The organism is Streptomyces sp. NPDC016309 (genome assembly GCF_043077235.1).
Lineage (GTDB): Bacteria > Actinomycetota > Actinomycetes > Streptomycetales > Streptomycetaceae > Streptomyces.
Genome location: NZ_JBIBSG010000019.1, coordinates 1 through 57,671 on the forward strand (window position 1 = coordinate 1; position 57,671 = coordinate 57,671).

Here is a 57,671-nt window from a genome sequence, read left to right on the forward strand (position 1 = left end):
TGCGTGCAACGGTCGCAACTGCGATGCCGTAGCCGTGGACGGGGATCAGTGCGTAACGCGGCCCCACCATCGCCCCGCCCCCCGGCGCCGAGGTCACCGAATGGGTGAACACGCCGCAACTCCCCCCAGTAAGTCCTACATTCAACTACAAGCGCGTGGCTCGTGAGATCACGAAGAGTAGCGCGCACCACCGACAACCCCGAGCCGCATTTCCTCCGTTCGCCGGAGAACCGAGGCCCGCAGCGCCCCCTATGGCACCCATCACGCACATCTGCCTGATTTCTGGAGCCGCCGCCATCGAATCCGGAGACCAATCCCGGTAAGGCAAGCCATACCTGACGACAAGTGGGCCAGCCTGTTCACCCTGAACGTTCCGCGATACAGAAAAACATTCCTCCGGACCGGTTTTTTGATTCGGACGGGCGGCGGCCTCGGGGCGACCCAGGCGCCTCCGCCTGCGACAACGGGCACCGGCGAGCACCCCGCACTGCGGTTACGACGGCTTTCTGCACACGGGTGACCCTAGGGGCGAGAACGCGCATTCATATCCGCTCTCCTACTCAACTCACGCCCTCAGCAACGGCAACCCATGCGCTCCGCGGTACTTCGGGTGCCTTCAATGTCCGGGCATGCGCGTAACATCTCGTGATCTGATACGGCACAAAGTCGACGCACAGGTCGGCCGCACAGAAAGAAGCCGTTACGGGGGGACACACGTGAAGGTGCTCATTCGAGCTGCCATCGCCCTGCTGGCCGGGGTGACGGCGCTGCTCCTCGGGCTGCTGGCGCTCGTGCTGGTGGACGCCGACGCCGAGGCCACCGAGATATCCGACGGCGGCGGCGGACTGCAAGGCGTACCCACAGAGTTCCGGGTCTGGATCCTCCGGGCCGACAGCGAGTGCAAAGAGCCCGCCATGACCCCCTCGCTGCTGGCCGCCCAGCTCTACCAGGAGTCCCGGTTCCAGACGCGCGCGACCTCCCCCGTCGGCGCCCAGGGCCCGGCCCAGTTCATGCCCGACACCTGGGCCACCTGGGGGCGGGACGCCGACGCGAACGGCATCACCTCCCCCCTGGACATCGCAGACGCCGTCATGGCACAGGGCCGCATGATGTGCTCCCTGCTCCGACAGGCCAAAGAGTCCGGGTACGGCGGCGACGTCCGGGCACTGGCCCTGGCCGGGTACAACGCGGGCTGGGGGCGGGTCGAGCAGTACCGCGGCGTCCCCCCGCAGAGCTTCGCCGGCGGCGAGACCTACAACTACGTCCGGATCATCCTGTCCACCATGCCCCGCTTCGAGGGCCCCGGCCGCCTGGAAGTCTCCGGCTCCGGCGCCGGCGCCGACGCGCTGCGCAAGGCCGCCGCCCGGATCGGCACCCCCTACGCCTGGGGCGGCGGCGGCCCCAACGGCCCCTCGACCGGCTTCTGCGACGGCACCAACGGCTACCTCAACGGCCGGTGCTCCGCCTCCACCACCGTCGGCTTCGACTGCTCCAGCCTCGTCCAGTACGCCTACTGGGACAACAGACAACTCCCCCGCGTCGCCGCCGCCCAGTACGGTGCCACCAGCGACCACCCCGTCGCCCACGCCGACCTCCGACCGGGCGACCTGCTGTTCTGGTCCCACGGCGGCTCCGGCGCCATCTACCACGTCGCCCTCTACGCCGGCGACGGCAAAGTCCTGCACGCACCACGCACCGGCAAGGACGTCCGCGTCGAACCAATCACCTCCGCCATGCCCCAGCGGGACTACCTCGGCGCCACCCGCCCCTGACGAGATGTAGGTTCCGAATGGAGACTGTCGCCCGGCCCGCCCGGCCGAGTCTCCTCTCGGTACGGTGCCGTGGTTACAGCAGTCCTGGAAGACTCGTACCGACCAGCCTCGGCAACGGAGGAGCGCTCACATGGGTCTGACCATCCGAATGCGCGGTCGTCGCAAGGTGCTCGCCCTGGAAGCCGGCAAGCTCTCGTCACGCTCGCAGTCGCCGGAGAAGGGGGTTTCGCTTGCGCCACACACAGCCGAGCTGGCCGCCCTGCTCACAGGAGGTCTGGGAACTGGCGTCCAGCTTCGTCGCATCCCGGAGATCTGCGCCACGGCCATCACCTTGTTGGGCTTGAACGGTGAGGTGCTACACAACTACGGGATCATGCCGGAGCGCTTGGACGGCCCTCCGTGGTCCCCGATCACCGTCGCCCTGGTCAAGGACGACCCAGACCAGCCCATCGACATCTACCTCTCACCCGTACCAAACACACCCGTCGAATACGAGGGCAATCTCGCATTGGGCACGGCCGACGCTGCCGCCCGCCTCATCCGCCATTACGCGCCAGCCCTGGCATGCCAGGCGAACCGCACCTGATCTGGCCCAGTCAAGTCCGCCCGGCTGAAGAATCCGACAAACGGCGTGTGCCGCAGACAATCCCGGTCTGCGGCACACGTGCGTTCGAGGAGGTGGACTATCGGGTCCGGCCACTCCTGGGAGCAGGCCCGGCCTGCCGGTGCGGGCCCACCGGCGCCTCAGCAGGCGCCGCGCCCGTGGAGGCGGACGCCTTAGTAGGACCCATGCTCGGCGAGTGCGCCCGGGCCGCCGTGGTGTTCACCACCGCCCCCGACTCTGCCGCCGGTCCGCCGATCGGCTTGGTCAGAGCGTCGCACGTCGCCATAAGCAGCCGCCGCCCCAGCTCCCCCCGTCCCTCCGCCCACGACGTGTCCTTCGTCAGCCGGGCCAGATGCTCCGCCACCGGCTTGCCGTCCTGCTCCATGCGCGCCATGCGCGCAGCGATCAGCGGCCACCGCTTCTCGGCAACGAGCAGGTCCGCCTCGCGCTCCCGCCCGGGCAGCGCCTCACGCACCATCCGCACGAACCGTTCGTTCTCCGACCGCCCGATCGCGAGCTGCTGGTGCAGAGCGACTTCCCGGTTGTCCAGATCCAGATTCTTCGGGACGTCCAGACCGGCGGTCAGCGGCCCGTACGACAGCAACGCGTCCCGGCTCGTGGTCGGCGCCTCGGCGGCCGAGACCGCCCGACCCACGCCCATCCCCTCCTGGTACGCGGAGGCCAGGATCGCTCGCACGTCGACCCCTCGCTCGTCCAGCCGCGCCATCGTCGCCGCCATCTCGGGCCAGGCCGCAGAGGACAGGATCGCCTCGCGCACCGGTCCCGCCGGCATCGTCTCGCGCACAGCCTCCGTCCACGTCCCGGTGCGCTCGGCCGCAACGCGCTCGGCGTTCGCCGCGACGGCGTCCCGCACCGTCACCACGATCTCGCCGACGCGCGGGAGCATCTCCTCCAGATCCACCCCCGCCCGGCGCAGCGCCACCAACTGCTGCGCAAGCTGCGGCCAGTCCGCACCCTCCATCAACGCCGCACCGATATCCGGCGGCAACAGCTTCCTCACCTCGCCGGAGGCCTCGGTCACCGCCTCCTCGGCGTCCGGCAGTTCCTCCTCCCCCGCCTTGCGCTGCTGGTGACGCCGCACGGCATCCGCAATGGCCGTCACCAGGCGGTACGCCATCACAGCCGTCTGCACCGCCTCGGCCGCCGCCTCCACGAACGCCCCGGCTGCCTGCTCCTCTGGCGTCGGTGTCGCCATGTTCGCTCCCCTCGTTATCGGGCCCGCCTCGGACCCCTCTGCTGCTCGTCGCCCGGCGGCCGACGCCTCGGCCCGGGCACCCCCGTCGCGCGGGCCGCGCCGCTGCCTCCAGTACCGCCGGACGTCGACGACGGCTTCTTGGCGGTGGCGTCCGCCGCCGCACCGCGCTGGCGCTGCCACCCCTCCAGCCGCCATGTAAGCACCTCTGCGACCGAGTCCGCTGAGGTCAACTCCCGCCGGGCAGCAACCGCGGCCAGGACGTCGACCGGGTCCTCCCCCGCCTTCTCGACCGCAGCCAGCCGCGTGCGCAGCGCAGGCCACGCCGGGTCCGTGAGAATCGCACGCGCGTGCCCGGGCACCGCCTCCTGAAGTACACCCGCCATCGGCCGCTCCCCCGAAACCGCCGGTGCCCGGCGGCCCCCCGAGGAGCGGGACGCCGTGCGCTTCGGGCGCGGACGGAACTCGCGCGCCGCGCTCGCGCCGGCGGTCACCTCGACCGCTTCCCGCAGCAGCCGACCGGCCCGCCCCGAGGCCTCCGCCTGAGCCCGGTGGTCCTGCGCCTGATGCCATCGACGGGAGGCCTCGACCGCGGTCACCAGGGCGAGGAGGAACCCGAGCGCGGCGACCGTGTCACTACGTCCGGCGACCGCCGCCGACTGCGACAGCAACCGATTCGACTCCCGGTACAGTCGGCGCGCCTGACCCTCCAGCGCACGGTCGCCCGGGGCGCGCGACGCCCGCTCGAACTCATACGCCGCGTCCTTCAGCCGGTCACGCACCATGCGCGGCGAGATCATCGCAGCGATGACGATGAGGTCGCCGAGCGCGGCGACGTCCCCGGCCCCCTGGTGCAGTCCGCCCGCACCGAGCTGGTCCGCGGCCGCACGAACCCGCCGCTCCGCCTCCTGCCACATCTCCGCCGGCGCGCTTGTCGGCACGGACACCGATGTCGACCAGCGTTCCCGTACGCGCGGCAGGGACAAGTCGGCGGCGAGCCGGGCACCGGGAAACCAGACCGCGTGCTGCCCGCCGTCGCGGTCGCCGGGCATCGCTACGGAGTACCCGGTGATGTTCCCGTCCGGCGCCACCCGCTTGTTCACCCGGACCCCGGCTGCGGTGAGCCGGGTGAAGAAGTCGTCCTCGTTCGCGGCGGCGGCCGCGGCCTGGCGGACCGTCCGTTGAAGCGTCTCCCGAACCGGCTCAGATAGCCCGCGACGCACCGCCTTCTCCTGCTCTCCCGTCTTCGGCCACTTCCGCGCGGTCTTGTCTCCGTGCTTCAGCCGACGCAGCCCGAACTCGACCTCGAAGTTCCTCGCGGCCGCGTGCATCTGCGGGATGTCCTGCCGCAGCCGCGGTTGCCGACCGTCCTGGCGGGCCTTCGTCGCGACGATGTGAATGTGGTCGTCGGCGTGGCGGATCGCGACCCACCGGCAGGCCTGGTCATCACCGTGCGGGGCGATACCAGAGGCGTGCATCATCTCGCGGGCGACCCGCGCCCATTCCGCGTCCATCAAGAGCCGGTCCTCGGGCGCGTTGCGCACCGCGACGTGGTACACGTGCTTGGCCGGTCGCTTGCCGAGCAGGGCGTACACCGGGGCGTCCAAGATGAGCGCCAAGTCGGCGATCGTCATGTCCGGCGAGCGCGCCGGATCCTCGACATAGGGGTCGTCCCAGGAAGCGACCATGTGCGGGTTGGTGTGCTCGTCCCGCTTGCCCGGCCCGTACAGGTAGTCCAGCAACCCCTTAGTGTCCGTGCCGTCCCGGGCCTTCTTCGGCATCACGACCGCGGCCGCCGCTCGCGCATCACCTGGCGAGTCGCTTCGTCCATGCGCTGGATCGTCTTCAGGATCGCGTCCAGCGTGGCCGCAAGCTGAGCATCAGTCACGCCGCTGTCACCGTTGAGAGCCTTCGCGATCTGGTTCACGTTGTTACCGATACGGGAGGCCTGATTGCGGGACTGAATGAGTTCGGCGAGGACATCGCGGGCGTCGACCGAAACGGGCACGACCTTCTCCTTGGCCACCTTGAGGGCGGCGTCACCGACCCATGCGGCAAGGGCCTGGTTGTCGCGGGCGGCGGCCTCACGGACGATCGTCAGCTCGGTGTCGGTGTAGGAGACCTTGATGCGCTTATCGCGACGCCCATCGGCCTCGCGCTCGCGGTAACGCGCGCTGCGATCGGAGGAGCGGCGCCGGCCGTCCGGTCCCTGTGGCTCGGCCACGCGAAGCCCCCTTCCAACCACCCCGGTCCGTGCTCGGACCAAAGATCACCGGCTGCCCACAGTAGTGGGCCGAGAGCCGGTGATCACGCAAACTGGGCCCAGTTTGCACTAACTCGCTTCCGGTGGCTGAGGCCATTCGGAGATGTGCACTGTACACATGGCGTTGCGTCAAAAACCCCTGCGGCCTGCGGCGTTGGGGACGCTTACGCAGCCGCCGTCCGAGCCTTACCAGTACGATCACAGCATGGCGAGTGCACACGACTTCATGCAGAAGATGAGGGAAGCCCAGGCGGCACGCGAGAGGGCTTTCGAGCCACTGGCGGAGATCCTGGGTAAGCGCGATGAACTCCAGCGCCAGTTGGCGGAACTGGACGCGCCGTACGCGGAAGCCTTCGCTGCTGCGGAGGTTGCGGGCTGGACCACCGAGGAGCTGCTGGCGATCGGGGCAGAGGAACCGGCGAAGCGTCCGAAGGGACGCCCGCGCGGCCGCCGGTCGACGGCGAAGAAGGACACGCTGAAGAAGGCGCCGGAGACCTCCGCGCCGGAACCATCGGTGCCTTCGCCGGCTGCTGCGATCCCCGCACAGGAAGGCGCCGGGGAGACTGCACCGGCGGCCGCTGGAAGCGCCTCCGGCTGACCACGACGGACGCACAGAAAAGGGGCCCCGCTGCGCGGGGCCCTTCGCGTTGTGGCACAGGCAACGGTGGCCCGGAGCGTTCACGAGGAGGCTCCGGGCGCGGCTCAGGCCGATGCCGACTGGCGGAGGCCGCGGAGCATGACCGTGAAATTCGGCGAGTCCGGGAACGGCTGCCGGGTGCCGATCCGCCGGTACCCCCATGTCTCGTACAGCTCCACCACCTTCGGGTGGTCGGGGTCGACCAGGAGCACGGCCAAGGCTTCGGTCCGGTTGTCGATCAGCGCACCATGCAGCCGCTCGGCGACACCGGTCTTCCGCCACCGTGGGCGCACCATGAGCTCGGACACGGAGAAGGTCGAGTCGTCCGCCGGCGGTTCGTTCAGGTGCTCGCGCCACCACTCCCGGCCGGGGGTGGCCGGGGCGCCGTACGCGAAGCCGACCGGCTCGTCGCCCTCGTATCCGATGACGCAGGAGAAGCCGGGGTGGCCGCCCCAGTGGTCCACGAACCAGGGGAAACGCTGGTTGAACTCGTCGTGCATCTCGTCGGCGTATGCGTCCGCGTGCACATCCAGGAGGGTCTGCCTGATGTGCGGCAGGTCCTCGTGGCCGAAGCGACGGAGTCCGACGGTTGCGGTGGTCATGAGCTGCTCCATTCGGTCCGGTACCGGTCAGTCCACTCATTCGCGATGTGCGCAGAGGGGGCTCGTGCGATCAGGTCGCGCTGGAAGTCGCCAAGGAGCATCCGGATCCGCCCGGGCAGCGGTGCGCCGGCCATGATGGTGAAGACCTCGCCGCTGGTGGCGCACGCCTGCTCGATGTCACCCTGATGGAGCTGAGTGAGGGCGAGTCGGGCCGTGGTGTGGGCGCGGTTGCGGCGGTAGGTCTTGGGCAGTGCGGCGAGTGCCCGGTGGGCGGCGGCTTCCGCCTGCGCCGGCTGGCCCACGACGTCTCGCACGATGGCGGTGAGGGCGTGCAGTTCGGCTGGTCCGTAGAACGCAATCCATGCTGCCTTGGGCTGGGTTAAGTCGGCCTTGGACAGGGCGTCCTCGGCTCGGCTGAGGTAGCCGAGGGCTGCGCGGGCGTCGCCGCTGTGGGCGAATCCCACTGCGGTGCGGGCGTGGGCGAGAGAGGTGTGCAGGGGGCTGCGTCGGGCGATGGCTGTTGCTTGGGCGGCTTGTGAGGCGGCGACTGCTTCGGCGTAGTCGCGGCGCTGTCGGGCGAGCATGGCCCGGAGGTTCCAGACCTGCATGGCCATCTCGGAGTCCTGGGCGAGTCCCGCGAGTGTCAGGGCCCGGTCGAGATGGCGGCCGGCGCCGTCGAGCCGTCCAGCGTCGATCAGGGACCACGCTGCCGTGGCGGTGAAGTCGGCGGCGAGCGCGAACAGGCGTTGCCGCACGCGTTGCGTGGTGGAGTTTCTCTGGAGGCGGAGGGCTTCGGTGGCTCCGTCGAGGGCGGCTTGCTCCAGGCCGTGTCCGCCGCGCTGGGCGTCCAGGGCGACGAGTCTGGCGACGTCGTCGCGTAGCCGGATGACGTCGGAGGTGCCTACGCGCGATGGCCGGGCCGAGGGAGGGCTGAGGGGTATGGCGGCGGCCGCGGTGCTGGCGGCCGCGCCGAAGAACTGGCGACGGCGCACGTCGGGGTCCTCCGGGTGTACTGGAAGGGTCGTGGACTTCCCCCGAGGCAGGAACCCAAGATCTTTGGCGGTGAGACCGGTGACGATCTCCAGGGCCAGACGTTGGCGGTGTTGGGGCCATCGGTTCTGTCTGGAGAGCCAGCGGAACACGGTGCGCTCCGATGTCGTGCCGGGTCTGCCGGAGAACTTGCCGATGGCCGCGTTGACCGCCTGGGCAAGCTCGGCGGCTGACATCTGGTGTTCCGACATCCAGACGGCTAAGGACTCGTTCTTGTTCTCCGCCACGGACAGCACGGTAGGGCGTGTGCCTGGCGGACGGAAGGTAACGGAATCGTCAAGTCGTCAGTGGGGTGTGGGAGGGCCCGGCCGACTTCGTCATGAACACCGGGCGGCGGCAGGCGGTTAGGTGTCATGTACGGCCCCGCCGCGCTCTCGTTCCCCCGTGAGGCACGGCGGGGCTCCCATTCCCGATTCACCTGCTGAGGCAACGATGACCAGTGCAGGAATTTCCCACGAAGCGGCCGTCGCGCCGGCCGTGCCGGATCCCTCTGCCGCCGTGCTGTACGTGTGTGCCGACCGCGGCATGGTGATGCCCGGCCTTGCTGTCGAGCGAGCGGAGGAAGAGGGTCGCACCTTTGCTCGCGAGCGCCATCTGGCGATCACCGAGGTGGTCACCGATGAGTACGGCGAGCCGGACCCCTGCCGTCGTGAAGGGTGGCAGCGGGTGCGGATGCTGGCAGCGACCGGCGCGGTCGCCGTGGTGCTCGTCCGCTGGCCCGCCAGCATCGCTCCGGAAGGTGCGCATGAGTACCGGCACCGCGAGACCAGGTGGCTTCAGGAGCACGGGGCGCTCGTGCGCTACACCTGGGCGCCGCTGGCCGCGCGGGGCGGTGAGACGCGGTGAACCGTGGCCTGCTTCATCGCGATCATCCATGGCTCGGTCGGGACGTGACGGACGTTGCCACCGGTCGCCGCGGCAGGCTGCGCGCGATTGCTCCCGACGATAGTGACGGCGCGCGCGTGGTGGCGTGGCTTCTGCCTCCGGGCGGAGGCACGGAGTGGACCACCGATCCCGGCTTTCTCGCCGACCCCGCGCCGGTCACGCCGGACACCCACCCCGCGTCGTGACCGGCCGCCGTCGTACTCGCCGGCGTGCGCGGCCGTGGTGGGCGTGGTGGCAGACCTGGCTGCTCGGCTGCGCGCTCGCGGCCCTGGCCTTCGTGGCCCTGCGGCCCCTGTAGATCCCGGCTGGGTCGGGGGCGGGACGTCATACCCCCCGGCCCAGCCGGTCAGTTCCACCTGACCGAGCACCACCGACGAAGGGAAGCACGATGACCGCAACAACAGCACTTCCCGACCTCGCCGACGTCGCTGAGCGGGCCCGTGCGGTCCACGCGGCCTGGCAGGCTGACGCCGAGATGCAGACCGTCGTCGACGGCTGCGCGAAGTACAGCAGCGACTGGGACGACTTCTACGGCGGGCCGCTCGTCAGCTCCTACAGCGTCGCCCGCGACGCGGAGCACCTTCTGGTCGACGCGCTGCGGGTGATGGCGCTCAAGACGGCCGTGTATGAGCTGAGTGGCGACGAGCTCCTGGCCGAGTTGCCCGTGCCCGTTCCGGTCGACGTCACCTGCCACGCGCTGTGCGCGCAGTTCACCGCGCTGAGCCGGATCCAGCAGCGCACTGGGCACCTGTTCGTGCACTCCACGGTGAACGAGCACGCCATCGCGACGCCGTGGGACACCGGCGACTACACGCACCAGGCGTACAAGGCGGCGTTCGGGCCGGTGAACGAGCGGTACTGGATCCCGGCCGCCGAGGTGGAGCGGCGCCGTCGGTTCCTCGACGCCCGGTACGCCACCATCGGCATCACCGACCGCGGAATGACAAGCGCCATCGACTACGCCGCGTCGGCGTAACCTTCGGCTCGGCCTCCGGCACCGTCCTGGGCGGCGGGGCGGTACGGTCCGGCTCCAGCCCTACCTTGTGCGGGTGCACGCACGCCGGTGTCCGGTCGTCCAGGGTGTAGCGGTAGCCGTCGGCCGGGTCGAAGGGGCACTCCCACGAGGGGCGCGAGTACACGACGAACGCTTCGCGCGGCAGACGCTTCGACGGGCAGATGCCACATGCCGGATGGTCCTCGCCCTGGGCGAACGGCTCGCTCATGACGGCACGGTAGCGGAGCCCCGGCATCTGCCGGGACTGGAACACCCGAACGGAGACGGCGCTCACCCCACAGCGGCACGGGGTGAGCGCCGTCGCATGCGGAAGGCCCCGGCGGGCGGCGTGTCCGCCGGGGCCTTGTGCGTGTGGGTGGGTCAGGCTGCGGGGAATAGCTCGAGTTGCTCGATCGCCCGGTCCTCGGTGCGCGGGGCGGGCAGTGCCGGGTGGTCGGTGTCGGCGGCCTGGTCGTCCAGCCGGTAGAGCGTGGCCTGGTAGGTGGACACCGGTTCGTACCAGTCCTCGCCCTGGACGGCGGAGGAGACGGCGGCGCCCATGAACGGGCTCACCGCGTCGGCGATCATCTGCGCGATGTTCCGCACGCCGCGGGCACCCTTGCGGGCCGGGATGTAGGTCCACGGGTAGTCCCGGCGGAAGCCGACCAGGGCGCCGAGTTCGGGGGCGGTGATGGTGCTGGTGCCTTCGCCCTGGGGGACGTGGGCGGGGCGGAACTTGATGCCGTACCAGGGGGCGGTGACGCACTGGCCGACGTCGTTGAGCGGGAACGATCCGCCCCCCATGGGCTTGCCGGTCCGGGGGTTGATGCCGCGCTTGCCGCGGGTGTCGGCCCACCAGTCGGCCGGGAGGCTGAGGGCGGTGGCGACGGCCACCTTCGGCAGGGCGGGGCGGCCCTGGTAGGGCTCGATCCGGCGGTCGAGTTCCGGCGTCCAGTTGGGCAGTCGGCCGGTGCGCTTGAGGACGTGCGCCCACATCTCGCGGGCCGCCTTGTCGACGTTCACGTGGTCCGCGTAGCGGGGCCACTCGTAGCGGGTGGCGACCATCCACGCGCGCTCGCGGTGGGTGGCCGCACCGAAGTCGGCGGCGTCCGCCACCTGCCACGAGCACCAGACCCAGCCGAATCCCTCGACGCTGGTGATCTCGGACTGAATGGCCTCGGCCAGAGCCGGGCTCTGCTTGAGCAAGTTCGCGCTCTGCTCCATGGTGATGGAGATCAGCGGGGCGCCGATCTGGACCAGGCACATCGGCCAGATCAGCATCTCGGCCATGAGCGCTGTGCGGTCGTCGGAGACGACGCTCGCCGCCCACTCCCGGAATTCTGCGGGGGTCATGCAGGGGGGCAGGTGGCCGCCGCCGCACAGCTCGCCCCTGCCGTCGGCGTCGGGGTGGTCCTCCATGCCGTCCAGGACGTCGCCGAAGTAGCCGTGTGGACCGCCGTAGAGGCTGCACAGGTCATCCACCTCCAGGAAGCCGAAGGCCTCGCTCGCCTGCCACATGACCGACTGGAGCTCGGCGATCTCCTCCTCGTTCCAGCCGGACCGCTTGCCCGCGCCGGAGAGGGTCTGGCACGGCGGGGAGCCGTGGACGCGGCGCACGCCCCGCAGGGCCGGGTGGCGGGGGTCGAGCGTGCGCACGTCCGCCTCGACCACCCAGTGCCCGGCGGCCCGGGCGGTCGCCGCGGCGTCGCGGTTGGACTCGATCAGCACCCAGTCGCCGCCGTCGTCCACCAGGGAGCGCCCGGCGGACATGCCGCCCGGGCCGCCGAACAGCTCGATGCCGCGCTCCGGCTCGCCCTCGGCCCACGGCCGGGCCCAGTGCGGCGGGTAGGGGAAGGCGAAGTCGGTACAGTCCTGGCAGTCGGCGCACTGGGTGCCGGTACCGCAGACGATGCAGTCGGCGCACGTCCAGCCGTCCCACTCCAGCACCGCCGGCCGGAAGCCGTTCGCGTACGGGCGGCCATCCTCGTCCGTCGCCGGTTCAGGGGCAGCGTCGCGCACGGGGGTGCTCACCATGACCGTCCTTGATCGTTGAGGTTTGTCGGTGTGGGCCCGGGGCCCGGTGGCCGGTTGGGGATTCCCGCCCCCTTCCGACGTAGACAATACTCTCAAGTTTTAAGGGGCGGGTCAACCCCTGGCACGCCACAAAACCCCTGGTCAGAGACGTTTTTGAGGGCGCCTCAGATGCCCCCACGCCCCTCCGGCGCCGCCGCACGACGGGCTGGTCGGGGGCTCCCTCCTCGGTCGGGCAGGCGCAGCCGATCGCGGGCCGTGTTGGGGTGCCAGGCTCGCCGAAGGCGACCGCGAAGCGGCTCGGCCTGGCGGCCCGGCGCGGGCTGTGATCCCCTCCGGGGGCCCGTCCGGGGAGGGAGCCCCCGACCCCACCCACCGTTCACACACCACCGGGCCGCAGTACACCGCACTCCCCCCGCCCCCTCCGAGGAGGGCCGGGGGTGTGGGGGCGGAGCCCCCGCTGCCCGGACCGGCAGGCGCCGACCGCCGCACCACGAACTCACCTCTTAAGAGGTAAGACCCACCTCACGGAGGCTGGAACGCAGCGACCCGCCGCCTCGATTGAGGCGGCGGGTCGTGTGCATGTGCGGAGTGGGCGCACCACACCCTCTGTCGGCACGGGACGTACCCGCGCATCGGTACAGCCCTCCGCGGGCCGTTGCCAGCAGGCTAGCGCAGCCGGGTGCGGTCCGGGCCGCACGCGCCGTCTTCTTGCCGGTCTTCTACTGCTGGGCCTCCTGGCGGGCCTGGGTGATGATCCGCTTCCAGAGGTGCACGGACTGCCCGTGGCGCTCGGCCAGGGCGGCGGCCACCTCGCCGGCCTTCCGGCCGGGCATCGCGGCCAGCGCCTCGGCGGCCAGCCTGACTCGCGGGTCGGGCGTCTGCGCCGCGCGGGCCTTGCGGTCGGGGCCGGGCGGGCGACCACCCTTAGTGCCGAACCCGCTGACCGGGTTGTCGGCCCACGCCCAGAGCTGGGCCCGGGTGCGGTACTCACGGGTGCGGGTGCGCAGCTCCTCGACGCGGACCGGGTCGGGCCACTCCGGCGGCGGGTTCTTGGCGTACTGGGTGATCCGGGCCGGGTCGACGCCGAGCAGGCGGGCCTGCCCCGCCGGCGGGAGCTGCTCGTCCGGCTCGCCGCTGCGGTCGACGCCGGACAGGTCCCGGGGCCGCTGGCGGTGCTGGGCGAACCAGCGGGCCCACTCCTCCAGGTCCCAGTGCATGACGCCGTCGATCTCGCGGGGCTCGGGGTGCCCGTTGGCCCGGCGGTCGCGCCACAGCCTCTTCAGCGTGGTGCCGCCGTAGCCGCTGTGCTCGATCAGGTCCTCGCGGTTCGCCCACTGGCGGCCATCGACGGTCTTCACGGGTGTGCTCCTGGTGGTCTCGGTCGTGGATACGATGGTGACTGGTTCGGTTATGGGTCTGTTGAGGGCCCTCGGTGGCCGGACCGCACGGCCCGGCGGGATTCCCACGCTTTTGCGCCCCGCCGGGCCGCTCGACGTCCGGCGCCGGGCGCCCCCGGCGTGCGGCCGCCGTCAGAACAGGGTGTACTGCGCCTCGTCCACGGGCTCGGGGGCACGGCGGCCCTGGCGCGCGGCGGCACTGTGGTCCGGCCGCGCGGCGCTGTCCGTCTCCGCCGGTGCCGCCTCGGGCTTCGCCGCGACCGACTCCTTCGCCCGCCGCCGGCGCCGCGCGGGTCCGTCGGGGGCCGGGCCGTCCTTGGCGCACGGGCACCGGCACCACCACACGCACGGCGCGTCGTCGGGCCGCAGGATGAGTTTGGCAACGCCCCGCCCGCGCGCGTCGTGCACCCAGTCGGTGTTGTCGTCCACGTGCGGGCCGCCCTCCTGTCGGTGGACGCACAGGTCGCAGCGCTTCGCCAGGCAGTTCCAGCAGGTGCCGCGCTCGCACATCGACCAGCGCCAGAAGCCGAACGGGTACTTGCGGTCGAGCTCCGTCATGAACCCGGGCCACACCTGCTCACGGACCCACGCCCCCTCGTCCTCGCTCATCGGCGAGGGATTAGGCACCGGGTCGATGATGCCCATGATCAAGCCGCCCTGGAAGTTCAGGAGGGCGGTGCCCCGTACGGTCTCGCACTCCTCCGTCGTAAGTGTGCGCTGCGGGCGGCGGATGACGTGGTTCATGCTGCGGTCCTTCGGTGGTTGAGGGATTCGGTGTGGTGCTCGGCCCCGGCGGGGGAGCGGGATTCCCGCCCCACTCCCCCGCCGGCCACGGCCGGTCAGTTCCGGGCGCGCTCGATGATCGTCCGCAAACTGATCGACTTCTTGAACTGGTGGCCCATCGCCTCCTCGGCCCTGGCGTACTCGGCGAACAGCTCCGGGTTGAGCTGGGCGGAACGGACCAGGTCGTCGGTGTGGGCGAGCGGGCAAGCGCGGCAGCTCAAACGCCGCATGCCCTGGTCGTAGGCCTGGTGGTACTCGATGCCGTTCTGGCGGTGGATCTCCCACACCTGCTCGGTGGTGAGCCGGTGAACCGGGAGCCACGTCGTCACGACCCGCAACGTGCCCTTGCCGGTCATACGGTTCAGCTCGACCTCGGGCTTCTTGGCGCGGGCCCGGGACTCCTCGGCGCGCATGCCCATCGCGTACCCGGCCCGGATCGGACGCCGCAGCCTCAGCTCGTCACCGACCTCGTCCACGTAGTCCCGGCCGACCGCGGTCTTCGTGTCGCTCGTGCAGAAGCGCGCGAAGTGCCCGGGCCAGTTGCCGTGGGAGAGAATCCGCTCCCACAGCGACTTCCACCGCTTGCTGCGGCGGACGGCGAAGGGAACGCCGTACTGCTCGGCGTGCGCTCGGGCTACCTCCATCGCACCGGGCCACTCGACCAGGTGCCCCTGCTCGGTGCGGCCGAGGTCGCAGTGCAGCACGCGGACCTTGTGGAGCTGGCCCGCCTTGTCGGCCTGGGTGCACACCTCATGCACCAGTGCACCGGAGTCCTTGCCGCCGCTGTCGCCGACGATGACGGCGTCGTGCGCGTCGAAGTCGAACTCCACAGGGGGCGCGGCCGGCGCAGCGGCCGGCGCAGCGGCTGGCGCAGCGAACAGTTCCATCTGAGCGGCGGCGCACCCGGTGCCGCACGGCGGCGTGAAAGGCTTCTTCGTCACGGTCGTCTCCCGAGTTGAGGTCTTCGGTGTGCTCGGGCCGGGCCCGGCGGGGGAACGGGATTCCCGCCCCGCTCCCCGCCGGGCGTCCGGCCGGTGGCGCGCGAGCTGGGGGCCGGGCCCGGACGCTGGTCCGGGCCCGGCGGTCGTACACGGGCGAGCGGGCTACTTCTGGTAGGCGGGGATCAGCGCGCGAACCTTGTCCTCGCCGATACATCCGCCCTCGTGGCGGTAGGCGGACGGCGGGTTGCCGTTGCGCCCGCGGTGGTGGCTCCAGTAGCGGACACCGGACCATCCGCACAGCTCGCACCGGAGGTACCAGGGGTTGTCCGATCCGGGGAAGCCGTGGAGTACGGCCCTCCAGCGGTGTTCGGTCAGACCGGCGAAGGCGGTGTGGGCGCCCGCGATGTTGCGCGGGCTGGCGGGCATCCGGGGATGCAGCAGGGGCACCGGCCCGTGCAGCGGCTTGGGCGCCTGGGCGAGGACCTGGTCCAGGGCGACGGCCGTGATGCGACCGGCGGCGTACTGCTCGGCGAGGTACGCGGCGGCCATGTCGATGCCCTTGGTGCCGGTGGGCGGTCGGCGCAGGTTGTGCTCGCCCTCGCTGGTGACGACCAGCCAGTCACGGTGCCAGCGGTAGGCCTGCCCGATGACCCGGTCCTCGCCGATGATCACGGGGTATCGGCACTCGATGTCCGGCTCTCCGGTGCGGATCTGCAAAGTGGTGGCGCTCATGGACGTGCTCCTTGTTGAGGGTGTTCGGTGTGGGGGCCGGGCCGGTGGCGCGGGCGGGGATTCCCGCCCCCGCCCGCGCCACTGACGGCGGCCGAGGATCAGCGGCAGGTCGGAGCAAGGCCGACCATGCACCCGTGCAGCCTGTGGGTCTCGAACTCCAGGTGCTCCTGGCACATCTGGCGCGTCCACGGGAACATCGGGGAGATCGGGAAGTAGGTGAACCGCTCGGGGTGCCGCTGGACTGCCTGGGCGGCTGCGCGGTCGGCGTACAGGAAGCCGTCGCTGCTGCCGTCCGAGACGCGGACGGCGATCCAGCCGCGGGCGCCGCTCTCCAGGTGGCGGCCGATCACTTCGGCCATGCGGGCGGCCGCACGCACCAGGGCGTACTCACGACGGGCGAGCGAGGCGGCGTGCGCGTGGCTGACGGCGGTGTAGGTCCGCAGGTGCAGCCCGGGCGAGTTGGCGTCCAGGCAGGCGCCTTCCAGCTCCTCGCGCTGAGCTCGCCGCTCCATCGGGTGGCCGGACTGGCGCTCGACGTACACCACGCGCCGCCGGGGAAGTCCGGGACCACCGTCGACGAGGGCGTCGCCATCCTCGGCGATCACGAGGTAGGTGGCGGCCCTTTTGCTGAGATCCACGCGCGGTACGGGGATACGGCCAGTGACGGTCATGGGTGTGGCCTTTCAGGTCGTTGAGGTGTTCGGTGAGCCGCCGGGACGGGCGGGATTCCCGCCCCGCCCGTCCCAGCGGAAGGGGTGTCAGGCCCAGTACTCCGGGTTGTCGATCACGCGGAAGGCGGTGCCGTCGTCGGCAACCAGGACCTCACCGGCCACCAGGTCCTGCATGTGGGCCTGGATCTCGCCGGTCCGGAATCCGGCCTTCTGCATCCGGTCCCAGAGGCAGCCCGCCACATCCATGGGCTCGGCCGTCTCGTCGCCCGTGGCGATGGTCAGCCACCCGCTGCCCGCCGGACGGAACTGCCCCAGGTACCTCGGGGTCTTCATCTGCCGGGGCCACACCGGCTGTTCGGCCACGTAATCGGCCACGGCCTGGCGGACGGCGTGCGCACCTCCCCCGAAGTGCTCGTCCACGTCGGCAAGGTGCATCAGGTCGGTGATCAGGTTGCTGATCTCCTCGCCGCACAGCTCGCGGTAGGCCTCCCAGAACACCCTCGCCCGTGCGGCGTGGTCCGGGGTGGTGAGGTCGCCGGTGGAGTGCATGACGTTTGCCTTTCGTTGAGGTTTTCGGTGTGGGCCCCAGGGCCCGGCGCCGGGTGGGGATTCCCGCCCCTTTCCGACGTAGACAATACTCTCAAGTTTTGGGCGCCGCGTCAAGTTCTGACACGTCAAAAACAGCAGGTCAGAGGCCTCTTTGAAGAGATCCTGAGGCGAATTCCGATGCCCTCGGCGGACCCCCGGCCTTACCCCCGGCGGAACGCCGTACGACGGGCCGGTCGGGGGATCCCTCCGCGGCGGGGCAGGCGCAGCCGACCGCGGGCCGTGTCGGGGTGCCAGGCTCGCGCTCGCGCGACCGCGAAGCGGCTTGGCCTGGCGGCCCGGCACGGGCTGTGGTCCCCTCCGGGGGCCCCGTCGCGGAGGGAACCCCCCGACCCCACCCCACCCAGCACCACCCACCGGCCGCAAGATCAAAAACCGGGCCCCCTCCCCTCTGTGGAGGGCCGGGGGTGTGGGGGCGGAGCCCCCGCGTGCCTGAACCCGCACCCACCCCGTCACCCCCGCCGCAAGTTCACCTCTTAAGAGGTGAGGCGGCCGGGCGACTGCCGGATGCACGAGGCAGGGCGCGGAGCGTCGTTCCTCGAGCAGGAGCATCCCGCCGGCGCCGCCGCCGCCGCGAACACCGAAGGGCCCGGCGGACGGGTGTCTCGCCGGGCCCCGGTCGGGCTGGTCGGGCTGGTCGGGTCAGTAGAGCTGGATGCGGGTCAGGACGATGTGCGGCGGGTCGGCGTCGGCGACGATGACGTACTCGGCGATGCCGAGCGAGCCATCCGCGCCGAGCGGCATGCGCCGCTGCTGTGGCCACCTCGCCGACGCGGTGCTGCCCGGCACGTCGCCGCGCGTCTCGTTGATCACGACGGTGGCGGCCACGATCGCGGCGAACACCGGGCCGGGCAGGGCCTTGTCCATGAGGAGTTCGGTGACCTCCTCCGACAGCACGCAGGGCAGGCCCTCCGGCTCCTGGTCGTACGGCTCACTCAACGGGCAGACCCGCGTCCTGGCGGCGCGCGACGAGGTCGGCGACGCCGGCCGTGGGCAGCGTGCCGTCCAGCGCGGCCGCGGTCAGTCGGTCCCCGGCCGGGTCGGTGTCGAGCATGGCCTCGCACCACCAGCGGCGCAGTACGCCCTCCGCCTCCTCGGGGGCTGCGGCCAGCAGCGTGCGGTAGAACTCCATCCGCCGCTCGCCATCGAGGGCGGCCGCGATGCCCTCGGCGTTGCGCGGTACCCGCTCCGGCTCGTGCGGGTGGATCGGCTGTGCGGTCATCGCCTGCCCCTTTCGGTCCGCTCCGAGTCTGCCCGCTCGCCACTCCCGCCGTCGACCGGCTGTGCGGGAACTGCGGCCCGCTCCGCCTCCCACTCGGCCCGGCGGGCGACCCCAGCCTCGGCGACCGCGTCGGCCAGCTCGGCGCACAGCCGGAGGATCGCGCCGGCGTCCGGGTGGCCGATCGACGTCACGGTCACCACACCCGACGCACCTGGCTGAACGCGTGGGAGACGCTGAAGGCGCCCGGGCTGCGGGTGCAGGCCTTGAAGGTGCCCCGGTCCTGCTGCCCCATTTCGCGGCGGACCCGCTCCAGGCGGGCCACGTCGACCGTCGGCCGCTCGGCGGCACGCTGGGCCTTGATCACGTCATCCAGGATGCTCCGCATCGCGGGGTAGGCCGCGTTCCAGCGATCGGCGATACGCTGGGCCTGGTTCTGCTCGATGAAGCGGGTCGTGATGCTGTCGGTGCTGAGCATGTCGGTCTCCGTCCTTCGTCGTGTAGGGTCTCGCCGCCCGTGGCACAGGCCGGACCCCTGACCAGCGGCTTTCGATCTGTCTCACGACGATGGCACACGGTTCAGTCTCACGAAACGTGGCACTTCCTCGACAGCTTCGCGCGGTGCAGGCTCCTGACCTGCGCGTCTCACTGATGTGCCGTCATGTGCCAAGATCGAATGAGACTGTGCCACGGGATTTGAGACCCCACACGTCGTCTCAGAAGTTCTGGCCCATGGCCTCGATTTTGCTGAACCGGCCGCGGAACCCGGCAGTCACGATGCCGGTGCTGCCCTCGCGGTTCTTCGCGACGATCATGTCGATTTCGCCGGCGCGCTCGCTCTCCGGCTCGTAGTAGTCCTCGCGGTGAAGAAGGATGACCGCGTCGGCGGCCTGCTCGATCTCACCGGACTCACGCAGGTCGGAGAGCTGGGGGACCTTGCTCTCGCGGCCGGTGGTCTGACGGGAGAGCTGGGCGGCCGCGAAGACGGGGAGGTCGAACTCAAGCGCGAGTTCCTTGAGTCCGCGGGCGATGGCGTCGACCTCGTTGGTGCGGTTGCCTCCGCGCGCCTGGGCGTCGGGCTTGACGATCTGGAGGTAGTCGATCGCGAGCGCGTGCGGCAGGCGGTCCTCGATCTGCCAGCGTCGCAGGGCCGAACGGATCTGCGGCACGGTGATGCCGCCGGGCGGCACGACGAGCCTCAGCGGGGAGGCGACGACACGGCCGCGGACCTTGTCGTACTTCGCCCACTGATCTGGGGCCAGGGCGCGCTTCCGGATGTCGTGCTGCGGGATCTCGGCCTCGGCGGCGATCAGCCGGTTCATGATCTGGCGACGGGCCATCTCCAGCGAGACGAACGCGGCCGGTCGGCCGTGGACGACAGCGAGGTGACGCATGAGGTCGAGCAGCGCTACCGACTTACCCATGCCGGGGCGGCCCGCGAGGATCACCAGGTGGCCAGGAACGGTGCACAGCATCGACTGGAGGTCCTCCCACGGCATGGGCAGACCCGGGTTCTCCCCTGCCGCCTGATCGTCCTCCCAGCCCTCGACCAGCTCCTCCATGGACGCGTCCCACCCAGCGGGGTCCTTGCCCGTGTCGAACGTGGCCTGGAGCGCCAGCAGCCGGGCGGCGGAGGCCTCGATCACCTCGGCCGGGTCCGCGTCCTGGGCGTAGCCCATCGCGGTCACCTGCGTACCGGCCTCGATCGCCTGCCGCAGCTTCCACTTGTCGCGGACGATCTCCGCGTAGTACGACGCGTTCGCCGCCGTCGGCACGGACTGCACCAGGGTGTGCAGGTAGGCCGCGCCGCCGACCTTCGCGATCTCGCCGCGCCGGGTCAGCTCGTCCCCCAGCGTGATCGGGTCGACCGGCTCGCCCCTGCCGTACATGGCGACGATGGCGCGGTAGATCGTCTCGTGGGCGGGCTTGTAGAACTCGTGGCCCTTGAGGATCTCCACCACCTCGGTGATGGCCTCCCTGGACAACTGCATCCCGCCGAGCACGCACTGCTCGGCGTCGCGGTTCTGCGGCGGGAGGCGGTCGAAGCCGTCGGTCGCGGCCCGGAACGTGCCGGGGAGGTCCCCTCGGTCCTGAGCAGGCAGCATCACGGGGTCGCCGTCGAACAGGCTGCCTTCGCCGGCGGGGGGCTGTGGTGTCATGCTAGTCATCGGATCTCTTCTCTTGACGGGTTGGGATCGCACGGCGGCCGGTTTCTTCGCGGGAGCACGGCCGCCGTGACGTTTGTTGGGGCGGGTCAGACTGCGGCGGGTTGCCGCACGCCGCCGGGGTGGCACTCCGGGCACTTGATCAGGCGGCCGCCGTGCCTGCGGAACCGCTCGGCGACGAGGTCGGGCGGGGTGCCGTCGTTGCACTCGCCGCACCACTCCGGGACGGCAGGCCGCTGGCCGGGCACCTTCGTGCCGCGCGGCGCCGGGCACTGCGGGTGGGTCTTGGCCCGGGCGAGATCCAAGTAGTTGCGGCTGACCATGAACGGCACCACCGACTGGATCAGCCACTCCACGGAATCCTCAGCCGCGATGGCCTCGGCCGCGTCCAGCGCGATGCCGTCCAACTGGCGGCGGCTGGGCCGGGTGCCGCGCTCGGCCTTCCACAGGAGCGCGAACTGCTCAGCAACAGCAGCGGCCGCGACGGGCTCCTCGCCGACTCCGGCGCCCGGCGCCGTGGTGCTGTTCGTCGGCGCAGCCGGGTTCTCTCTCTCCTCGACCGTCTCCTCAGCCACGTCACCGGGGACCGCTGAGGCGCCCGTGACAGGAGAGAGAGAAGACCTAATAGGAGCCTGAATACCACCCTCGTTTTCGCTGGTCAGCGGCTTGCGGCCGCTCGATTTCTGCGCTCGACTGCTCGATTTCTGCTGAGCGCTGCTAGAAATCGAGCGGTCGAAACGACCTGCGGTTTCGTCCTGGGGAGCCTCGACGGGGGGCTGTTCGTCCAGGTCAGTACGTCCGCTCATTTTTGAGCGGACGATGCCCTCGGGGGTCTTCGTGTGGGTCGGCGGGACGATCGGGTTCTCGCGCCAGTCCGGCCGGTACGCGTCCAGCTTCTGCCACGTGTTCGCCCAACCGACATGCACGTCCGGGGGGAGGTCGTGGACCTTGTAGCGGCGGGAGATGGTCTGGATGCCGCCCTTGCCCGTGGAGGTCACGATGCGCTCGCCGTCCGGGTTGGTGACGAGATTCGCCTTCTCCAGCCGCTTGAGCGCGGCCCGCACGGTCGACTCACCGACCGGCTTCTCCCCCTCTTCGGTCAGCAGCCAGCAAAGCTGATCGACCGACATCCGGCGCAGGCCTCGCGGACTCGACGTCAGCATGGCGCGCAGCAGCGTGTAGAGCTTGAAGTCGGTGGGCTTCATGCCCGGGAGGTGCAGCACCCAGTGCCGGACCACTGCGGGCGACCAGTAGTCGGTGATGTCGCCCTCGAACAGGAACTCGCCCTCCTCGGGCGCCGGGCGGCGCGGAAGGTGCCGAGGGCTCACAGGGTCACCGCCGGCGGAGTCGCGGACAGTTCCGTGGGGGCGACGGAGAGAATCAGGGCCGCGACGCTACGTGTCGCCAGCGAGGTGTAGATCATGGTGCGGGGTCTCCCCTGGGTGGTTTGGGGAGCCGCAGACCGGCAAGTGACGGAAAAGAGACGTGCTGACTGGGTCGCGCTGCTGCGTAGTACCCGTCACGGGCTCTATCCTGTGGGTTGGTGACCTCGGGCCTGGCAGGGCTCGGGCCCCGGCGTCATCGCCGACCTACGACTCGGGCAGTGAGTCGATCGCTGGATGAGATGGCCGCCCTGGCAGGGGCGGCCATCGGCGTATCAGGGAGCAGGTCCGGAGGGGCGGGCCGCCGCGCTGTGTGAACCAGCGGGGCAGCGGTAAATGTGTACGTGGCATCCAACGATCTTGCCTCGCACCCCGGCCTCCCGTGAACGCGTTTTCAGCGATCCGGGGCGGGGCGGCAGCGGACGGACCGTCGCCGTCGACGTCCGGAGGTCGTCAGGCAGTGCGGCCGTGTGCTGGATGTTCGTCATGCGGAGCCTCGATTCCGTGGGCTTCACCGCGCGCACGCGGTTACTCGGATGCGGTGCCATCATGCCCTCTCCCGCTCGACGTTTACGCCGCAGGGGACATCAGCCGGTGTGTCGCCCCGAGGTAGGACCGGAACTCGGCAGGACGCTGCGCTGCCCAGCCGGAAACCACCTCCGGGTCGTCGGCAGTCCGCACGTGAGTGAAGCCGTGCTTGAGGTAGTAGGCCTGAAGCCGCGAGTTGGTGCTCCAGGCGTCCAGCCGAAGCCACTTGGCCCCCTGCTGGACGGCCTGCTCGCCCGCCCAGTCCAGGAGCGCGCTGCCGAGGCCGGTGCCAGCGTAGGCGCGATCGACGGCGAGCTTGTGCACGTACAGCGCAGGTTCGGCGATCTCCTCGGGCGTCCACAGGCGAACGTCGGCGTCACGGTCCAGGGTGATGGTGGCTGCGGCGTCCGCATGGGGTTCCTCGCGGATCATGAACACCTCACCGCGGCGGATCGAGTCAAGGATGTGGTCGGCCGGGAAGGGCTTGGCCCACTGATCAGTGCCGAGAGCGCTCAGCCATGCGGAGGCATCGGTACGGAACCTGATCAGCCGGGGAAGGTCGGCCTCCTCGGCACGGGAGATGATCACGGCTTCCCCCAGGGGATTCGGGGGGAGTCCGCCTCAGCCTCACGGTGGGTCTCGAACACGATCACGTGCCGGTCGCCAGGGATGAGGTTCACCGTGACCTGGACGGCGTTGCCTTCGCTGTCGAAGGTGGTCGACAGGTGTTCGGCGACCGGGACGCCTGCGCCGAGCTGGAGTCGCTGCACCTCGTCCGGCATGGGCATCCGCAGGTAGAACTCGTGGAAGCCGTAGACCAACTCGTGCCCCAGCTCGCCCAGGACCGCGTTCGTACCGCGCGCAACATCACCCGGATGCATGAAGTCGGTGCCCTGTACGAGCGAGAGGCGCACGTACGAGTCGTTGAGGTTGTACGGCACGTCATCGAGCTTGCGCACTCGCCGGCGGGCGGCGGCCAGCTCACCCGGTTCCAGACCCAGTCGCTCCCGGATTGCGGGTGAGGGGTCCACGATCGAGACCTCGATGTCCTGGGACGGCGTCCGGCCGTCCTCTTCCTGGACCAGGTTGGTGAAGATGTCGATCTCGGGCGGCTTCTGCCTCAGCTCCGCCTGAGGCCGATAGACGAGCCGCTTGCGCTGGATGACGAAGTAGCCCTTCGGGCGGCGAGCCTCGATCAGGCCTTCATGCACGAGCACGCCCAGACCCTGGCGAATGGTCTGGCGAGAGCGAACGCCGTGCAGCTCGCCGTACTTCTCCAGAAGTTCAGCCTCAGTGGGGATCTGGGAGCCAGGCGGGAACGTGCCGTCGGAAATCTGACGGCGTAGATCGTCGGCGATCTGTTGGTAGACGGGCGTGGGCTTCATGCCGTCATGTCTACAGCCCTCTCCCGCGCATTGTCCAGTCAATGTATGCGAACTGGTTGATGTGCTTGACGTGGCGCGCGGCGAGTGTCAGAGTCGTCCTCGCAACGCATTGTCTGGTCAATGCAATCCGGCTGGATCATCTGTGTTGCGTGAACGATGCGCACTGCTACGCCGCATAGCGGTTCGGAACCACCGTCCAGTGACGGCAGGCCGGTGCGGGAGCGTCCGTTCCTTGAGAACTCAACAGCGTGCCAAAGATGAGTAATTGGGCCGGATGGCCACCGGGCGCTCTCCATGTGAAGGGCGCCCGGTGGCACTCCAAAGGCACAGGTCATGAAGGGCGTGCTCGACTGGTTCGGGCTCTCCGGAGACAGGGGTTCGAGTCCCCGCTCGCCTACCGCGCCGTCCCCCGTACGGCGCGACCCCCGACACGGCGATTGCAGCGCCTGATGTGTCGGGGGTCCACGGATCTACCAGCGAAGGAACTGATCCGCATGACCATCATGCCCTCCGACATGCCCCTGTCGTCCACCGGGATCACCGCGGACGTTCAGGACGCGGTCGCCGACGCCTTCCCCCTCTTCGAGTCGGTCCAGAACCTGGCCCGCCTCGGCGTGAGCGTCGCCTTCGAGGTGGCGCCCTCGCGCATCGTCGCCACGATCACGGTCACCGCCGACGCGGTGAAGGTCCTGCCGGCGCTGCTGGAGGAGATCGACGACACCCGCCCGGGCCGCCTGCCCGACGGGCAGCTCGTCGTCACCGGCTCGATGTGCCAGGGGACGGTCACCTTGCGGGTGCTGATCCCGCAGGAGTGGGTGACCCCCGAGGAACTGGCCGTGCTGACCGGCACCGCCGACGCCGACCCCTCCGACCTGCTGTGAGCGCCGAGTCTGCCGCCCAGGCCGCTGAAGCGGCCCGCAAGGCGGAGGAAGCCCGACAGCTTGCACACGCCAAGTTGCAGCGCCACGGACAGGCCGTGTCCGGGATCGGAGGACGACGGTGACGATCAACCTGCCCACCCGGCCGAACAGGAAGGCCGAGGCCGTACAGCACTTCCACGACCAGCACGGGCCGATGACCGACTGGTCCGGCGACGACTACGAGCACCTGCTCGACCTGCTCGTCATCGTGAACACCCCCGGTCCGCTGGCCAGGCTCCGTCTGCGGCTGACGCTGCTGAGCTGGGCCGGGGCGGCGATTCCCTTCTACGCACTCAGCGAGCTGCTGTGGTCGGGATGGGAGCGGGTCTCGCCGCGACTGAACGCGGTCATGGACCGGCTGGACGACCGCTGCTCGAACATCGAGTCCGCGTGCAAGCGGGCCGGTGACCACGCGCTGGTCGAGTACGTCGGCCGGGTCTTCGACGCGGTCTCTCACGCGGCGAATGCCGTCGGCCGCATGACCGCTCGCCTCGTACGGGGCTGACGGACCGAACACCGAGGTGGCCGCCGGAAGGCGGCCACCTGCACGAGAGGAGGTCGGTGTGGGGGCCCGTAAGCCACCTGCCCGCAACACCCGGAAAACGACGACGCCGCGCCGCTCAACCAAGGCGGCCACCCCGCCGCCGAAGCCGGAGGCGCGGGAAGACGGCGAGGCCCTGGCCGCGGATCTCCGTGACCGCGCCGCCGACGTGATCGACAGCGCACGGTGGACCGGGGCTCAGGAAGCGGCGGCGCTGATCCAGGCCGCCAAGCACGAGGTCCACCAGATCCGCCGGGCGGCGGCCGCCGACGCCGAGCGCGTCCTGGTGGAGGCCGCCGACGAAGCCGGGGAGCGGCTGCGCCGAGCCGAGGATGACGCGGACACCGTCCGCGCCGGAGCCCGCGGCGACGCGGCAAAGATCCTCGAACAGGCCCGAACCGACGCGGCCGCCGCCACCGACGAGATCATGGCGGACGCCGAGGAACAGGCCAGGAGCCTGCTCGCTGGAGCCGAGGAGCAGGTGAGCGTCGTGCTCGCCGAGGCGGAGGACCGGGCGAACGCCCTGGTGGATCTGCGCCGGACCTCGGCGGAGGCCGCCTACCGCAAGGCCTTGGACGACGCCGCCCGCATCGTCGGTGAGGCGCAGGATCAGGCGTTGGAGATCAGGACGGCGCGTGCGGCCCTCGACTCGGAGCTGGAGCTGACCCGCCGGTCGGCCCGGCTTGACCTGGACGAGGAGCTGAGCGCGCGCCGCGCGGAGATCGACGCCGAACTCGCCGCGTACCGGGCTGAGGTCGATGCCGCCCGGGCGGAGATCGAAGCCGAGTTCCGTCAGCTCGGCGAGCAGCACGAGCAGGACCGGCAGACGCAGCGGGCACGGCTCGCGGCCGAGTTCGAGGGGCTGCGCCGGGAGGCGGAGGAGGAAGCCCGGACCGCCGCCGGCGCGGTACGCAAGGAGGCGGACGCCAAGCTCGCGGAAGCCAACCGCGAGCTGGTGGCCGCCCGAGAGGCCCGCCGGCTCGCCGAGAAGCGAGCGGCCAGTCTCAAGAGGTCCCGGGAGCGGGGGGAGGTCATCAAGCAGGGCAGCATCTGGATCGCCCTTGCGGCCGTGATCGCCCTGACCGCCTCCGGTGAGTGGGCCTTCGCCAGGATGGTCGGGCTGGGTGACACCCCGTTCGGAGACCTGGGGTGGGCAATGCCGGTGGGCCTGGACGTATACGCGGTCACGGCGTTCCGCATGCGGAAGGACGTGCCGTATGCGCTCGGCCTGATGGCCGCCACCAACATCACCTACCACGTGGCCGACATGACGGGCACGGGCGTGACGGTGGTCGACGGCAAGCAGCACCCGAGCATCGGGCTCATCGTCGTCGCGGTCCTCGTCGTCGTCGCCATCGTCTGGCGCGTTCACCGCCTCCTGGAGGACGACCACGAGGAGAAGGTGACGGCGCCCGCGGAGCCCGCGACGGACGCGGCCGACCCGTCCGCCGGACGGGGCGAGCCGGACCGTACGGACGACCCGAACCCGGTCCGTACGGAACCCGCCCGTGCGGCCCGTACGGCAGACCGTACGGACGCGCCCCGTACGGACCGTACGGCAGACCGTACGGGCGCAGACCGTACGGCCCGTACGGCGGCCCGTACGGCAAAGCCCCGTACGGCCCGTACGCCCGCCCCCCGTACGGGCGGCCGTACGGCGGCTGTCCGTACGGACGAAGAAGCGATTCAGATCCTGCGCGACCTTCCCACGGACGGTGGCTACGTCACCGTCAACGCCGCCCGTACGGCCGTCGGCTGCAACCGCGACCGGGCCCTACGGCTGCTGGACGAAGCGGGGCTCCTGAGCCCTGCGGACCGCACCAAGCACCTCGCCGCTCGCTGACCCGCGCGGCGCCGTACGTCGCGGGCTGGGCCCGCCGCTGCCCCCGAGAGTCGGCGGGCCCCTTCCCCGAAAGGAGATCACCCCGTGCCCGAGATCGAGCACACGAACACCGATGAGGTCCTGAGCCGGGTGCCGGCGGAGTTCCGGCCCCTGCTCAACTTGGAGCACCTGACCACCTGGACGCTGGACCGGCAGCGCGAGCACAGCGCGGACCACAGCGACTACGAGGCGGTCCGGGCACTGTTCCAGACGGTCCTGCTCTCCCAGCACGTGGAGGGGGACGGCAAGTGGTCGGCCCGGAGGCGGGCCCGGAAGGTCGGAAAGCACCTGAACCGCCTGGTCAAGGGGTCGCGGCTCCAGGCGCAGGCCGCGGAGGGGCTGCGCACCGCGTACGCCGACCACGTCCGCACCGTCGCCGCCCTGCCCGCTCAGCGGGCGGCCAAAGCCAAGGCGAAGGCCGACCGGCGCCAACAGGTGAACACCTTCGCCACGAAGTCGCTGAACAAGACGCTCGGCGCGATGACCGCCCGGCCTGACAGCGACACCGAGGAGAGCGGCGAAACCGCAGGTCAGAGCGCCGCTAAGGCGTCCGGAGGTCGTACGGTCCGGGGCGTCAACGACCTGTTCGACCGCAAGGGAGCCTGAGCAGTGCAGCAGGTGCCCTCGATCTCCGAGGTCCGCCGGGAACGCCGCGCCGCCCACTGGGCGGCGCGGCAGGCCCGGCAGGTTCAAGCGCGAGGCGACGCGGGTCTGGCCGACGCCTGGTGGGACCGGGCCCGCGCGATCTGCAAGGCCAATCCGGAATTGTGGAACGACCTCGCGCGGACGCTGGAGAACTGGACCGGCCGTCACGACGGCAGTCACGACGCGTAAGCGTCATCACGATCATCATCACCCGGGGGCGGACCGGTTTTGGGGGGCCAAGGCGGGCGCGCGGGCGCACGGGCGCGCGGGCGCGCGAGGATCTCCTATCCGGTCACCCTCTGTCAACCCTGGAGAGCACGTGGCTGATGACCCTCGGGACGACAACCGGAACGGCAACGTCGTCTCCTTCCGATCTCGGGGAGGGGCCCCGCCGGGGCTCCCCCCGATCCCGGGCGCCCCTCCCCCGGCGCCCCCGGCCCCGTCCGTCGAACCGTCTCCCCCGGCTTCCGGGCCGGAGGCGGGTGTCGGCGACGGGATGGTGGTCCCCTCCCGGCGGCGCCGGTCGGTGGCCGACTCCCTGGCCGACCTCACCCCGGCGCTCCCGCCGACCCCTGGGTCGACCGGGTCGGGCACCGTCGCCCTCCGCTCGGAGGGGACGGTGCCCGCCCACCGGGACGACGGCGATGGCGAGGCGGACGGTCCCGGCGTCGCGGCCCTCGGCCTCGCGGCGACCCTGGCCATCGCGCTCGCCGCGCTGCGGGGCACCGCGACCGCGCTGGCGGACTGGCGCCAGCGGCGCCAGGAGCGAGCCGAGGAGCTGGCCCCGCTGCGCGAGGCCCGCCTCAAGCACCGGCTCGCGGGCGAGGAGGCCGCCGCCAAGCATGCCCTCGCCATGCAGAGCATCGGCGACAAGGCGGCGCAGAAGCGCGGCAAGACCATCCCCTCCAGCCAGGACTACGGCCGTAAGGCCCTCGGCGGCGGCCGCGGCTCCCTCAAGGGAGGCGGCGGCAAGGGCGCCGGCGGGACCGGGCCCGGCCGCAGCGGCAAGGGCGGCTCCGGCAGCGGGCTGACGCCGGGCGGCAAGAAGACCTCGCCGAAGACGTCCAACGGGCTCGGCTCGCTCGGCGCCAAGGGCAAGGGCGGCGGCTCGAAGTTGCCGGGCTCCGGGAAGAACGGCGGCGGTTCGGGGACAGGGGTCAAGTCGCTCAACGGTGCCAAGTCCCCCAGCTCGAAGACGTCCAGCCCGGCGCTGGAGCGGGCCCGCGGCCGCCAGGAACGGGCCGCCGCACGGCAGGGCGCCAAGATGCAGCGGCGTGCGGACCGGCAGGCGGCCCGAACGGAGAACCGGGCCAAGGACCGGGACGCGGCCCGCGACCGCAAGACCCGCGCGGCGGACGCCCGGCAGGACACCAAGGACCGGGTCCGTAACGCCCGGGCCGACGCGAGGCAGGCCCGTCGGGAGCAGGTCCGGCAGGAGAAGTTCGAGGCCAAGCAGAAGGCGCGCAAGGCCCGGGCCAAGGCCCGCCGGAAGAAGAAGGAGACGGCGGCCGCCGCCGACGCGGACCGTACGACGCTCGGGCAGGCCGTCGCGAAGGCGGCGCGGCGCCGATGGAAGAAGCGCAGCAAGAACCTCCCCCCGCCCGTGCTGACCACGGTCAAGCGCAAGAAGTCGAAGAAGAAGGGGGGCAAGAGCGGCGGCTCCACATCGGCCGGGCCGAAGGTCGACCTGACCAAGAAGCCCAAGCCGGGGGCCGCGCCGAAGGTCGACCTCACGAAGAAGTCGAAGCCCGCCGGCGGTTCCGCCCCGGGCGGCGGGCCGAAGGTCGACCTGACCAAGAAGCCCAAGCCCGGCGGCGGCACGAAGGCCTCCGGGCCCGGCAGGAAGAAGAAGGTCCGGGTGAAGCCGAAGTCGAAGAAGAAGACGCGCGGCTCCGCTCCGGGTACCGGCCCGGCCGATCGGCGCAAGGCCAGCCGCAAGGAGCGGGCCCGCCGCGCGAGCGAGCGGGCCCGGGCCAGGGCGGAGGACACCAGCGACTCCCCCGGCAGCGGCTGGGAGTTCTACACCGGGCCGCCGCGCGGGGAACGGCGCAGCGCCTACGACTCCATGCGGGACACCGACCCGCAGCAACAGAAGGTGTGGACGGCGGAGCAGGTCTTCCCACCCGGGTACCAGGCCTCCTCGCGCGAGGCCCTGACCACCGGGGCCCGGGGTCTACCCGCCGGCGCCGGAAGCCCCACCACGAAGACGAAGGAGGTGCCCGTGGGCAACTCGCCCGCAGTGAGGGCCGCGACGGTCACGACCGCGATGGACGACGGGACGAACCCCGAGCATGCGACGGAGGTGACGCTCGATGACGTCACCGAGTTTCTGGACGAGGTGGTCTCGGAGGCCTTCGCCGCGCACGACGAATGCCTCGTTCTCGCCGGGCAGGCCAAGGAGCTGATGCACGCGCTGGACACCCTCGCCGCGCGGCTGGCCGCCAAGCACAACATCATCGGCACTCTCACCGCCTGGGCGATGCGCAAGCTCGCCGAGTCGATGGAAGTCCTCTCCCGTAAGGCCGAGGAGATGTCGGTCAAGTCGCTGCACGCGGCCGAGACCTGCGAGACGGCGAAGACCGAGCTGGACGACGCCTACCGGCCGCTCACCCAGGCGACCGCGGATGCGGGTCTGCGCACGCCGTCCGCCCGCGTCCACAACGAGAACTAGGAGGTCATCCAGTGGCCGGAGAGATCGTTCCGCGCGGGGACAGCCTCCCCGCGGTCCCCGACAGCAACCTGGGCTTCCTCAGCCTCGGCGCCGCCGTCACCCTGCTCGCGGGGCGGGCCCTGCTGCTCAAGGAGAAGATCTGGGCGCTCCAGGCGCTCTTTCGCCGCAACGCCACTAAGGCGAGCAACATGTCGGAGATGTGTGACGCGGCGGAAGTCGAGCCGCAATTCACCGCTCTCATCATGGAGGGCGCCACGTCGCTGCGGGAGGTCGCCGAAGCATCCGGTGAGCTGGTGAATGCCGCCGACCAGATGCAGACGGACGCGCAGGGCTTCAAGGCCGCCCACGAGGGCGAATACGGCGGGATCTACGAGGCCGTGCAGTCCATGGGTGTCCGCCAGCCCAAGCCCGGGTTCAACGAAGTCAAGTAACCGAATACCCGCCCGGCCGTGAGAGCGCCGGGGCGGAAAGCCCTCACGGGAGGGGCCTCGGCGAATTCGCCGAGGCCCCTCCCCTTTCTTTCCTCCCGGAGGGGATATGACGACGACCGACGTTGTAAAGGCCGATGCCGCCGCCGGTGAGCGGGGGCTGACCCGCGAAACCGCCCGCCGTCTGGCCTGGGCAGAGCGCACGGTGTACGGCGCCGCCGGCACCTGGGCCGCCATCGGCCCGCAGATGGACCTTCCGTGGTGGGCGCACGGCGCGGCCCTGGCTACCGGCGCCCTCACCGGCGTCGTGCTGTGGAAGCGCAGCGACACCGACGACTGGACGCGACGGCTGACCTCGTCCCTGCGGGCCCTGCCCGTGCTCGGCTGGACGGCCGCCTACACAAGCGGCCTGCTCACCCCCGTCTTCGGCTACCCCAACGGGTGGCCGATGCTGGGCGCGGCCGCCTGGACAGCAGTGATGATCCCCATGGCCCCCTGGACTCGCTCCAAGGGGCTGGCCCGGGCCGTGGACAACCTCCCGGTCCTCGCCGGTGAGCCGGAGGTCGTGGACGCGGAGCCGGTCACCTTCGCCGACCACATGCGGGCCCTGTGGAACCGGTCAGATGCCACCGGGGACACCGCCCTGGAGGGCATCCAGCAGTACGACCCCAGCGAGCCGGACTTCGTGGCGGTCGTCCTGGCCCCCGCCGGCCAGACCGTGCCGCGCACGCTGGACGAGCGGGCCATCGCCGGAGTCTTCGACGTCCCGGTCGACGCGGTCGCAACGGCGCCGGTCGACGGGTACGGTCCCGGCCGCCTGGCCATCCAGGTCGCGCCCCGCCTCGCCGAGGCCCGGCGTGCACGGGAGGCCTTGGAGGTGGAGGCCGCAGACCCCGGGGCCGCCCTGGAACGCATCTGGGCCGAACACGTCAACAGCACCGGCGGGGCCGCCCCCGGCGTCGACCTGGTCGCGTACAGCATCGGCGAAGAGCAGATCCGCCTGCGGATCGCCGCCCCGCGCGGCAAGACCCTCCGGGTCAACCATGAGGCCCTGTGCTCCGCGCTCGGGATTGACGACATCTCCCGCCTCGTCATGGAAGGCGCGGGCCCGCGCGAAGCGGTCGTCTACATCTACCGGGAGAACCCCCTCCTCCACGTCCGGGCCCCCACGGTGGAGGACCTGACGATGGACGACCGCGGCCGCATCTCCATCGGCGTCGCACACGACGGTTCGATGGCCCGCATCCAGGTGTTCAACTTCGACACGGGCCGCGCCCAGCACGGCATCACCGCCGGGACCACCGGCGCGGGCAAGTCCGGCCTGATGCGCCTCTTCGGCGCGGCACAGCGCATCTCGGGCGTCATCTCCTGGATGGCCGACGTCCAGGGCGGCATGTCGATGCCGGAGATGGAAGGCCGCATCGACTGGTTCGCCAAGGGCCCCGAAGAGACGATGCAGCAGCTCCGCGCGCTGCACGCGGTCAAGAGGTACCGCGAGGAACACAGCAACGGTCGCGGAGACTTCGACTTCCACGGCCCGTGGCGCCTGATCCAGTGGACCGGCGACGAGATCAACCGCCTGCTGTCCTCCCTGGACCAGGACGTCCGCAAGGAAGCCGCCTGGATGATCGGCGACCTCCAGAAGACCGGCCAGAAGGTCGGCATCGGCATCGACCTCGCAGTGCAGTCCCTCCACCTCAAGGAACTCGGCGACAACCACGAGATCCGCGAGAAGGGCAAGGAAGGCCACGTCTTCCTGCTACGTACGGCCTCCTCCTCCACCCAGGGCATGGGCCTGGACGGCATCGCCCCGGTCGGCGCCCACATCTCCCCCATCCCGGAGCGGATCTACGAGGGCGCCGGAGCGAAGGAACTGTTCGAGGGCACCGCCAACACCGAAGGCGTGCCGACCCCCGGCATGGGCTGGCTGATCACCGAGGGCAAGGCGATCCTCTTCCGCACCTTCGTCCTGAAGAAGGTCAACGGCCTCTACCCCCAGCTCCAGGAGCTGATGGACGGCCACCCGATGCCCACCCTCACCGAGGGCGAAGCCCGCGCCGCCGGCGCCGCGTACGCCCACCGGGGCACGGAGGCCGCCAAGGGCTCAGGAAAGGCCGCAGGCGGCCCGTCAGCGCCCTCTCGGGGCCGGGCTGACATGAACGCCCTCAACAGCGAACTGGAGCGCGTCACGGGCCTCCTGGAGGCCGACGAGAACGCCAAGCAGCACAAGGGCGGGGACCTCCCCGAAGCGCCGTCGCCCATGGCGGCGGCCAAAGCGAAGGCGCCGACGATCCGCGAGCGGATTGTCGCCGCGCTCCAAGGCTGCGCCGAAGGGCTGTCGCTCAAGGGGATCCGCGCCGCCGTCGGCTGCGGCACCGAAGGCGGCCCCGCCACTCGCAGCGTGAACAACGAGGTCAGCGCGCTCGCCAACGAGGGTGCGCTCGTCGCGCTCGGCAGGGGCGTCTACCGCCTGCCCTGACCCCAGAAACGGCAGGGGACCGGCTACTCCGTCAAGACCGGTCGGTCCCCTGCCCACTCCCCCAACGCGTCGAAGGAGCCACCCCAGTGAACCACCCCGACCGCCCCGCCGGCCGCGCGCTCAGCGAAGCCCAGAAGGCCGAAGCAGAGCGCCTCATCGACGAGGTCTACAGCGACAACGCGCCCGTCGCCACCTTCTACAAGGACGTGTCGCCCGTGCCGACCATCGGTAGCGCCCCGCCCGTCCAGCAGCCCGGCCGGGCCGCCATGAGCCAGCGCGCCACCGACACCAGCGTCGTCATGCTCGCCGGCGCCGGATCGCTGTCCATGATCAGCGTGTCCACCGGCGTCCTGATGTACCTGTCCCAGTACGCCGACCCCGTCGTCTGCGGCATCGTCCTCGGCGCCCCCACCGTCGTGCTCCTTGCCTTCTGCCGTCTCGTCCGCCGGGCCAAGGAGGCCGTGCAGGCCGCCCCGCCCGTCATCCACCACCACTACGGGGGCACGGTCGTCCAGGACAACACCGAGATCACCACGCACAACCGCGGCGTCATCGCCCGCACCAACAACCGGTTCGACCGATGAGGGGAACGATCGTGCAGCGACCTGACAACGTCCTGGTCCTCGTCCTCGAAGCGCGCGGCGGGCGCTGTGCCTGCCGCGGCGCCTGCGGCAAGACCCACACGGGCGACGACGACCGGTGCAACGCGGCGAACAGCGGCAGGAACAAGCCCCTGCTGGCCGCTCCGCAGATCCCGCATGCCAGCGACGTGCAGAACGCGGCCGCGCCGCTGGAGGAGCTGCGCCCCTGGTGCTGGCCCTGCTGGCGGGACGCCCTCGCCGTCGAGCGGGCCCGCGTCAACGAACAGCGCTCCCAGCAACTCGCGGAGATGCAGATCGGCCTGTTCGACGTCGACGCCAACACCGCGGCGTAGCACCTGACCGCCGATACGGGATCGGCCGCGCGCCCGACCAGGGGGTGCGCGGCCGCCCCGCATCTCCCCCCAGCTCAGCAACCACGGAAGGAACTCGATGTCTACCTCGGACAGTCTCGACGCCCGTCTGGACGCGGCCAACGCCACCGTCCTCGCCGAGATCTCCCGGACGGACTCCAAGTCCGGCGTCCTGCTCACGAGCTTCTCTCTGCCCCTCGCCGCGCTCGTCGCGGTGGTTCCGGGCCGCGACTTACCGCTCGTCGTCGGTATCCTCGTCGGTGCCGGCGCCGTCGGCCTCATCATCGCCATGCTCGTGGTGCTCGTCGTCGTTCACCCGCGCCTGTCGGGCGCCGCGCGCGGCAGTTTCCTCTACTGGTCGCTGTGCACGCCCCAGGATCTGGTGAAGGACCTCCAGACCCCCGACGACCGCGTGGCCCACGTCATTCACCTCTCGCAGATCGCCCGCCGCAAGTACGCGGGCCTGCGCCTCGCCGGGATCATCACCGGCGTATCGCTAGTCGCACTCGGTGCCGCATTGCTCGCCGCCCTCGTAGCCTCGCTTCCCCAGTGAAGATGGCGTGTTCCGCAGCGCCTGGCGCCACGTCCACCCGCCCTGCTGACGCGCGTAGGCTCGCCGAGTACCCCTCCTCAGTCGCCTCGTCCAGCCCACGGCGCGGCTCCAGCGCCCCCGAGCGGCCTGACCGGTGACCGGGCGCTCGGTCCCCACCGACCTGTACGCCGCGCTGCGAGCCTGCTTCCCACACGGCGGCCTGCCCCGCTGGCTCACCGCCACCTGTCCCCGCCGCGGAACGGGCGCCGCACCGGTCCCGGCGACGACCCGTTCACCAAGCTGTTCACTGCGGCCTGCACACGGCACCTGAGCTGAAACAAGAAGCGGGCCCCGTCCTCGGACGGGGCCCGCTTCTTTGCGTTCCGGGGTAGTTACGCGGCCACAGGCTCGGGGTGGTCAGTTCCCCCGCCGTCGGCGCCCGCCGGCTGCTCATCTGCGGCAGGGGACTCCTGAGCTTCGGCTGCCTTCTCCGATCCCCGCTTCGGCTTCGGGGTCTCGTTGAGCTGCTCCCGGCACTTCAGAATCTCCGCTTCGAGCGCATCGAGATAACGCTCGGCGGTAGCTCTGTCCTTTCGCGCCAGGCGTCGCACCCATGACGAGGACACCGCCTTCTCTGCCCGGGCGGTGACGTCGACTTCCCCCTCGTCCTTCTCGTCGCTCCAACTGTCAAGGAAGGACTGGATGGCCTCCTTGGCGGCCTCCCTGTCGAACTCCTCGCCCTTCGGGAGGGCGTCGACTGCCCCGCGCAGTACTTCGGCTGTGACCGGGACGCCGGAGGCGGCCACCGTCGCGTACACGAAGACCGCCTCCTTCACGTCCCACGTCTCGCGAACGGAGACCAGCTCCCAGACCTGGGCCTGGTTGGCCTTCTTGGCCTGCTCTAGGGACAGGCGAGGCGTTCCAATTGGAACGGAATCGTTCGATGCCAAATCGAACAGCGCCTCCGCTACCTGCCACGTCCGGATCAGCTTCCTGGCGTAGTTGTCCTTCATCCCCCAACGAGTCCAGCAGTAGTCCTCGAAGGTGTCGTACTCCGCCCGGTACAGCCGACTGTCCCGGATGATCTGCAACGCTTTGCCGGCCAGCCAGAAGGCCCACTTCAGTGTGTCGACGGCCGCCTCGCACTGTGCGAGTGACTGGCGCTCGTCCGACGTGAGGGTCTTGGGCTGCCCGGAGATGGGGCGGAACAGGTTCGGTAGGGCTTGCGCCATGTCGATGGCGCTCTTGAACTCGAAGCGCTCGATCGCGGATCCGCCGCGCTGGCGTCCCATCAGATCAGTCCTTCCACGCCCAGGGCCAACTTGTAGAAGTCCTCCCGCGCTCGCAGTGCCGTGCCGCTCTCCGGGTACTGGATCACCGTCAGTCCCTTTTCGGGAGCCTTCGCGTGGATCTTGTAGCGGCGGATGGCTTGAGGCATGTACGGGTAGCCCCGCACCTCACACCACTCCTGCATCTCCTTGAGGTCGGCCCGTGTGCGGTCCGCCCCGGAGTCCCAGTTGTTGATCACCACGCGGAACTTGATCCCGCGCGGGCGCAGCAGGCGCTCGATCGTGAACTCCGCTGGGCTGTGTGTCAGGGTCTCCACTGGAACGATCGGGACCAAGGCGAGGTCGGTGAGATCAAGGATCTCCCGCATCGCCTCTGCCGCCGGCCCGTCGCCCAGCGGGTCCTCCGCATCCAGAGGCTTCGTGGGGTCGATGTCGGCGAAGCCGGGGGTGTCGACCACGATTCTGCGGACTGCCGGGTCCTTCACGAGGGCGGGAAGCTCGCCGAGCTTGCCGCGCGTGATGAGGTAGTCGAACGGAAGGCGCTCGGCGGGTACCTTCCGCGCCCACTCGTCCAGGGAGCCCTGGAGGTCGATTCCGGCGGCGACGATCGGGCACGGGGAGTCGGGATCGTCCGGGTCGGCGGGGGGGTTGTTCTCGCCGAGGACGGCCGCGACGTTGACGCCGATGGTGGACTTCCCGGCGCCGCCCTTCTGTTGGAAGGTGGTGATGACCTTGGCGCGGTGCTCTGGCTCGGGATTTTGGGCGGGGGGCATGTGACCTCCGTGGGCTTCCCCGGGTGGGTACTCGGACGCGGTCATATTGCCAGAGGTGCGGCCGTCGGCCATGCATCGGTCGGCAAGGTCTGGCTGCGCCTGGGAATGCCCCGCTATTCGTTCTATTTAAAATCGAACGGAAGCGTTCCAATTGGAACGGTTTCTCAGGTGACCTCCTGTTGGCCATTGCTGGTCGCCCGGTCGATCGCGGCGCGGAGGAGGTCGCCGGTGGTGAGGATCTGTGCTCGGAGGTGGTCGCGGATCTCCAGTGCGGACTGCGGCGCGGAGGGTCTCCCGGCTGCGGTCTTGAGGGCCAGTTCGGCGGGGATGTGATCGCGTTCGGCTTCCCGTGGTGCCACGTCGACTCCGTCGCCCCACCGGTCTGCCCACTCCTGGAGTGCTTCGACGGCGGCCTTGCTGGTCCAGTACGCGGCGCGGCGGACGGTGTCGCCGAGGTCGTACGGCAGGCTCACCGACACGCGTTTGGTGTAGCCGCCCTCTCCCATCGGGGTGCTCGGGGGCGTACCCCATGGGCGACCGGGCGCGTCGACCGCGCCCTCCGGTGGCTTCGGCCATTTGCGGTCCAGTCCGCGGGTGCGCAACTCCTGACGGACCGCCCGGGTCACGATGTCGTCCCGGGTGCCGCCGAACTCGCCGGAGCGCCGCATCCGGGCAACCCGGGCCCGGATGTCGCGCCGGACTGCGGTGACCTCGCGCCGCGACATGCCGGGGACGATCAGCTCCTGCCGGCGGGCGGCGACCCACCTCTCCTCGCGATCCCGTTCGGCTTTGCGGTGCGCGTTGAGCGCCTTCAGGGCCTCCTCGGTCACGGCCACGTGGAACTTCATGCTCACCTTCGCCATGGAGAAAATGTAGCCAGATAATGAGAGCGTACTGATATGGCCGTGGCGCGGGGTGCCGTGAGGCAACCGCCGGTGCGGCAGGGGAAATCCGCTGTTGGTGAGTCGTAGGGTCACAGAGGATGGATCACGTCCGGCCGCTCTTGAGCATCCGGGCGAGGCCGGGGGGAGTCCCTGGTCCCGTCTGTGGTGACGGCGTGCCGGGCTGGGTCCATGGTCTGTGCCCTACCAGCACCACGGGGGAGTACGCGTATGAGCATCGGGGGAGTGGAGCCGCCGCTCCGCGAGGATGAGGAGATCCGAAGTGACGCAGCTCAGCAGGCATGGGCAGACGGCTCGGGAGTACTGGGAGACGTACCGGCCGCGGGCCTTGGAGGCGCTGGGGAGCCCGGAGCGGCAGGCGGCGTACTTTCAGGAGCTGGATCTGCGGGTGACGGAGCGGATCGGGGAGCTGGCGAGCGAGCTGCTCCAGGAGCTGCCGGTGGAGCAGCGGGCGGCGGCCCGGCGGGCGACTCGGTCGCGGGCGCAGGAGCTGGTGTACGCGGAGGAGATCTGGCTGGAGAAGGAGCCGGGGACGGAGCACCGGGAGATGTAGTTCCGCCTCGCTTCCGGCCGGAGAGTCAGCTAGACCTCGCCCCTGCCGGGCAGGGCGAGCGGGCACGTGCCAACCTCGCGGCCCTGGAGACGCTGCGCGTTCTGGAGCGCGAGCAGCGACCGGCCACCGAGGAGGAACAGCGGACCCTCGCGCGCTGGTCCGGCTGGGGCGCGCTGCCTGTGATCTTCAACCCGCGGCCGGCGCGTGCGGCGTTCGACGCGGATGAGCCGTTCGAGCGGGCCGTAGCGCGCTGGGACGCGGTCAGCGACCTGCGCGAGCAGATCCGGGAACTCCTTTCCGAGGACGAGTGGGCGGCGGCCCGCCGCAACACCATCAACGCCCACTACACCGACGCGGACCTGGTCCGCTCGATCTGGGGCGCGGTTCGCGGGCTCGGCTTCACCGGCGGCCGCGTACTCGAGCCCGGCAGCGGCAGCGGCAACTTCATCGGCTTCGCGCCGATCCTGACCTCCACCCCGGTGCAGATGACCGGTGTGGAGGTCGAGCCGACCACCGCGGCGATTGCCCGCCGCCTGTACCCGGACGCCGAGATCATCACCAGCGGCCTGGAAGAGATCCCGCTCGCGGACGGCGGCTTCGACGGTGTCGTCGGCAACGTGCCCTTCGGCCGGTACAAGCGCTACGACAAGGTCCACAACGCCGACCTGTCGCTCTCGATCCACGACCACTTCGTGCTGAAAGCGCTGTACGCCACCCGCCCGGGCGGCATCGTCGCGCTCATCACCTCGCGCTACACCCTGGACGCGGAGAAGCCGGACGCGCGGATGCGCATGTACCAGCTCGGCGACCTGGTCGGCGCGGTCCGCCTGCCCGCCCGGGCGCACGCGGCGGCGGCCGGGACGGACGTCGTCACCGACGTGCTGTTCCTGCGGCGCCGGATGCCCGGCGAGGAACCGGGGGACAAGACGTGGCTGACGTCCCGCAAGCGGGTGCTGCCCGGCCATGAAGACGAACTGGCGGTGAACGCCTACTTCGACGCGCACCCCGAGTACGTACTCGGTGAGCTGCGCGCGGGCTCCCGGGAGTGGGGGCCGGAGGTCACCGTCGTCGGCCGTACCGACCAGGCGCCGGCCGAATCCCTGGCGGCCGCGGCCGCCGCCATCGCGGTGGAGGCCCGGGCCGCCGGCCTGACCGCGGCCGCCGACCAGCGCACCGAACCGGTGCAGACGCTCGTCACCGGCGGCACCGAGGGCGCGCTCGGGCTCGACGCCGAGGGCAACCCCACGATCATCGACGGCGGCCGCCCGGTCCCGCTGGAGATCCACCCCAGCCAGCGTGAACAGCTCGTCCGGCTCATCCGCCTCAAGCACCTGACCCTGGCCCTGTACGAGGCGGAGGCGGACACCCCCGAGCCGGGCGAGACTCCGCAGCTCGCGGCGCTCCGCGCGGAGCTGCGGGTGGCCTGGCGGGACTACCGCAAGAACCACCCGCCGCTGACCAAGCCGCGCCAGCACTACATCTTCACCCCGCCCGAGGCCCGCGAGCAGGCCACGGCGCAAGGCCTGAAGGACGTGCCGGCCGCGTGGAAGCAGCGCACGGCGTTCGCCTGGATCGACGACGACCCCGACGCGAGCCTGCTGTTCGGCCTGGAGGAGTGGGACGAGCGGACGGGCAAGGGCACCGAGCAGAAGGTGCTGCTGACCCGCGTCCTGGAGCCTCGTACCCTGCCAGCCCGGGCCAACAGCCACGAGGACGCCATCGCCCTGGCGATGGAGTACGACGGCGGCCGCCTGGACATGAACCGGGTCGCCGACCTCCTGGGGCTGGACGAGGAGAGCGCGGCCGCGCAGTGCGCGGACGCCGGACTCGCCTACCGTGACCCGCTCCAGGACGACGCCTGGGAGCCCCGGCACCGCTACCTGTCCGGCAACGTCCGGGCCAAGCTCACCGCCGCCCGGGAGCGGGCCGCCGAGGACCCGACGTTCCTCGGCAACGTCTCGGCCCTGGAACGGGTCCAGCCCGCCGACCTGACGCCGTCCGAGATCAAGGCGAAGATCGGCGCCCCCTGGCTCCCGGTCGACGTCTACAACGACTTCCTCGCCCACCTCGGCTTCGAGGACGCCAGCGTCCTGCACGCGGGCGGCACCGTGTGGGAGGTCCGCGGCGCCAAGAACGGCGACCTGGCCCGCACCGAGTGGGGCACCAGCTCCCGCCCCACCCAGGACCTGTTCACGGCGCTGCTGCGCCAGGCCGACTCGACCATCCAGGTCACCTACCGCGACGACAAGGGCCACACCTACGTCGACAAGGCCGCCACGGACGAGGCCCAGGAGAAGGCCCGGCTGATCGCGGAGGCCTTCGAGGACTGGGTATGGGCGGATGAGACCCGCGCGGCGAATCTCGCGAAGATCTACAACGAGCAGTTCAACAACCTGGTGCTGCCCGAATACTCGGGCTCCGCGCTGACCCTTCCCGGCCTGATCAGCGACTGGGAGATGCGGCCGCACCAGAACGCCGCGATCCGCCGGATCGTCAACGAGCCGACGGCGCTGCTCGCCCACGTCGTCGGCGCGGGCAAGACGGCAACCATGGCCGCCGGCGCGATGGAGCTGCGCCGGACCGGCCTGGCCACCAAGCCGTGCCTGATCGTCCCCAACCACATGCTCAAACAGTGGTCACGCGAGTTCCGGCAGCTCTACCCCAACGCCAAGATCCTCGCCATCACCGCGAGCGACCTGAACAAGAAGCGCCGCGCGAAGTTCATGGGGCGGATCGCGGGCGGCGACTGGGACGCCGTGATCCTCACGCACGAGGCGTTCAACCGGGTGCCGCTCCGGGCGGAGACCCAGCGCAACTATCTCGACCGCGAGATGAGGTCGCTGCGCGACCAGCTCGACACCGCCGCCGCAGCCGGGATGCACCGCAACACGGTCAAGCAGATCGAGGAGAGCCTGGCCAACGCGGAAGCGAAGCTCCAGCAGCAGATCGAATCCATGGGCGACGACAACGGCGTCTTCCTGGAGGACACCGGAGTCGACTACGTCTTCCTGGACGAGGCGCACGAGTACAAGAACCTGCGTACCGTCTCGGCGATCCCCGGCGCCGCGATCCAGGGCTCGGCGAAGGCCACCAAGCTCCACATGGTGCTCGACTACCTGCGCGCGACCAACGAGACCGAGCGCGTGGCGACCTTGGCCACCGGCACCCCGATCGCCAACTCGGTGACCGAGGCCTACGTCCTCAAGCGCTACCTCGCCCCGCAGCTCCTTGAGGACATGGGGCTCGACGCCTTCGACAACTGGGCCGCCACCTTCGGCGAGGTCGTCTCCCAACTGGAGCCCGACCCCAAGGGCGACGGCTACAAGTACAAGGCGCGCTTCAGCCGCTTCTTCAACGTTCCCGAGCTGATGAGCGCCTACAGGGTCTTCGCCGACGTGCAGATGGCGGAAGACCTCGACCTGCCCACCCCACCCGTACGGGAGAATGAGGACGGGCAGCGCGGTGAGACCGTCCTCATCCCACCCACGTCGGCGCAACGCCAGTTCATCAAGGAGCTGCCGCACAAGCCCTGGGTGCGCAAGCCCGGCGGTGTCCTCAAGGCCCTCGGCGAGGGCCTGCGCGCCTCCGTCGACCTGGACCTGGTCGACGCCACCGAGGCCCTGCGCAACCTCGGCCTGAACGTCACCGCCGACCAGGTCATGAGCGACGACCCGGCCGGGGACGGGCGCGTGCTGGACATGGCCAAAGTCGCCGACCTCGCCGACGCCGCCGCCGTCGACATGCGCAGCGTCGGCGGCAGCAAGGAGATGGGCAGCAAGATCCCGTACGCGGCGGAGAAGATCGCGGAGATCTGGCAGGAGACGAAGGACATCGTCTACCCGGTCTCCGTGGACGACCCGACCCCACAGGAACTGCCCGGCGGCCTCCAGCTCGTCTTCCTGGACGAAGGCACCCCCGGCAGCACCGCCAAGCACGCCGCCGACCTGTACGCGGACCTGCGCGACGAACTGGTCGCCAAGGGGATGCCGCGCGAGTCCATCCGCTTCATCCACGAGGCCAGCACCGACAAGAAGAAGGAGAAGCTGTTCGCCGACTGCCGGTCCGGACGCGTCAGCGTTTTGATCGGGTCCACGCAGAAAATGGGGACCGGGACCAACATCCAGGACCGGGCCGTCGCGTTGCACCACCTGTCCTACCCGTGGCGGCCGGCGGACATGGCCCAGCGTGACGGGCGGATCGAGCGGCGCGGCAACCTCAACGCCCCGTGGATCGAGAACACCCCCAATGACGTCCGGATCATCTACTACATCACCGAGCGGACGTTCGACGAGTTCCGGCTGACTACCCTCGCCCGCAAGGCGAGGTTCATCGGCCAGATCCAGCGCAAGGATTTCTCCGCCCGCGAGATCGAGGACATCGGCGCCGACGCCATCAACCTCGGCATGCTCTCCGCCCTCGCCTCCGGTGACCCGGCGATCCTGCAACTGGCCGAGGCCACGGCGGAGCGCGCCCGGCTCCAGGGCCTGGCCCGGAGCTGGGACCGCCAGCAGGACACCCGCAGCCAGGAGCTCGCGGACATTGACGACTTCCTCGCCCGCGCGGACGTCGCCTTGGAGGGCATGCGGGCAGCGGCCCCCAACCGGCGCCCGACCACCGGCGACCACTTCGGCATGACCGTGGGCGACGCCACCTACCGCAGCCGCGACGCGGCCGCGAACGCGCTCGGGGCCCAGATGGCCGCCATCGCCGGTGACCAGTCGATCCGGCCCGGCGACCGCATCCCCATCGGCACCTTCGGCGGCCAGGACTTCCACGCGGAGATCGCCTACGGGGCCAGCGGCCGCCGCCAACTGCGCCTGCGCTTCGCCTGGGGACACGTTGTCCCCCCGGGCCAGCGCGAGGACCGTGCCCAATGGCAGGCCTCATCCGTCACCCAGTCCAACGGGCGCGGCGCCATCCAGTCGCTGGAGCACTTCCTCAACCACCTGGACGACAACCTCACCAAGCTGGAGCAGTCGGCCGAGGCTCTGCGCGACCGCCGCGAGGAGATCGCCGCCAACCTCCGGCCGAAGGACGAGAACCCCTACCGCATCCAGGCCCGCTCCAAGGAGCGCGAGGAGAAGGCCCTGGGCAAGCTCGTCGTCGCCAACGAGAAGGAGGCCGCCCTCGCCGAGCGGGTCGAACGTGCCGCGAGCATCAAGCAGGACTCCGCCGAGGAGGTCGACGAGGAACTCCAAGCGCTGCGCGAGCACATCGCCAAGCTGCGCCAGATCGTCTCCGACGAGCACGCGGTCCAGGCCCGTGCCCGGGGCCTCACGCAGAACGAGACCGATGCCGACCCCGGCGCGCAGACGGCCGAAGGCGAGACGCCCGACGAACCCGAGGCCGCCACCAGCACTGTGCCGGACGGGAGCGGATCGGCAGAGCCTCCCGCGGCCGCCACGGAACAGCAGGACGACACCCCGCCAGCCGAACCGAAAGACCAGCCGGGCCCCGAACCATCCGGCTCGACCGCCGAGCCCGATGCGCCCGAGCCGGAGGCGGAGCCGTCCCCCGAGCCGGTGACGCACGAGCTGTCCGGCGATGCCGTGCCCTCGGTGCAGGACCTGGCCGTCGAACCCCCGCCCGTCTCACAGGAGACCCCGGCCCCCGCGCCAGCGGACGCGGCACCCGGGGAGACGGCGCCGCTCCCGGACGTGAACGGCGTCCTCGGAGACCGTGTGTCGGTGGCGCACATCGGCGGCCCGCAGAACCAGGCGGAGCCTGCCGCCGAGGCGTCCGCCGGTGAACCGGAGAGCCCGGCAGGCGACGACGCGCAGCCCGCCCCGCCGGCCGCCGCCGAGCCGGAGAACCCGCCCGCCGACACAGGGCTGCCGCAGGGCGAGCCGGAGGACGCGGACGCCGACGACACCGAATCCGGCCCCGAAGCCGAGGACATGGTGACCGTGCAGACCCCGGATGGGCCCGGCACGGTCATCGGCACCGACGACGGCGACCTGGTGCTGGTCACCACTCAGTCGGGTACCCGGGTCTGGGAAAGCAGCGAGATCCAGTGGCCCGACGATGTTGCCCGGCCGGAGAACGCCGACCGGGTCGCCAAGGAGCGCCAGAGCGCTGCGGACGCCGCACAGGCCGCGACCTCCGAGGGCATCGAGCTGCGCTACACCAACGGCAACCGGCTGGTCGACCTGGACACGGAGGCCGGGCACGGCACGGTGGTCGACGCCGACGGTGCGGTCATCGGCTGGGTCCGCGCCCGGATCGGCGACGACGGCCGCCGCTACTGGTGGGCACAGGACGCACGGGGTGGCGCCCCCGACGACATGCCCTTCCATGAGTCGCTGCCGCCCTCGGCGGGCGTCCCGGCGATCCGGGCCGCCAGCAGCATCCGCTCCGAGCTGCACGCCTTCGGCGAACCGGCTCACCGCAGCCCCAGGCCTGCCGAGTACGCCGCCCGCGAGGTACGGCTGACCACGGCTCAGGTTCGGGAGCTGCGCCGCCTGGTGCTCGATGCCACCTACTCGGACGGCACCCCGATCGAGCCGCCGGAGTGGGTGGCCTCGCACCGCAAGTACGTCCTGAACACCGCGCAGATGCAGGCCCTCGGCGACGCGGCACGGGCCGCCGCCGACGCCTTCCCCGGCGTCACGGCTGAGGAGCGGCGCACCGCCCGCGTGCTGCGCAACGCGGCCGAGCGCTTCGAGTACGAGGTGTACGACACCGCCCGGTGGCGGGCCACCATCCCGCCGCCCGGCGAGACCGACCCGTACGCCGGGCCCTACCAGCCCCGCCCCCAGCCGGAGCTGCCCGACGCCCAGCAGGAGACGGCGGACGTGCCCGCCCCGGCTCCGCAGCCCGAGGAGACCGAGACGCAGGCCTCTGTCGCGGGCGAGATGCAGCCCGCGGCCCCGGCGGACACCGAAACGCCGGCACCGGCCGGAGCTCCGGAGACCGCCCCCGCCGACCCACAGGACGACGGCCGCGCGGGGAGCGCGCCGGAAACTCCGGTCGTGGGCACACCGGCGCCGGACCCCGCGCTCACGGCGGCCGCCGCCCCCGGGCCGACCGACGCGGACGCCGAGGACACCGGAGCCGAGGACGAGGACGCCCAGCTCGACCTCTTCCCCAGCGAGACCCCCGAGGCCCCGGCGCCGGCGCGGCGACCCGGCGGCCGGCGGGGTACCAGCCGGGGGGAGCCCGCCATCCACCCGCGCGCCGAGGGCGGCCCGGAGGACGGGCGGCTGGGCGTGTACGGGCACGCCGGACACGGCGAGTGCGACCGGTGCGGCACTGCCGACACCGACCGCTACACGATGGTGTGGGCCTGGCACAGCGGCACGGAGGACGGCGGCGCCATGGCCGCCGAGTGCGGGAGCTGTGTCGAGCTGACCACCGGCCTGTCCCACCAGGAGTACCGGCGCCTGGCCGACGTCGCCGAGGCCCGGCGCGGCGGTCGTCGCATCGTGCCGACTCCGTACGCCAAGGGCGACGTCACCGGCAGCCGCACGGCGGAGAACGAGTGGACTTACGTCCACCGGCCCACCGGCAAGCGCTACCGCCTCGCGGAGGAGACCCCGAGCGGATACCGGGGGTTCGTCCTGCGGGACCTGTACGGCATCTCCCAGGGCACGGGCGTCTCCACCAGTTCCGGCTACGAACTGGCCGAGCGGGCGGCCCTGGGCCGCACGGCCGAGACCCACCCGAACAGCAGCGACGACTGGGTGTTCTTCGGCTACCGCTCCGATGTCGGCAAGCTCGCGCTCCACGAGGGCGAGAGCATCAACACCAGCCACCCCAGCGGTCCGCGCAGCAGCGGTGCCCCGTTCGAGCACGGACCGCGCTGGAACATCACCGTCAGCGGCACCGACTTCCAGGTGGAGATGGTCTACCAGCAGGGCCCGCCCGGGGAGGACGGCCACCGGCTGGAGATCACCGCCCCGGACGGCACCAGCGCCCGCTACGTGCAGTGGGACGGGGTGCTGGAGTGGGCGCGCGAGCGTGTCCGCGCCCCGGAACCGGATCGGGCGGCCGCGCCGCTCGCCGCGCCGCTGGCCGAGGCCGAGGAAGCGCTCACCGCGGCGGAGGACATCCGCAACGGCCTCCAGGACCGCAGCGCCACCCGCGCCTTGGTCCACGTGCGCGAGGCCTGGGACCGGGCCCGGTACTGGTACGAGGCCGACCGGCTCGCCGAGGGCGACGGTCACCTCGCCACGGCGCGCAGCGACGCGATCCTGGCCCGGTTCCGGGAGAGCAACCACGCCGACTTCCAGCCGCTCATGGCCGCCGTGCGCCGCTTCCACGACGCGGCGGACGAGATCCTCTACCCGGGCGGCGCGGGATGGCGGCCGGCGGTGGGCGACTACGTCCGCGCCCGGCACCAGTACGTGCCCGAGTCCGAAGGCTTCTGGATGAAGGTCACGGCGATCGGGCCTGACGGCATCCATGTCCAGTCCGGCATGACCGGAGAGTCGAAGACCGTGGTGCAGCCCACCGACCTCGGGCCGCACGCGGATCTGACCTGGCAAGGACAGCCCTTCCGGGCTCCCGGTGAGCCGAGGGCAACGGCCCAGGAGCGGCGGGCCCATCTGGGCATGCCCCCGCAGACGGCGCCGGAGCCCGGCCTGCCGGTACCCGCGCAGACGCAGAGCGCACCCGCCGACCCGGGCGAGGAGCAACTGGACCTGTTCGCGGCCGCCTCCCCGGAGGCAGCCGCTACCCCGCAGGCGCCCGCCCCGCCGGCCACGCCAAAGGAGGCCGCAGTACCTGGCACCGAGCCGCCGCGCGGGGGCGGCCTGGGCCTGGTCGACGGCGAGAGCCTGACGTACCGAGGCGACTGGGACGGCCGCTACGAGATCACCCTCCCCGGCACCAGCTACCTGCTGTTCATGCCCTCCGTCGAGTACCGGCGCACGAAGTTCGCTGTCGCGTCGAACGACGAGCCGGATGTCATGTCCCCGAAGCGGCTGCGCCGGTTCGAGGAGGCGGAGGAGATCATGCCGTGGGTGAGGGCTCACGCCTCCCGGCAGCAGACCGGGCACCTCTTCCGCGACGGCGCCTGGACCCAAGCCCCGCAGACCGTTGCACCGCAGCCGCCGGCGGATGGCGCGGCCGCCGAGGACGGGCAACTCCTGCTCCTCGGGGCCGATGGCACCGCCCCCGCCTCGGCCGACGAGAAGGCCGCGCCGGAACCGGCGCCGGCCGTGCCGCCCGCCGCGGCAGAGCAGTCGGCCACGCGGCCCGCCGCGGAGGAGACCAGCATCCGTGGCCCGCAGAACGACGCCCCGACCACCTCGACCCATAGCTCCGACGCTGCCCCGGAGGAACCCGACATGGCTACACCTGCTCGTCCCGCCACGCCCGAGGCTGCGGACCGCACCGCTCCGGAGGGGCCCGCAGAGGCCATGCCGGCGGAGCCGGGCGACGACATGGACGTCGAAGACCCGCCGGAGCCCCAGCGATACACCGAGACCACCGTCTTCCCCACCGACCCGGCCTACCAGCTTGCCCTGTCCGGCATGGACGGCCAGAGCCCCGACGCCGGGCAGGTCCTCTACGACGGTGCCGTTGTCGCGACCCTGCACCGCTCGACCGGAGGCTGGTCCGCGCGCCTTGCGATCGACGCCCTGCCGGCCGATGTGACCCCGCTGCGCGACGCGCCGCAGTCCGCCGCCCATGAGGGCGCGATCCTGTTCGCTTCGCGCTCGGGCGCCTCCTACGGACAGCAGCCGACCGCGGTCGCCAACGGTGTACCGGAGGAACGGGCGGCAGTGCTGCGGGCCGAGCTGCGGGACACCGCGCGGCAGCACCTCGAATGGGTAGCGCGGGCGGCCGTGCAGGTCTGGCCGGACTATCAGCTCCAGCCGCAGCACGCAGCCCTGGCCGCACAACTCGCGCGGATGTCTGACGCATCGGCGGACTCCCTCAGCGCCCGGCAGATGACCAACCGGCTGGCCTCGGTGCGTGAGGCGGCTCAGTCCTGGCGCGACCGGCTGCCCTCAGACCCCGCCGCCGCTGAACGTCAGCTCATGGCATACCCGCTCGCGCATCTCCTCTACGACGTCGAGCGGCTGAACACCCGGCTCCAGGCCACCAGCGCGGCCGTGCAAGCCGAGCGTGCCGCCGCCTCTCGGCAGTCGGCTCCCGCCCCGGCCGCTGCGGCGCCCATGGAGGCTGATGCAGTCGCCGCCGACAAGCAGCCTCCGGCCGGGCCGACTCCGGCAGTGCACGACACGGGCTCCCGCCCGCCCGAGGCCGCCGAGGACGACACCCGGGGCGCCCCGGACCTGCCCGCTGCCGCCCCGGAGGCCGACCACGCCGATCACCTCCCGCCTGCCCGCAGTGCCCAGGCGCCCCAGACACCCGCCGCCACCGAGGGGGAAACCTCCCTCCAGCAGGGCGACGCGCACATCGCCGAGGCCGCCGAGCCGACCGCCCCGATCCCGTCCGAGGACCTCCCGCTGTGGACCGGCCCAGACGGCCCTCCCAGCCAGCCGGACAACCAGCCGGTCGACCTCGTCACCGACTTCGCGGCCGTCCAGCAAGCCTGGGACGCCACCGTCCCGGCCGGCCACGGGACGGGCGAGGACCTGTTCGCCGAAGTGCAGGCGGAAATCCTTCAGCTCCAGCAGATGCTCGCCGACGCCGTCACCAACAACCGCCCCGCCGCCGGCGCCCCAGGGACGGAGCCCTCCTCCAGCGGGCCCGAGACGCCGCTGAAGAACGTCAACGTGCAGCAGACGGCGAGGGCGGTCAACACAGCGCTGCGGCAGGCAGACGCTCACGCCACGGCACTTCAAGACCTGCCGGAATGGCAGCGTGTCCAGACCATCCGGGGTGCATTCGGCAACCTGATGCGCGTCATGAAAGACCGGGCGGGCGAGCACTTCGCCAGCCTCATGAGCGACAACCGCGTCGCCGACTTCGTACGCCGGATCTCCATCCGGACGTGCGAGAAGATCGCCGGTTGGGCGCAGAGCGCTGCGGATCGGCTCCGGCAAGGCGGCCCCCAGCGCCAGGACCTGCCGAGCGCCGATGCGCTGCGGCGCCTGGGAGATGCCGCCCTCGAATACACCGGGCGCCGCGCCACCCCGCCTCCGCCCGCGAACGCGGCGCCGGGCGGCGCGCTCGACATCCCGGCGATGCGCAAAATGGGCGAGGCCCTCAACCGGCCGATGCCCGGCGCCACCAAGGGCGTCTCCGCAGCAGCGGCCCGGGGCCGGTCCACCACCGCCAAGCGGGCACCGGGCAAGCCCGCCAACGGCACCGAACAAGCTGGGCATCTTCGTCGCGGCGGTTCCGAACAGCAGCACACCCGAAAGCCGCAGCGCTAGAGACAGCCCCACCCGGCGGCGCTGCCCTCGACCGAGGTGGCGCCGCCGCGCGGGGGTGGCAACCAGGCGTTTTAGGGTGAAGGAATGGCCACGCCCGAACCTCCCCCGCCGCCGATCGCGGTCGTGCTGCCGGACGGACAGGAGGTCCAGGGCGTTCTCCACGAGCGTCGGCAGGTACCGGGAACCTGGCTGCACTTGGTGGGGCTGCTGGTCTGGAACACGAACGAGTACGGGACGCCAGAGGCGGCGGAGTTCCGCTCCTGGGTCGATAGCGAACACGTCCGCCCGATCGACGGCGTCTCCTACGAGGCCGTCCCCACCCACCGGCTGCCGCGGACTCTGCCGGTGCTGGCGGAGCCGCCCCCGGGATCTCGGTGGGCCTGGACGGTCCAGACCCGCCCGGCCCAGCCGGGGACGGCACAGGGCACGGTCGTCCACACCATCGACTGCGACCTCGCTGGTGAGGGCCCGGAGCTCGACCTGGACCAGGCCCTGGCCGCGATCCGCCGCCCGGGCACCGTCGCCTGTGCGCGGTGCGACGCGGCTGCGTCGCTCACGCCTCTGGCGTAGGGCCCGGCCGCATCCGGGCCTTACCGCCCGGTTTGCCGAACCTCTCGTGCGCGGCCTGCTTGCTCACGCCTAGCGCCGCCCCCACGACGATCCAGGAGTCCCCGGCGGCACGAGCCGACTCGGCGGCCGCAGCCTGGAGATCCCGGCTGGCACGTTCCAGCACGCCTGCCATCGTCAGGGCTGCACGCGGATCGTCAACGGTGAGCCTGTTCAGCATCGCGATCAACTCCGTCAGAACCCCGTTGGCGGGTTCCAGGGCTGCCTCGCTCGCATGACGGGACCACTCGTCGCGGAGCGCCTTCTCGTTCTGCTCGACGGTGCGCGTCCGGTCGATGACGTGCACCGTCGGGCCCACCCATCCGCAGCTACATATGGCGCGCAAGGCGGGCGCGGCTGGCGCCTGTTCGCCGTCGAAGTACGTCCAAGGGCGGGGATCGTGCCATGCGAGCGGCGCACCGGGGCGGAACTGGGGCTTGGCCGCCCCCGTGTGTGCGGCGGTATTTGCGCTGTTCCACGGCATGGTCAAGGAGTCCTTACGGGCAGGTGGTCAAGGCGTCTTGACACCTTAGATGGCCCGTCAGGAATACCTGACGCTGCCCCTGTCAAGCTTCCCTGACAAGGGGTGGAGTCGTCAGGGTGGCTTGACGCGCGGTGCGTCAGGGCGTCTTGACGGCGTTCGCTGTGGGGCTGGCCGTGGCGAGGGCGGCGAGCAGGTGATCCCGCGTCGTCGCGGCCGTGAGGCGAACGGCATCGTCGCCGGAGTCGGCCAGCTCGGTGAGCAGAAGCGCCGCCGCCTCCAGCACGCCGGCTGGCACTGGCACCGGACGGAGGGGGGCGAGGGCGGCCGCAGCGCGATCGAGCGCAGTCGCCTCGGTCGGAGAAGACGGGATCAAGGTGGAGACACCCCGGCCCAGGCCGGCGGCGCGCTCCCGGGAGGATGCGGTCACCCGCGCATTCTCACGCACCCGATCATGGGTCGCCGAATGGTCAAACTGGCCAGATAACCCGCGCGGCCCACCGCTCCGCCCACTCACCTCTTAAGAGGTGAGTGGGTCTGATTCGCAGCAGCCGGGCTCCCCCCCCCCCCCCCCCCCCAGCGGTTGGACGTGGCGGTGGGGGAGCACTGCTCGGTGATCCCGGGCCTGGCCGGGCCGGTCCGGGTTACGTCAGGGTCCGGCACGGCTGGGCGGCGGCGCCCTTGTACTGGATGCAGATCCTGGTGTTCTTGGGGAACTGCGGGCCGGTGTGCCCGTCCTTGCCCCAGGAGACTTCGGTGAAGTCGCCGACGGCCCGCCCCTTGGTCCAGCCCGTGGCGGCCTTCATCGGCTTGCCGGGCTTCTGGTAGAGCCACCGGGCGTAGTAGCTGCGTCCCTTGATCGTGGAGCCTTTGGAGGCGTACACCCAGCCGACCCCGCGCTGGGCGGAGCCCTTCTTGTGCCAGTACTTCACGACGATGCCGTAGCCGCACCCGGGTGTGCAGGCGTTCGTGCGCTTGTCGACGAAGGAAGCGGCCGATGCCGGTGCCGTCGTGGCGGCCGCCACCGTGATCGTCACGGCGAGCAGCATTCTCTTGGTCGTACGTCCCGCCCTGGTGTTCATGCGGCCTCCCTGGTGATCGGCGGTGGGTGCTGATCAACGAGGGCAGGCGGCCGGCGGGGGACAGGGCGCCGGATCAGCACCCCGCCGGGTGACCGGCGGAGGCCCGGGGCGTGTCCCCGTTCCCAGGGAATCGAACAGGCGTATTATTCTGGCCATGGCTGAGACCGCGTTCCCCGATGATCTGCGTGCCGCGCAGACCCGCTTGCACCAGGCCACCGCCGAGCTGGCCGCGCTGTGTGAGCGGCTGCCGTGGAGTGTGGAGCCGCTGCCTGGCTGGCCGGGTACGGAGCACCCGCACACCGGTGAGGTGACCGGCGGCCGCGAGGCGAGCCCGGGCTGGACCGAGGAGGAGAAGGAGGCCGTCGACCGGCTCCGCGCGCGGTGTCTGGAGCTGTCCGTGGAGGTCAGCGGTCACCCCTTCTGGCAGGAGGTCGACACGGAGAAGGTCGCCATGGCCCGCTCGGAGCTGAAGCAGGCCACGCGAGCCGCCGCCGCGGCGGCGGCCTTGGACGTCGCCGAAGCCGCCTGACCACTGCCCCTTCGTACGACGATCCCGACAGGACCGAGACTGTGTCCGACCCGCTGCCGCCCCCGTATCCGCCGGACGACGAGCGGCTGGCCGACATCGAGACGTACCTGACCGTGCAGCTGATGTACGTCCGCCAAGCGCGCGCGGCCGAAGCCCGGCGCCGCGAGACCCAACAGCGCACCGCCCCACCACCCCCGCCCCCCTACCGGCTCCAGCGCGGCCTGGACGCCGCCCGCACCGTCGTCCGGGTACACCTCGGCAACTGCGCCCTGGCGAAGAAGGGACCCGGCGTGGACGACCTGACCGCCCGGCGCGCCCTAGTGGAGGGCGTCGAAGCGTGTACGGTGTGCCGGCCCGACACCGAGCTCGGACTGATCGACGGCTAGAGGACGCCCCGCCCCGCTCGGGCCGAGTCGCCCCGGCCGGCCGGGCGGGCGGCGGGCGCCGGGCGGTGCGCGTCGGGTCGTGTCAGGCGTCGTGGTCGGGGTGGCGGCGTACGTCGGCGTACACCCGGGCCCGCACTCCCGGCTCGCCCGGGACGCGCCACACTGGTGTGACGCCGGAGGTCGCCCACAGCCGCTGGAGGCCCTCCATCACCGCCTCGACGGTCTCCTCGTCCGCAGCGGTGACGTCCAGGACCACCAGCCCCGGCTCGGCGATGTGCTCCTCGTCGATGTCCATACCCGCACCGACAGACCCGGCGGGGGAATCGGTTCGCCGCCCACCGGCCGCGCCACCCGGATGAGCGATTCACGACGGCCGGACGCCCCCTCCCGCTCGCGCGGCCGCGGCCCCGGGGCGTAGCCAGGGGGTGCGGCCCTGGTGGTTCGGGATGACAGGACGGGATCCTCGGCGGCCGCACCCTCACCTGGTGCCCGCTCCCCGATGCCCCTCGCGGGGCGGGCACCAGCACCCTCCCCACGGCCAATCCGCGCGGGCGAGGTCAACCGGCCTTGCGGGACTTGCGCGCCGGGGCCTTCGTCGCGGTGGTCTTCTTGGCGGCCGTCTTCTTCGCCGCGGTCTTCTTCTTCGGCTGGGGCATCTCGTGGACGGTGGCGTCCTCGCCGCCATCAGCGCGCGAGGCCCTGGCCTGCTCGACGGAGGCGTTGAGCGCGGCCATCAGGTCCACGACTTCCCCGCCGGCCTCCTCCGGGGCCGCACCGACCGGCTGCGGTTCGCGGTGCTCGGCCTTCGCGTGGAGAAGCTCCTCCAGCGCGGTGCGGTACTCGTCGCGGAACTGCGTCAGGTCCTCGGTGGTCATGGCGTCGATCAGCGCGACGGCACCCTCGACCTCGGAGTCATCGACGTCCGTGGCCGGCGGGGCGACCGCAGAGGCGTCGCGGATCTCGTCCGGCCAGCGCATCGCATGCAGCGCGATCACGTCGCCCTCCAGCACCTGGAGCAGCCCCAGCCGCTCCCGGTTGTGCCAGGCGAACTTCGCGATGGCCACCCGGTCGGAACGCTCCAGGGCGGAGCGGAGCAGCTTGTAGGGCTTGGCGGCGACCCCGTCGGCGGCGAGGTAGTAGGAGTCGCCGATGCGGATCGGGTCGATGGAGGAGGCCGGGACGAACGCGACGATCTCGATGGCCTTCGCCGTCGGGAGCGGCATCGCGTCCAGCTCGGCGTCCGTGATCGGGATGACCTTGTCCTTCGCGATCTCGTACCCGCGGCCGATCTCGTCCTGGCTCAGCACCTTGTCGTCCAGGGTGCAGACCTTCTGGTAACGGATCCGGCCGCCGTCGGTCTCGTGCACCTGGTGGAAGGAGATGTTGTGCGACTCGGTCGCAGGCAGGACCTTGATCGGAATGGTCACCAAACCGAACGAAATCGCACCAGACCAGACAGGGCGCGGCATTCAGGACACCTCTCAGGCTGCCCCCCTGGGGTGGACGACCAGCCTAAGACGGTGCAGGTCGAGCCGCATCAGCCGCAGCCGGAGCAGTCTGCCGTTCGGTGGCCGCGCTCGTGGCGGGCTGCTCCGGCAGGACGGCTCGTTTATCTGGGGTTCTCAGGAGGTGTAAGGCATGTAAGGCAACGGCCGCCGAGCGGTACGTGCCTGACGGGTATCTGGTGGGTCGTCAGGCACGTTCGGCACGTGGGTCTCAGGCGCTGCTGCCGGGGTTCTTCCGCTGGAGGTGCGCTTCGAGGGCTTCCTGGACGCCGAGGAGCATGCTCCGGTCGTGCTGCTCGGCACGGGCCAGCACGTTCCACTGGTGCACGTCGCGGACCTGGCGCTCGATCGCGGCGTCCAGGCGGTCGCGCAGGGCGCCGGGGCTCAGGGCCTCGACTTCGACCGCCTCGTGCGGGTCGAGCCCTTCGCGCAGGCACTCCTCCCGGAACCGCTTGAAGTTGCTGTCCGCGGTGTTTGCCTCGTGCGAGACCAGGCGCCCGCTGCGGACGTCGTCGGCCGTGACGGCGATCTGCTGGAAGTCCAGGGCGATGCCGTTGTTGCCGTACCGCGCGATCCGCTCCACGACGGAGCGGGGGATGGACCGTCCGCTCGGGTCCCAGTCGCCGGCGTACAGGACGGTCAGCGGCTTGCCGTGCGCCTGGTTCTGCCGGACGGCCTCGTAGACGAACGTCTTGCTCGACTGCCCTCGGCACGAGTAGAGGCCCACGCCCCACTTCGTGGTCACCGGGTGCAGCACGCCGGAGATCGAGTCCGACTCGCACCAGACCTCGACACGGCGCGGCTGGGAGGCCCAGAGGTTGCGCCGGTAGGTCTCGGCGGTGCGCTCCAGCGCCTCCAGCATCGAGTCGTACTGCATCTCCTGCCGCACCAGCCGGGTGCCGTCGGTGATCCACTCCCACGGCAGCACGCCGTGCTCGCGCAGATACCCGAGTTCGCGGACCGGCACCGAGTAGTTTCGGCGCGACTGTCCGGTGTCCTTCTCCCATAGCCGGCCCAGCCCGAGGTAGTAGACGTGCCGGACGGTGCAGGGTTGCGCGTCGCGGACGATCGCGTACAGCTCGGCCCGCAGGGTCTCCATCTCTGCCTTCGTCCGCCGCGGACGTTTTATGGGGCTAGCGCCGTAAGTCACGACTCCAGTCAACACGTCGCGGACCGGCCAAGCGCTGTGCCTTACGTGCCTTACACCTCTTCAAGGCTCTGACCAGCGAGAACGGGCCAGACCCCCAGATAACGACGTTGGCGGCCCCTTCCCGGCACGTGGTCTCGCGGCGTCGGTTCTGCCCGGTGCTGTCGACCGGTGCTGGGGTGACCCGTCAGGGCGAGTCCTTTGCGCCAAGCGTGTGAAGGCGGCCGTTGGCGCCGCTTTGGCCGCGCCATGGTGGCCGCACCACCGACTGGCGAGATGAGGGACCCCATGCTGCTGATGCCCGCGGACGACGAGATCGACCAGATGCACGGCGATGAACTGCGGCAGGAGTTCACGCGGGCCATGGCCACGGTCGCCGCCGCCGTCAGCGAGCCCGTGGAAACCGTCTCCCTCAAGCTCGTGCAGCGTCTGGGTCTGCGGCGGAGGTGGGACGAGCCGGACCAGCGCGAGGCGTTGCGCGAGATGAGGACCTGGCTGTCGACGCCGAAGCTCTACCGAGCCCGACCCGCAACGGTCGGTCGCCTGCCCCGGCCTGACGGGCCCGGGCAGATGCCGTACCCCACCCGGGCGCGGTACGCCGCCGGGGCCACCGCGTGCGCCCTGTGCGGCGACGCCATCGCCCCCGGCGACATCATCGGCCGCATCCGCGACAAAGAACGGATTGGCATGAGGCGAAGCCGGTGGCCGCTGGGGGCCTTCGCCGGCCCCCAGACCCCCGCTCCCCGCGGCACCGACCGGCGCGGGCAGGAAGTGAGGGGCTGAGCTGGGTGCGCGCCGGACGGCACCGCGGCTGTGCCGTCCGGCGGGCGTGATCGGGCGTCAGAGCGGGATGCAGCCGACGCTGATGTGCCAGTACGGGCCGCCGTACGGTCCCAGGTGACGACCGAGGGTCATCAGGTCGGTGTCGGGCAGACCGGGGGAGACAATGAGGGAGATGCTGCCGCCGCCATGCCGGGCCAGGGCCGTCCACTGCTGGATGCGCGGGTCTGCGGGGATGACGATGCGCGCGGCGCTCTCCTCGCACAGGAGCTGGATCATCACCCGCCCGTCGTCCTCCAGCGTCCAGCGAGCCTGCGAGTCGGCGGCCCGGGCGACCTCGCCCCGGGGGACCATGCGGTAGCGGGTGACGAAGTCCTTCACCTCCGCCTCTTCCACGCCCGGCTCCACGACCAGGACCAGCGCGGCGAGCACGCTGCCGTCGGTCAGCGGCAGGCCGGTCGGTACGGCCACCACCGGGGGTGTCCCCTCGTACAGCGTGTCGCCGAGTTTCCTCGTCACAGGCCGATCCCCTCGGTCGCGGCGTCCTCGAACGCCTCGCCCTCGTCCACGTACTCCCAGAACACGGGCGAGTTGGCCGACCAGCCGCCCTGGCGGCGCAGCTTCTCGACGCGCTTGCCCTTCTTGCGGCCGGTGGTGACCAGACCGCGCCGGGCGGAGTGCCCGGTGATCCGGCGTCCGGCCAGGCCCGCGTACTTCGCGCAGCGCGCGAGCGCCCGGCCGACACCGTCCGGGGACAGGCGTTTGGTGCCCTGATTGCCCCACTGGTCGACGGGCAGGAACGCCGGGCCGCCGGGGACGGCGCCGGCCGCCAGCTTGGCTTCCTGGTACGCACGCCAGCAGCGCACCGGGCAGGTGGCGGGGTCCTCTCCATAGGTGACGGGCACCTCCCGGTCCGGGCGCCCTTTCACCGAGGGCACGTGCACCATCAGGCCCTCGGTCACGGCCTTGATGTCCGGGTCGTCCAGCGCGGACATCTCCTCGTTGCGCCCCGCGACCGCGAACTTCAGGGAGTTGAGCGCCTTGTCTCGGAGCCGGGTCAGCTCCGAGACCACGATGGTGTGCCGTCGCCGGGCGTCCGGCTGCGGGGCGCGCTCGCGCGGCGCGTTGGCCATTTTCCGCAGGTCGGACGGGGTGATGGCGCCCGCCTTGCCGCGGCCGCGCTGTTGGCGCTTCTTGTCCAGCCGGAGTGGTTTCAGCGCCCGGCGGGCCGCTTCGGTGGCCTCCTTGGGGACGGTGTAGCCGCGGCTGCGGGCCTCGGCCGTGACCCCGGTGATGCGGCGCTCGATCGTGTTCGGCGGCGCCTGGACCACCTGGTCCAGGTAGGTCACGAAGGAGACGAAGGTGCCGACCGTGATGGAGCTGAGCGGCAGGGGCGTACCGGTACGCGCGGCGAGCCAGCCGTGGAACTCCTGC

53 protein-coding genes (1 of these 53 running past the window's edge) are annotated in these 57,671 nt (G+C 71.2%); 22 read left to right on the forward strand and 31 right to left on the reverse strand.

What is annotated here, in order from left to right; all coding sequences use genetic code 11:
• Nucleotides 1-722: 722 nt before the first annotated feature.
• The gene (locus ACF068_RS30940; RefSeq protein ID WP_392277621.1) at nt 723-1,772 is read left to right on the forward strand and encodes an NlpC/P60 family protein; all 1,050 of its coding nucleotides are present in this window, start codon (nt 723-725) and stop codon (nt 1,770-1,772) included.
• Nucleotides 1,773-1,902: 130 nt separating this feature from the next.
• Nucleotides 1,903-2,358, forward strand: a complete 456-nt coding sequence (locus ACF068_RS30945) for a hypothetical protein (protein WP_392277622.1) — start codon at nt 1,903-1,905, stop codon at nt 2,356-2,358.
• A gap of 97 nt (nt 2,359-2,455) precedes the next feature.
• On the opposite strand, the gene ACF068_RS30950 is transcribed toward ACF068_RS30945, so the two are convergent.
• From ACF068_RS30950 to mobC, 3 genes are read right to left on the reverse strand one after another with little or no spacing between them, the layout of a single operon-like run.
• On the reverse strand, nt 2,456-3,592 hold the full coding sequence (locus ACF068_RS30950) for a hypothetical protein (RefSeq protein ID WP_392277623.1): 1,137 nt from the start codon (nt 3,590-3,592) through the stop codon (nt 2,456-2,458).
• A gap of 14 nt (nt 3,593-3,606) precedes the next feature.
• Nucleotides 3,607-5,331 carry a relaxase/mobilization nuclease domain-containing protein gene (locus ACF068_RS30955; RefSeq protein ID WP_392277624.1) on the reverse strand — a complete coding sequence of 575 codons (1,725 nt, stop codon included), beginning with the start codon at nt 5,329-5,331 and terminating at the stop codon, nt 3,607-3,609.
• A 38-nt stretch (nt 5,332-5,369) separates the two neighbouring features.
• Nucleotides 5,370-5,813 carry a plasmid mobilization relaxosome protein MobC gene (gene mobC, locus ACF068_RS30960; RefSeq protein WP_392277625.1) on the reverse strand — a complete coding sequence of 148 codons (444 nt, stop codon included), beginning with the start codon at nt 5,811-5,813 and terminating at the stop codon, nt 5,370-5,372.
• Nucleotides 5,814-6,057: 244 nt separating this feature from the next.
• Between mobC and ACF068_RS30965 the strand changes: the two genes are divergently transcribed.
• Nucleotides 6,058-6,450, forward strand: coding sequence for a hypothetical protein (locus ACF068_RS30965; protein WP_392277626.1), 393 nt, complete (start codon nt 6,058-6,060; stop codon nt 6,448-6,450).
• A 104-nt stretch (nt 6,451-6,554) separates the two neighbouring features.
• Here the strand turns inward: ACF068_RS30965 and ACF068_RS30970 are convergent, their stop codons facing one another.
• A complete protein-coding gene (locus ACF068_RS30970; RefSeq protein ID WP_392277627.1) occupies nt 6,555-7,091 on the reverse strand; it encodes a GNAT family N-acetyltransferase in 537 nt (178 codons plus the stop codon).
• The gene (locus tag ACF068_RS30975) at nt 7,088-8,368 is read right to left on the reverse strand and encodes an XRE family transcriptional regulator (protein WP_392277628.1); all 1,281 of its coding nucleotides are present in this window, start codon (nt 8,366-8,368) and stop codon (nt 7,088-7,090) included. The genes ACF068_RS30970 and ACF068_RS30975 overlap by 4 nt, the downstream gene beginning before the upstream one ends.
• A gap of 205 nt (nt 8,369-8,573) precedes the next feature.
• Between ACF068_RS30975 and ACF068_RS30980 the strand changes: the two genes are divergently transcribed.
• Together ACF068_RS30980 and ACF068_RS30985 are read left to right on the forward strand one after the other, a co-directional pair.
• Complete coding sequence (locus tag ACF068_RS30980; protein ID WP_392277629.1) at nt 8,574-8,987, forward strand: hypothetical protein; 414 nt, start codon at nt 8,574-8,576, stop codon at nt 8,985-8,987.
• A gap of 427 nt (nt 8,988-9,414) precedes the next feature.
• Nucleotides 9,415-10,002 carry a hypothetical protein gene (locus ACF068_RS30985; protein WP_392277630.1) on the forward strand — a complete coding sequence of 196 codons (588 nt, stop codon included), beginning with the start codon at nt 9,415-9,417 and terminating at the stop codon, nt 10,000-10,002.
• Nucleotides 10,003-10,401: 399 nt separating this feature from the next.
• Here the strand turns inward: ACF068_RS30985 and ACF068_RS30990 are convergent, their stop codons facing one another.
• From ACF068_RS30990 to ACF068_RS31060, 15 genes are all read right to left on the reverse strand, one after another.
• A complete protein-coding gene (locus tag ACF068_RS30990) occupies nt 10,402-12,054 on the reverse strand; it encodes a DNA cytosine methyltransferase (protein WP_392277631.1) in 1,653 nt (550 codons plus the stop codon).
• A 719-nt stretch (nt 12,055-12,773) separates the two neighbouring features.
• Complete coding sequence (locus tag ACF068_RS30995) at nt 12,774-13,412, reverse strand: hypothetical protein (protein ID WP_392277632.1); 639 nt, start codon at nt 13,410-13,412, stop codon at nt 12,774-12,776.
• A gap of 171 nt (nt 13,413-13,583) precedes the next feature.
• On the reverse strand, nt 13,584-14,195 hold the full coding sequence (locus ACF068_RS31000) for a DUF6248 family natural product biosynthesis protein (protein WP_392277633.1): 612 nt from the start codon (nt 14,193-14,195) through the stop codon (nt 13,584-13,586).
• Nucleotides 14,196-14,290: 95 nt separating this feature from the next.
• Nucleotides 14,291-15,175, reverse strand: a complete 885-nt coding sequence (locus tag ACF068_RS31005) for a phosphoadenosine phosphosulfate reductase family protein (protein WP_392277634.1) — start codon at nt 15,173-15,175, stop codon at nt 14,291-14,293.
• Nucleotides 15,176-15,337: 162 nt separating this feature from the next.
• Complete coding sequence (locus ACF068_RS31010) at nt 15,338-15,907, reverse strand: hypothetical protein (protein ID WP_392277635.1); 570 nt, start codon at nt 15,905-15,907, stop codon at nt 15,338-15,340.
• 98 nt (nt 15,908-16,005) lie between these two features.
• A complete protein-coding gene (locus ACF068_RS31015) occupies nt 16,006-16,545 on the reverse strand; it encodes a hypothetical protein (protein WP_392277636.1) in 540 nt (179 codons plus the stop codon).
• 120 nt (nt 16,546-16,665) lie between these two features.
• Nucleotides 16,666-17,127: a hypothetical protein gene (locus ACF068_RS31020; RefSeq protein WP_392277637.1), complete on the reverse strand. Its 462-nt coding sequence runs from the start codon at nt 17,125-17,127 to the stop codon at nt 16,666-16,668.
• 699 nt (nt 17,128-17,826) lie between these two features.
• Complete coding sequence (locus ACF068_RS31025) at nt 17,827-18,123, reverse strand: hypothetical protein (RefSeq protein WP_392277638.1); 297 nt, start codon at nt 18,121-18,123, stop codon at nt 17,827-17,829.
• Entirely contained in the window at nt 18,116-18,406 is a 291-nt protein-coding gene (locus ACF068_RS31030; RefSeq protein WP_392277639.1) for a hypothetical protein, read from the reverse strand. Before ACF068_RS31030 ends, ACF068_RS31025 begins: the two co-directional genes overlap by 8 nt.
• On the reverse strand, nt 18,403-18,603 hold the full coding sequence (locus tag ACF068_RS31035) for a hypothetical protein (RefSeq protein WP_392277640.1): 201 nt from the start codon (nt 18,601-18,603) through the stop codon (nt 18,403-18,405). Before ACF068_RS31035 ends, ACF068_RS31030 begins: the two co-directional genes overlap by 4 nt.
• Nucleotides 18,600-18,881, reverse strand: coding sequence for a hypothetical protein (locus tag ACF068_RS31040; protein WP_392277641.1), 282 nt, complete (start codon nt 18,879-18,881; stop codon nt 18,600-18,602). Before ACF068_RS31040 ends, ACF068_RS31035 begins: the two co-directional genes overlap by 4 nt.
• Nucleotides 18,882-19,119: 238 nt before the next feature.
• Nucleotides 19,120-20,562 (reverse strand): replicative DNA helicase, encoded by a 1,443-nt coding sequence (locus ACF068_RS31045; protein ID WP_392277642.1) that lies wholly within the window; start codon nt 20,560-20,562, stop codon nt 19,120-19,122.
• A gap of 95 nt (nt 20,563-20,657) precedes the next feature.
• A complete protein-coding gene (locus ACF068_RS31050) occupies nt 20,658-21,896 on the reverse strand; it encodes a hypothetical protein (RefSeq protein WP_392277643.1) in 1,239 nt (412 codons plus the stop codon).
• A gap of 624 nt (nt 21,897-22,520) precedes the next feature.
• Entirely contained in the window at nt 22,521-23,066 is a 546-nt protein-coding gene (locus tag ACF068_RS31055; protein WP_392277644.1) for a GNAT family N-acetyltransferase, read from the reverse strand.
• Entirely contained in the window at nt 23,063-23,863 is an 801-nt protein-coding gene (locus tag ACF068_RS31060; RefSeq protein ID WP_392277645.1) for a GntR family transcriptional regulator, read from the reverse strand. Before ACF068_RS31060 ends, ACF068_RS31055 begins: the two co-directional genes overlap by 4 nt.
• Before the next feature lie 494 nt (nt 23,864-24,357).
• Between ACF068_RS31060 and ACF068_RS31065 the strand changes: the two genes are divergently transcribed.
• From ACF068_RS31065 to ACF068_RS31115, 11 genes are all read left to right on the forward strand, one after another.
• Nucleotides 24,358-24,744 carry a hypothetical protein gene (locus ACF068_RS31065; protein WP_392277646.1) on the forward strand — a complete coding sequence of 129 codons (387 nt, stop codon included), beginning with the start codon at nt 24,358-24,360 and terminating at the stop codon, nt 24,742-24,744.
• A gap of 118 nt (nt 24,745-24,862) precedes the next feature.
• Nucleotides 24,863-25,288 carry a hypothetical protein gene (locus ACF068_RS31070; RefSeq protein WP_392277647.1) on the forward strand — a complete coding sequence of 142 codons (426 nt, stop codon included), beginning with the start codon at nt 24,863-24,865 and terminating at the stop codon, nt 25,286-25,288.
• 58 nt (nt 25,289-25,346) lie between these two features.
• A complete protein-coding gene (locus tag ACF068_RS31075; RefSeq protein ID WP_392277648.1) occupies nt 25,347-27,167 on the forward strand; it encodes a hypothetical protein in 1,821 nt (606 codons plus the stop codon).
• A gap of 84 nt (nt 27,168-27,251) precedes the next feature.
• Nucleotides 27,252-27,812 (forward strand): hypothetical protein, encoded by a 561-nt coding sequence (locus ACF068_RS31080; RefSeq protein ID WP_392277649.1) that lies wholly within the window; start codon nt 27,252-27,254, stop codon nt 27,810-27,812.
• A gap of 3 nt (nt 27,813-27,815) precedes the next feature.
• On the forward strand, nt 27,816-28,040 hold the full coding sequence (locus tag ACF068_RS31085; RefSeq protein ID WP_392277650.1) for a hypothetical protein: 225 nt from the start codon (nt 27,816-27,818) through the stop codon (nt 28,038-28,040).
• Nucleotides 28,041-28,347: 307 nt separating this feature from the next.
• Nucleotides 28,348-30,522, forward strand: a complete 2,175-nt coding sequence (locus tag ACF068_RS31090) for a hypothetical protein (protein ID WP_392277651.1) — start codon at nt 28,348-28,350, stop codon at nt 30,520-30,522.
• 11 nt (nt 30,523-30,533) lie between these two features.
• On the forward strand, nt 30,534-30,953 hold the full coding sequence (locus ACF068_RS31095) for a conjugal transfer protein TraB (RefSeq protein WP_392277652.1): 420 nt from the start codon (nt 30,534-30,536) through the stop codon (nt 30,951-30,953).
• Between the two features lie 106 nt (nt 30,954-31,059).
• Nucleotides 31,060-33,429, forward strand: coding sequence for a hypothetical protein (locus tag ACF068_RS31100; protein ID WP_392277653.1), 2,370 nt, complete (start codon nt 31,060-31,062; stop codon nt 33,427-33,429).
• Between the two features lie 86 nt (nt 33,430-33,515).
• Nucleotides 33,516-34,013, forward strand: coding sequence for a hypothetical protein (locus ACF068_RS31105; RefSeq protein WP_392277654.1), 498 nt, complete (start codon nt 33,516-33,518; stop codon nt 34,011-34,013).
• Nucleotides 34,014-34,024: 11 nt separating this feature from the next.
• Nucleotides 34,025-34,363 (forward strand): hypothetical protein, encoded by a 339-nt coding sequence (locus tag ACF068_RS31110; RefSeq protein WP_392277655.1) that lies wholly within the window; start codon nt 34,025-34,027, stop codon nt 34,361-34,363.
• Nucleotides 34,364-34,460: 97 nt separating this feature from the next.
• A complete protein-coding gene (locus tag ACF068_RS31115) occupies nt 34,461-34,934 on the forward strand; it encodes a Pycsar system effector family protein (protein ID WP_392277656.1) in 474 nt (157 codons plus the stop codon).
• A 371-nt stretch (nt 34,935-35,305) separates the two neighbouring features.
• Here the strand turns inward: ACF068_RS31115 and ACF068_RS31120 are convergent, their stop codons facing one another.
• From ACF068_RS31120 to ACF068_RS31130, 3 genes are all read right to left on the reverse strand, one after another.
• On the reverse strand, nt 35,306-36,205 hold the full coding sequence (locus tag ACF068_RS31120) for a hypothetical protein (protein WP_392277657.1): 900 nt from the start codon (nt 36,203-36,205) through the stop codon (nt 35,306-35,308).
• On the reverse strand, nt 36,205-36,975 hold the full coding sequence (locus tag ACF068_RS31125) for a ParA family protein (protein ID WP_392277658.1): 771 nt from the start codon (nt 36,973-36,975) through the stop codon (nt 36,205-36,207). The genes ACF068_RS31120 and ACF068_RS31125 overlap by 1 nt, the downstream gene beginning before the upstream one ends.
• A gap of 164 nt (nt 36,976-37,139) precedes the next feature.
• On the reverse strand, nt 37,140-37,838 hold the full coding sequence (locus ACF068_RS31130) for a hypothetical protein (protein WP_392277659.1): 699 nt from the start codon (nt 37,836-37,838) through the stop codon (nt 37,140-37,142).
• A gap of 301 nt (nt 37,839-38,139) precedes the next feature.
• Between ACF068_RS31130 and ACF068_RS31135 the strand changes: the two genes are divergently transcribed.
• From ACF068_RS31135 to ACF068_RS31145, 3 genes are all read left to right on the forward strand, one after another.
• Nucleotides 38,140-38,430: a hypothetical protein gene (locus ACF068_RS31135; RefSeq protein ID WP_392277660.1), complete on the forward strand. Its 291-nt coding sequence runs from the start codon at nt 38,140-38,142 to the stop codon at nt 38,428-38,430.
• 179 nt (nt 38,431-38,609) lie between these two features.
• Nucleotides 38,610-49,721 (forward strand): DEAD/DEAH box helicase family protein, encoded by an 11,112-nt coding sequence (locus ACF068_RS31140; RefSeq protein WP_392277661.1) that lies wholly within the window; start codon nt 38,610-38,612, stop codon nt 49,719-49,721.
• A gap of 84 nt (nt 49,722-49,805) precedes the next feature.
• On the forward strand, nt 49,806-50,291 hold the full coding sequence (locus ACF068_RS31145; RefSeq protein WP_392277662.1) for a DUF6233 domain-containing protein: 486 nt from the start codon (nt 49,806-49,808) through the stop codon (nt 50,289-50,291).
• Here the strand turns inward: ACF068_RS31145 and ACF068_RS31150 are convergent.
• From ACF068_RS31150 to ACF068_RS31160, 3 genes are all read right to left on the reverse strand, one after another.
• Entirely contained in the window at nt 50,275-50,811 is a 537-nt protein-coding gene (locus tag ACF068_RS31150) for a hypothetical protein (protein WP_392277663.1), read from the reverse strand. The two genes, ACF068_RS31145 and ACF068_RS31150, sit on opposite strands and share 17 nt — an antisense overlap.
• 136 nt (nt 50,812-50,947) lie before the next feature.
• Entirely contained in the window at nt 50,948-51,112 is a 165-nt protein-coding gene (locus ACF068_RS31155; RefSeq protein ID WP_392277664.1) for a hypothetical protein, read from the reverse strand.
• Nucleotides 51,113-51,452: 340 nt separating this feature from the next.
• Nucleotides 51,453-51,890: a hypothetical protein gene (locus tag ACF068_RS31160; protein ID WP_392277665.1), complete on the reverse strand. Its 438-nt coding sequence runs from the start codon at nt 51,888-51,890 to the stop codon at nt 51,453-51,455.
• A gap of 154 nt (nt 51,891-52,044) precedes the next feature.
• Here ACF068_RS31160 and ACF068_RS31165 point away from each other — a divergent pair, with 154 nt between their 5' ends.
• Together ACF068_RS31165 and ACF068_RS31170 are read left to right on the forward strand one after the other, a co-directional pair.
• Nucleotides 52,045-52,419, forward strand: a complete 375-nt coding sequence (locus tag ACF068_RS31165) for a hypothetical protein (protein WP_392277666.1) — start codon at nt 52,045-52,047, stop codon at nt 52,417-52,419.
• A 41-nt stretch (nt 52,420-52,460) separates the two neighbouring features.
• The gene (locus tag ACF068_RS31170) at nt 52,461-52,805 is read left to right on the forward strand and encodes a DUF6233 domain-containing protein (RefSeq protein ID WP_392277667.1); all 345 of its coding nucleotides are present in this window, start codon (nt 52,461-52,463) and stop codon (nt 52,803-52,805) included.
• 82 nt (nt 52,806-52,887) lie between these two features.
• Here the strand turns inward: ACF068_RS31170 and ACF068_RS31175 are convergent, their stop codons facing one another.
• The 3 genes from ACF068_RS31175 to ACF068_RS31185 all read right to left on the reverse strand — a co-directional run bounded on the left by ACF068_RS31175 (nt 52,888) and on the right by ACF068_RS31185 (nt 55,409).
• The gene (locus tag ACF068_RS31175; RefSeq protein ID WP_392277668.1) at nt 52,888-53,100 is read right to left on the reverse strand and encodes a DUF6207 family protein; all 213 of its coding nucleotides are present in this window, start codon (nt 53,098-53,100) and stop codon (nt 52,888-52,890) included.
• Between the two features lie 262 nt (nt 53,101-53,362).
• Nucleotides 53,363-54,274 (reverse strand): Ku protein, encoded by a 912-nt coding sequence (locus ACF068_RS31180; RefSeq protein WP_392277669.1) that lies wholly within the window; start codon nt 54,272-54,274, stop codon nt 53,363-53,365.
• 247 nt (nt 54,275-54,521) lie between these two features.
• Nucleotides 54,522-55,409 carry a hypothetical protein gene (locus tag ACF068_RS31185; protein WP_392277670.1) on the reverse strand — a complete coding sequence of 296 codons (888 nt, stop codon included), beginning with the start codon at nt 55,407-55,409 and terminating at the stop codon, nt 54,522-54,524.
• A gap of 336 nt (nt 55,410-55,745) precedes the next feature.
• Here ACF068_RS31185 and ACF068_RS31190 point away from each other — a divergent pair, with 336 nt between their 5' ends.
• Complete coding sequence (locus tag ACF068_RS31190) at nt 55,746-56,240, forward strand: hypothetical protein (RefSeq protein ID WP_392277671.1); 495 nt, start codon at nt 55,746-55,748, stop codon at nt 56,238-56,240.
• Between the two features lie 57 nt (nt 56,241-56,297).
• On the opposite strand, the gene ACF068_RS31195 is transcribed toward ACF068_RS31190, so the two are convergent.
• A complete protein-coding gene (locus tag ACF068_RS31195) occupies nt 56,298-56,756 on the reverse strand; it encodes a hypothetical protein (RefSeq protein WP_392277672.1) in 459 nt (152 codons plus the stop codon).
• A protein-coding gene (locus ACF068_RS31200; RefSeq protein ID WP_392277673.1) for a hypothetical protein crosses the window boundary here: on the reverse strand, nt 56,753-57,671 show its 3' portion. 209 nt of this gene lie beyond the right edge of the window; the window shows 919 of its 1,128 coding nt (coding positions 210-1,128); its start codon lies off the right edge, out of view — the gene reads right to left on this strand; it ends in the stop codon at nt 56,753-56,755. Before ACF068_RS31200 ends, ACF068_RS31195 begins: the two co-directional genes overlap by 4 nt.

Bases quoted from the DNA above. Each gene is read 5' to 3' on its own strand.
- ACF068_RS30945 (WP_392277622.1), top strand. From the start codon at position 1,903: ATGGGTCTGACCATCCGAATGCGCGGTCGTCGCAAGGTGCTCGCCCTG.
- ACF068_RS30950 (WP_392277623.1), bottom strand. From the start codon at position 3,592: ATGGCGACACCGACGCCAGAGGAGCAGGCAGCCGGGGCGTTCGTGGAG.
- ACF068_RS30965 (WP_392277626.1), top strand. From the start codon at position 6,058: ATGGCGAGTGCACACGACTTCATGCAGAAGATGAGGGAAGCCCAGGCG.
- ACF068_RS30970 (WP_392277627.1), bottom strand. From the start codon at position 7,091: ATGACCACCGCAACCGTCGGACTCCGTCGCTTCGGCCACGAGGACCTG.
- ACF068_RS30980 (WP_392277629.1), top strand. From the start codon at position 8,574: ATGACCAGTGCAGGAATTTCCCACGAAGCGGCCGTCGCGCCGGCCGTG.
- ACF068_RS30985 (WP_392277630.1), top strand. From the start codon at position 9,415: ATGACCGCAACAACAGCACTTCCCGACCTCGCCGACGTCGCTGAGCGG.
- ACF068_RS30990 (WP_392277631.1), bottom strand. From the start codon at position 12,054: ATGGTGAGCACCCCCGTGCGCGACGCTGCCCCTGAACCGGCGACGGAC.
- ACF068_RS31000 (WP_392277633.1), bottom strand. From the start codon at position 14,195: ATGAACCACGTCATCCGCCGCCCGCAGCGCACACTTACGACGGAGGAG.
- ACF068_RS31010 (WP_392277635.1), bottom strand. From the start codon at position 15,907: ATGAGCGCCACCACTTTGCAGATCCGCACCGGAGAGCCGGACATCGAG.
- ACF068_RS31020 (WP_392277637.1), bottom strand. From the start codon at position 17,127: ATGCACTCCACCGGCGACCTCACCACCCCGGACCACGCCGCACGGGCG.
- ACF068_RS31030 (WP_392277639.1), bottom strand. From the start codon at position 18,406: ATGACCGCACAGCCGATCCACCCGCACGAGCCGGAGCGGGTACCGCGC.
- ACF068_RS31040 (WP_392277641.1), bottom strand. From the start codon at position 18,881: ATGCTCAGCACCGACAGCATCACGACCCGCTTCATCGAGCAGAACCAG.
- ACF068_RS31045 (WP_392277642.1), bottom strand. From the start codon at position 20,562: ATGACACCACAGCCCCCCGCCGGCGAAGGCAGCCTGTTCGACGGCGAC.
- ACF068_RS31060 (WP_392277645.1), bottom strand. From the start codon at position 23,863: ATGAAGCCCACGCCCGTCTACCAACAGATCGCCGACGATCTACGCCGT.
- ACF068_RS31065 (WP_392277646.1), top strand. From the start codon at position 24,358: ATGACCATCATGCCCTCCGACATGCCCCTGTCGTCCACCGGGATCACC.
- ACF068_RS31090 (WP_392277651.1), top strand. From the start codon at position 28,348: ATGGTGGTCCCCTCCCGGCGGCGCCGGTCGGTGGCCGACTCCCTGGCC.
- ACF068_RS31100 (WP_392277653.1), top strand. From the start codon at position 31,060: ATGACGACGACCGACGTTGTAAAGGCCGATGCCGCCGCCGGTGAGCGG.
- ACF068_RS31115 (WP_392277656.1), top strand. From the start codon at position 34,461: ATGTCTACCTCGGACAGTCTCGACGCCCGTCTGGACGCGGCCAACGCC.
- ACF068_RS31120 (WP_392277657.1), bottom strand. From the start codon at position 36,205: ATGGGACGCCAGCGCGGCGGATCCGCGATCGAGCGCTTCGAGTTCAAG.
- ACF068_RS31125 (WP_392277658.1), bottom strand. From the start codon at position 36,975: ATGCCCCCCGCCCAAAATCCCGAGCCAGAGCACCGCGCCAAGGTCATC.
- ACF068_RS31130 (WP_392277659.1), bottom strand. From the start codon at position 37,838: ATGGCGAAGGTGAGCATGAAGTTCCACGTGGCCGTGACCGAGGAGGCC.
- ACF068_RS31145 (WP_392277662.1), top strand. From the start codon at position 49,806: ATGGCCACGCCCGAACCTCCCCCGCCGCCGATCGCGGTCGTGCTGCCG.
- ACF068_RS31150 (WP_392277663.1), bottom strand. From the start codon at position 50,811: ATGCCGTGGAACAGCGCAAATACCGCCGCACACACGGGGGCGGCCAAG.
- ACF068_RS31160 (WP_392277665.1), bottom strand. From the start codon at position 51,890: ATGAACACCAGGGCGGGACGTACGACCAAGAGAATGCTGCTCGCCGTG.
- ACF068_RS31165 (WP_392277666.1), top strand. From the start codon at position 52,045: ATGGCTGAGACCGCGTTCCCCGATGATCTGCGTGCCGCGCAGACCCGC.
- ACF068_RS31175 (WP_392277668.1), bottom strand. From the start codon at position 53,100: ATGGACATCGACGAGGAGCACATCGCCGAGCCGGGGCTGGTGGTCCTG.
- ACF068_RS31180 (WP_392277669.1), bottom strand. From the start codon at position 54,274: ATGCCGCGCCCTGTCTGGTCTGGTGCGATTTCGTTCGGTTTGGTGACC.
- ACF068_RS31185 (WP_392277670.1), bottom strand. From the start codon at position 55,409: ATGGAGACCCTGCGGGCCGAGCTGTACGCGATCGTCCGCGACGCGCAA.
- ACF068_RS31190 (WP_392277671.1), top strand. From the start codon at position 55,746: ATGCTGCTGATGCCCGCGGACGACGAGATCGACCAGATGCACGGCGAT.